At 29.0% G+C, this 57671-nt stretch carries 54 protein-coding genes (1 of these 54 running past the window's edge); 34 read left to right on the top strand and 20 right to left on the bottom strand.

Annotation, left to right across the window (positions count from 1 at the left end; genetic code table 11):
* A protein-coding gene (locus ACI389_RS06210; RefSeq protein ID WP_439780669.1) for a type I restriction endonuclease subunit R crosses the window boundary here: on the top strand, nt 1–2433 show its 3' portion. It extends 705 nt beyond the left edge of the window; the window shows 2433 of its 3138 coding nt (coding positions 706–3138); its start codon lies off the left edge, out of view; its stop codon occupies nt 2431–2433.
* A gap of 1081 nt (nt 2434–3514) precedes the next feature.
* Here ACI389_RS06210 and ACI389_RS06205 read toward each other — a convergent pair.
* Entirely contained in the window at nt 3515–4708 is a 1194-nt protein-coding gene (locus ACI389_RS06205) for a hypothetical protein (protein ID WP_439780668.1), read from the bottom strand.
* A 360-nt stretch (nt 4709–5068) separates the two neighbouring features.
* Here ACI389_RS06205 and ACI389_RS06200 point away from each other — a divergent pair, with 360 nt between their 5' ends.
* The 7 genes from ACI389_RS06200 (at nt 5069) to ACI389_RS06170 (ending at nt 10409) form a co-directional block, all read left to right on the top strand.
* The gene (locus tag ACI389_RS06200; protein ID WP_439780667.1) at nt 5069–5374 is read left to right on the top strand and encodes a hypothetical protein; all 306 of its coding nucleotides are present in this window, start codon (nt 5069–5071) and stop codon (nt 5372–5374) included.
* Nucleotides 5364–5768 carry a hypothetical protein gene (locus ACI389_RS06195; protein WP_439780666.1) on the top strand — a complete coding sequence of 135 codons (405 nt, stop codon included), beginning with the start codon at nt 5364–5366 and terminating at the stop codon, nt 5766–5768. Before ACI389_RS06200 ends, ACI389_RS06195 begins: the two co-directional genes overlap by 11 nt.
* Nucleotides 5769–5784: 16 nt before the next feature.
* Entirely contained in the window at nt 5785–5928 is a 144-nt protein-coding gene (locus ACI389_RS06190) for a hypothetical protein (RefSeq protein WP_439780665.1), read from the top strand.
* A gap of 128 nt (nt 5929–6056) precedes the next feature.
* On the top strand, nt 6057–8441 hold the full coding sequence (locus tag ACI389_RS06185) for a hypothetical protein (protein ID WP_439780664.1): 2385 nt from the start codon (nt 6057–6059) through the stop codon (nt 8439–8441).
* Between the two features lies 1 nt (nt 8442).
* Nucleotides 8443–9018 carry a hypothetical protein gene (locus tag ACI389_RS06180; protein WP_439780663.1) on the top strand — a complete coding sequence of 192 codons (576 nt, stop codon included), beginning with the start codon at nt 8443–8445 and terminating at the stop codon, nt 9016–9018.
* Complete coding sequence (locus ACI389_RS06175) at nt 8994–9605, top strand: CHC2 zinc finger domain-containing protein (protein ID WP_439780742.1); 612 nt, start codon at nt 8994–8996, stop codon at nt 9603–9605. The genes ACI389_RS06180 and ACI389_RS06175 overlap by 25 nt, the downstream gene beginning before the upstream one ends.
* A gap of 12 nt (nt 9606–9617) precedes the next feature.
* Nucleotides 9618–10409, top strand: a complete 792-nt coding sequence (locus ACI389_RS06170) for a hypothetical protein (RefSeq protein ID WP_439780662.1) — start codon at nt 9618–9620, stop codon at nt 10407–10409.
* A 135-nt stretch (nt 10410–10544) separates the two neighbouring features.
* Here the strand turns inward: ACI389_RS06170 and ACI389_RS06165 are convergent, their stop codons facing one another.
* The 5 genes from ACI389_RS06165 to ACI389_RS06145 form a co-directional block, all read right to left on the bottom strand.
* Nucleotides 10545–10712, bottom strand: coding sequence for a hypothetical protein (locus ACI389_RS06165; RefSeq protein WP_439780661.1), 168 nt, complete (start codon nt 10710–10712; stop codon nt 10545–10547).
* 363 nt (nt 10713–11075) lie between these two features.
* Entirely contained in the window at nt 11076–12020 is a 945-nt protein-coding gene (locus ACI389_RS06160) for a zinc ribbon domain-containing protein (protein WP_439780660.1), read from the bottom strand.
* Nucleotides 12021–12388: 368 nt separating this feature from the next.
* Entirely contained in the window at nt 12389–14062 is a 1674-nt protein-coding gene (locus tag ACI389_RS06155; protein WP_439780659.1) for a hypothetical protein, read from the bottom strand.
* Nucleotides 14063–14108: 46 nt separating this feature from the next.
* Entirely contained in the window at nt 14109–14468 is a 360-nt protein-coding gene (locus ACI389_RS06150) for a hypothetical protein (protein ID WP_439780658.1), read from the bottom strand.
* 205 nt (nt 14469–14673) lie between these two features.
* Nucleotides 14674–15690 (bottom strand): M24 family metallopeptidase, encoded by a 1017-nt coding sequence (locus ACI389_RS06145; RefSeq protein ID WP_439780657.1) that lies wholly within the window; start codon nt 15688–15690, stop codon nt 14674–14676.
* A gap of 94 nt (nt 15691–15784) precedes the next feature.
* On the opposite strand from ACI389_RS06145, the gene ACI389_RS06140 reads away from it, so the two are divergent.
* Genes ACI389_RS06140 through ACI389_RS06125 form a run of 4 tightly spaced genes read left to right on the top strand, consistent with a single transcriptional unit; the run spans nt 15785 to nt 19295 of the window.
* Nucleotides 15785–16426: a site-2 protease family protein gene (locus ACI389_RS06140; RefSeq protein ID WP_439780656.1), complete on the top strand. Its 642-nt coding sequence runs from the start codon at nt 15785–15787 to the stop codon at nt 16424–16426.
* Nucleotide 16427: 1 nt separating this feature from the next.
* Entirely contained in the window at nt 16428–17630 is a 1203-nt protein-coding gene (locus tag ACI389_RS06135; protein ID WP_439780655.1) for a YcaO-related McrA-glycine thioamidation protein, read from the top strand.
* A gap of 4 nt (nt 17631–17634) precedes the next feature.
* On the top strand, nt 17635–18288 hold the full coding sequence (locus tag ACI389_RS06130) for a TfuA-related McrA-glycine thioamidation protein (RefSeq protein ID WP_439780654.1): 654 nt from the start codon (nt 17635–17637) through the stop codon (nt 18286–18288).
* On the top strand, nt 18285–19295 hold the full coding sequence (locus ACI389_RS06125) for an ATP-dependent sacrificial sulfur transferase LarE (RefSeq protein WP_439780653.1): 1011 nt from the start codon (nt 18285–18287) through the stop codon (nt 19293–19295). Before ACI389_RS06130 ends, ACI389_RS06125 begins: the two co-directional genes overlap by 4 nt.
* Here ACI389_RS06125 and ACI389_RS06120 read toward each other — a convergent pair.
* From ACI389_RS06120 to ACI389_RS06105, 4 genes are read right to left on the bottom strand one after another with little or no spacing between them, the layout of a single operon-like run.
* The gene (locus ACI389_RS06120) at nt 19292–19753 is read right to left on the bottom strand and encodes a hypothetical protein (protein ID WP_439780652.1); all 462 of its coding nucleotides are present in this window, start codon (nt 19751–19753) and stop codon (nt 19292–19294) included. The genes ACI389_RS06125 and ACI389_RS06120 overlap by 4 nt on opposite strands.
* A gap of 7 nt (nt 19754–19760) precedes the next feature.
* Nucleotides 19761–20606 (bottom strand): CBS domain-containing protein, encoded by an 846-nt coding sequence (locus tag ACI389_RS06115; RefSeq protein ID WP_439780651.1) that lies wholly within the window; start codon nt 20604–20606, stop codon nt 19761–19763.
* A 40-nt stretch (nt 20607–20646) separates the two neighbouring features.
* Nucleotides 20647–21069, bottom strand: a complete 423-nt coding sequence (locus ACI389_RS06110) for a universal stress protein (RefSeq protein WP_439780650.1) — start codon at nt 21067–21069, stop codon at nt 20647–20649.
* Nucleotides 21070–21107: 38 nt separating this feature from the next.
* Nucleotides 21108–22262: an amidohydrolase family protein gene (locus ACI389_RS06105; RefSeq protein ID WP_439780649.1), complete on the bottom strand. Its 1155-nt coding sequence runs from the start codon at nt 22260–22262 to the stop codon at nt 21108–21110.
* Nucleotides 22263–22593: 331 nt separating this feature from the next.
* Between ACI389_RS06105 and ACI389_RS06100 the strand changes: the two genes are divergently transcribed.
* Nucleotides 22594–22980 carry a hypothetical protein gene (locus ACI389_RS06100; RefSeq protein WP_439780648.1) on the top strand — a complete coding sequence of 129 codons (387 nt, stop codon included), beginning with the start codon at nt 22594–22596 and terminating at the stop codon, nt 22978–22980.
* A gap of 18 nt (nt 22981–22998) precedes the next feature.
* On the opposite strand, the gene carB is transcribed toward ACI389_RS06100, so the two are convergent.
* Nucleotides 22999–26175 carry a carbamoyl-phosphate synthase large subunit gene (carB, locus tag ACI389_RS06095; RefSeq protein WP_439780647.1) on the bottom strand — a complete coding sequence of 1059 codons (3177 nt, stop codon included), beginning with the start codon at nt 26173–26175 and terminating at the stop codon, nt 22999–23001.
* 24 nt (nt 26176–26199) lie between these two features.
* Nucleotides 26200–27282 (bottom strand): glutamine-hydrolyzing carbamoyl-phosphate synthase small subunit, encoded by a 1083-nt coding sequence (gene carA / locus ACI389_RS06090; protein WP_439780646.1) that lies wholly within the window; start codon nt 27280–27282, stop codon nt 26200–26202.
* A gap of 209 nt (nt 27283–27491) precedes the next feature.
* On the opposite strand from carA, the gene ACI389_RS06085 reads away from it, so the two are divergent.
* Nucleotides 27492–29012: a DEAD/DEAH box helicase gene (locus ACI389_RS06085; RefSeq protein ID WP_439780645.1), complete on the top strand. Its 1521-nt coding sequence runs from the start codon at nt 27492–27494 to the stop codon at nt 29010–29012.
* Here the strand turns inward: ACI389_RS06085 and nadC are convergent.
* Nucleotides 29007–29837, bottom strand: a complete 831-nt coding sequence (gene nadC, locus ACI389_RS06080) for a carboxylating nicotinate-nucleotide diphosphorylase (RefSeq protein WP_439780644.1) — start codon at nt 29835–29837, stop codon at nt 29007–29009. The genes ACI389_RS06085 and nadC overlap by 6 nt on opposite strands.
* A gap of 68 nt (nt 29838–29905) precedes the next feature.
* Here nadC and rnz point away from each other — a divergent pair, with 68 nt between their 5' ends.
* From rnz to nadA, 3 genes are read left to right on the top strand one after another with little or no spacing between them, the layout of a single operon-like run.
* Nucleotides 29906–30799, top strand: coding sequence for a ribonuclease Z (gene rnz, locus ACI389_RS06075; RefSeq protein ID WP_439780643.1), 894 nt, complete (start codon nt 29906–29908; stop codon nt 30797–30799).
* Nucleotides 30800–30807: 8 nt separating this feature from the next.
* The gene (locus ACI389_RS06070; protein ID WP_439780642.1) at nt 30808–31563 is read left to right on the top strand and encodes a mechanosensitive ion channel family protein; all 756 of its coding nucleotides are present in this window, start codon (nt 30808–30810) and stop codon (nt 31561–31563) included.
* Entirely contained in the window at nt 31556–32473 is a 918-nt protein-coding gene (nadA, locus tag ACI389_RS06065) for a quinolinate synthase NadA (RefSeq protein ID WP_439780641.1), read from the top strand. The genes ACI389_RS06070 and nadA overlap by 8 nt, the downstream gene beginning before the upstream one ends.
* A gap of 100 nt (nt 32474–32573) precedes the next feature.
* On the opposite strand, the gene ACI389_RS06060 is transcribed toward nadA, so the two are convergent.
* Together ACI389_RS06060 and ACI389_RS06055 are read right to left on the bottom strand one after the other, a co-directional pair.
* A complete protein-coding gene (locus ACI389_RS06060) occupies nt 32574–32849 on the bottom strand; it encodes a DUF5750 family protein (RefSeq protein WP_439780640.1) in 276 nt (91 codons plus the stop codon).
* Nucleotides 32839–33789 carry an alpha/beta fold hydrolase gene (locus tag ACI389_RS06055; RefSeq protein WP_439780639.1) on the bottom strand — a complete coding sequence of 317 codons (951 nt, stop codon included), beginning with the start codon at nt 33787–33789 and terminating at the stop codon, nt 32839–32841. Before ACI389_RS06055 ends, ACI389_RS06060 begins: the two co-directional genes overlap by 11 nt.
* 125 nt (nt 33790–33914) lie before the next feature.
* Here ACI389_RS06055 and nucS point away from each other — a divergent pair, with 125 nt between their 5' ends.
* A complete protein-coding gene (gene nucS, locus ACI389_RS06050; protein WP_439780741.1) occupies nt 33915–34697 on the top strand; it encodes an endonuclease NucS in 783 nt (260 codons plus the stop codon).
* Here nucS and ACI389_RS06045 read toward each other — a convergent pair.
* Complete coding sequence (locus tag ACI389_RS06045) at nt 34694–35173, bottom strand: hypothetical protein (protein WP_439780638.1); 480 nt, start codon at nt 35171–35173, stop codon at nt 34694–34696. The genes nucS and ACI389_RS06045 overlap by 4 nt on opposite strands.
* Nucleotides 35174–35267: 94 nt before the next feature.
* Between ACI389_RS06045 and ACI389_RS06040 the strand changes: the two genes are divergently transcribed.
* Both ACI389_RS06040 and ACI389_RS06035 read left to right on the top strand, forming a co-directional pair.
* The gene (locus ACI389_RS06040) at nt 35268–35969 is read left to right on the top strand and encodes a zinc ribbon domain-containing protein (protein WP_439780637.1); all 702 of its coding nucleotides are present in this window, start codon (nt 35268–35270) and stop codon (nt 35967–35969) included.
* 46 nt (nt 35970–36015) lie between these two features.
* Nucleotides 36016–36843, top strand: coding sequence for a carbon-nitrogen hydrolase family protein (locus tag ACI389_RS06035; protein WP_439780636.1), 828 nt, complete (start codon nt 36016–36018; stop codon nt 36841–36843).
* On the opposite strand, the gene ACI389_RS06030 is transcribed toward ACI389_RS06035, so the two are convergent.
* Entirely contained in the window at nt 36844–37692 is an 849-nt protein-coding gene (locus tag ACI389_RS06030; protein WP_439780635.1) for a HEAT repeat domain-containing protein, read from the bottom strand. It abuts the gene before it with no gap.
* Nucleotides 37693–37864: 172 nt separating this feature from the next.
* Here ACI389_RS06030 and ACI389_RS06025 point away from each other — a divergent pair, with 172 nt between their 5' ends.
* From ACI389_RS06025 to ACI389_RS06010, 4 genes are all read left to right on the top strand, one after another.
* On the top strand, nt 37865–40462 hold the full coding sequence (locus ACI389_RS06025) for an ATP-dependent helicase (RefSeq protein WP_439780740.1): 2598 nt from the start codon (nt 37865–37867) through the stop codon (nt 40460–40462).
* A gap of 9 nt (nt 40463–40471) precedes the next feature.
* Complete coding sequence (locus ACI389_RS06020; RefSeq protein ID WP_439780634.1) at nt 40472–40933, top strand: flavodoxin family protein; 462 nt, start codon at nt 40472–40474, stop codon at nt 40931–40933.
* A gap of 269 nt (nt 40934–41202) precedes the next feature.
* Nucleotides 41203–41571, top strand: coding sequence for a DUF5518 domain-containing protein (locus tag ACI389_RS06015; protein WP_439780633.1), 369 nt, complete (start codon nt 41203–41205; stop codon nt 41569–41571).
* Between the two features lie 17 nt (nt 41572–41588).
* Nucleotides 41589–41996: a hypothetical protein gene (locus ACI389_RS06010; protein ID WP_439780632.1), complete on the top strand. Its 408-nt coding sequence runs from the start codon at nt 41589–41591 to the stop codon at nt 41994–41996.
* A gap of 64 nt (nt 41997–42060) precedes the next feature.
* On the opposite strand, the gene ACI389_RS06005 is transcribed toward ACI389_RS06010, so the two are convergent.
* Nucleotides 42061–43152, bottom strand: coding sequence for a formate--phosphoribosylaminoimidazolecarboxamide ligase (locus tag ACI389_RS06005; RefSeq protein WP_439780631.1), 1092 nt, complete (start codon nt 43150–43152; stop codon nt 42061–42063).
* Nucleotides 43153–43400: 248 nt separating this feature from the next.
* On the opposite strand from ACI389_RS06005, the gene ACI389_RS06000 reads away from it, so the two are divergent.
* Together ACI389_RS06000 and ACI389_RS05995 are read left to right on the top strand one after the other, a co-directional pair.
* Nucleotides 43401–43931, top strand: coding sequence for a metallophosphoesterase (locus ACI389_RS06000; RefSeq protein ID WP_439780630.1), 531 nt, complete (start codon nt 43401–43403; stop codon nt 43929–43931).
* A 1-nt stretch (nt 43932) separates the two neighbouring features.
* Nucleotides 43933–44568, top strand: coding sequence for an RlmE family RNA methyltransferase (locus tag ACI389_RS05995; RefSeq protein WP_439780629.1), 636 nt, complete (start codon nt 43933–43935; stop codon nt 44566–44568).
* On the opposite strand, the gene ACI389_RS05990 is transcribed toward ACI389_RS05995, so the two are convergent.
* Nucleotides 44565–44984, bottom strand: coding sequence for a hypothetical protein (locus ACI389_RS05990; RefSeq protein WP_439780628.1), 420 nt, complete (start codon nt 44982–44984; stop codon nt 44565–44567). The two genes, ACI389_RS05995 and ACI389_RS05990, sit on opposite strands and share 4 nt — an antisense overlap.
* A gap of 125 nt (nt 44985–45109) precedes the next feature.
* Here ACI389_RS05990 and mcm point away from each other — a divergent pair, with 125 nt between their 5' ends.
* From mcm to ACI389_RS05965, 5 genes are all read left to right on the top strand, one after another.
* Nucleotides 45110–47113, top strand: a complete 2004-nt coding sequence (mcm, locus tag ACI389_RS05985; protein ID WP_439780627.1) for a minichromosome maintenance protein MCM — start codon at nt 45110–45112, stop codon at nt 47111–47113.
* Nucleotides 47114–47227: 114 nt separating this feature from the next.
* On the top strand, nt 47228–47635 hold the full coding sequence (locus ACI389_RS05980) for a translation initiation factor IF-2 subunit beta (protein ID WP_067040760.1): 408 nt from the start codon (nt 47228–47230) through the stop codon (nt 47633–47635).
* A 31-nt stretch (nt 47636–47666) separates the two neighbouring features.
* Complete coding sequence (locus ACI389_RS05975) at nt 47667–48710, top strand: 60S ribosomal export protein NMD3 (RefSeq protein WP_439780626.1); 1044 nt, start codon at nt 47667–47669, stop codon at nt 48708–48710.
* 8 nt (nt 48711–48718) lie between these two features.
* Nucleotides 48719–49681 carry a tyrosine--tRNA ligase gene (locus ACI389_RS05970; RefSeq protein ID WP_439780625.1) on the top strand — a complete coding sequence of 321 codons (963 nt, stop codon included), beginning with the start codon at nt 48719–48721 and terminating at the stop codon, nt 49679–49681.
* Nucleotides 49682–49891: a hypothetical protein gene (locus ACI389_RS05965; protein WP_439780624.1), complete on the top strand. Its 210-nt coding sequence runs from the start codon at nt 49682–49684 to the stop codon at nt 49889–49891.
* Nucleotides 49892–49909: 18 nt separating this feature from the next.
* Here the strand turns inward: ACI389_RS05965 and tmk are convergent, their stop codons facing one another.
* Nucleotides 49910–50488, bottom strand: a complete 579-nt coding sequence (gene tmk, locus ACI389_RS05960) for a dTMP kinase (RefSeq protein WP_439780623.1) — start codon at nt 50486–50488, stop codon at nt 49910–49912.
* An 80-nt stretch (nt 50489–50568) separates the two neighbouring features.
* On the opposite strand from tmk, the gene ACI389_RS05955 reads away from it, so the two are divergent.
* From ACI389_RS05955 to ACI389_RS05945, 3 genes are all read left to right on the top strand, one after another.
* Nucleotides 50569–53073: a U32 family peptidase gene (locus ACI389_RS05955; protein WP_439780622.1), complete on the top strand. Its 2505-nt coding sequence runs from the start codon at nt 50569–50571 to the stop codon at nt 53071–53073.
* Nucleotides 53070–55484 carry a DUF3656 domain-containing U32 family peptidase gene (locus ACI389_RS05950; RefSeq protein ID WP_439780621.1) on the top strand — a complete coding sequence of 805 codons (2415 nt, stop codon included), beginning with the start codon at nt 53070–53072 and terminating at the stop codon, nt 55482–55484. Before ACI389_RS05955 ends, ACI389_RS05950 begins: the two co-directional genes overlap by 4 nt.
* A 78-nt stretch (nt 55485–55562) precedes the next feature.
* The gene (locus tag ACI389_RS05945) at nt 55563–57488 is read left to right on the top strand and encodes a MutS-related protein (protein ID WP_439780620.1); all 1926 of its coding nucleotides are present in this window, start codon (nt 55563–55565) and stop codon (nt 57486–57488) included.
* Nucleotides 57489–57671 lie beyond the last annotated feature (183 nt).

Genomic DNA, 57671 nt, shown 5'->3' with positions numbered 1-57671 from the left:
GATATAATTAAAGATTTTATTTATTTCCCAGATGTAAGTAATCATGAAGTTAAAATCATTTGTAGATATCCTCAATATTTCTCAGCTACCAAAGTCCATGAAAATGTTATAAAACATATTAAACCAGAAGGTGATGGAAAAGGGGGGACTGTCTTTGGTGCGACAGGTTCAGGTAAAAGTTATGCAATGCTTTATTTAACAAGAATGCTTATGAGAGATAAACGATTGAAAAATCCGACTATTTTGTTAATTACTGATCGTTATGATTTGGATATTCAGTTAGCTGAAGAATTTCTTAATGCTAAGAATTTCATTGGGGATAATGATGTAATTCGTTTTGATTCAAGGAAAACTCTAAAAGAGTATTTAAAAGATAGAAAAAGTGGAGGAGTATATCTAACTACTATTCAAAAGTTCAATGAATCTGTTGAACTTTTAACTGAACGTTCTAATGTTATTTGTATTTCTGATGAGGCCCATAGGTCTCAATTAAACTTAGATGAGAAACAAACTGTTGATGAAACAGGAGTATATAAGACTATTGGTTTTGCTAAATGTTTGCACGAATCTTTACCGAATGCAACTTATGTTGGTTTTACTGGAACACCTATAGATGCAACTATTGATGTATTTGGAGAAATTGTAAGTCAATACACTATGTATGAAGCTGTTGATGATGGTATTATTGTTAATTTAAAATATGATGGCCGTTATGCTAAAGTCACTGTTGATGAGGAATTAATTAAGCTCATTGAACAATATTATAAATTTTGTGAATCGAAAGGAACCAATCAACACCAAATTCAAGAAAGCATAAAACAAATGACTAGAATGTACGTTATCCTTGGAAATCCTAATAGATTAGAAAAAGTAGCCAATGATTTTATTGCTGATTATGAACAGCGTGTTGAAGATAGAACTACTGTGAAAGGCAAAGCAATTTTTGTTTGTTCAAAACGAGAAATTGGTTATGAATTTTATAAGATTGTTATTAATAAACGTCCAGAATGGGCTATTGAAGGATATGCTGACGATATAGATTTTGATAAGGTTAATCTCGATGAGCTGAAAAAGATGCCTAAAATTAAAATGGTTATGACTCGTGAAAAAGATGATGATCCTGAATTTTATGAAATTTTAGGTAGTGATAAAGACCGTGCTGAAGCAAGTAAAGAATTTAAGAATGAAAACTCCAATTTCAAAATTGCTATTGTTAGAGATATGTGGTTAACTGGATTTGATGTTCCTTGTTTAGATTTAATTTATATTGATAAAGCAATACAACAACACACTTTAATTCAAACAGTTTCAAGAGTAAATCGAGCTTATGAAGGAAAAGAATTTGGAATTATCATTGATTATATTGGAATTAAAGATGAACTTGATTTAGCATTACGAAAATATAATGACAATGCCGATGACCAATTTGAAGACATTGATAAAGCAATAAAAATAGTTAAAGACAAATTAAGTATTTTACATAACATGTTCTATGAATTTGATGATAGTGATTATTTCAATGGCACTCCTTCAGAAAAATTACAATGCTTAAAAGAAGCAGCAGAATTTGCTCAAGTAAGTGAAGATATAGAAAATAGGTTTATGGGCCATGTTAGAGATTTGTCATCTGCTTATAAACTTTGTACATCTAGTGAAGAGATTTCTAAAGAAGAACGTGATTATATTTATTTCTATCAAGGAGTTAGATCAATAATATATAAATATAATAAAGGTGATGCTCCTGATGTGAGTCAGATGAATCGTAAAGTGGGCAAAATGCTTGAAGCTGCAATACAATCTGAGGGAGTTGAAGAAGTATTTAAAATAGATCAAAGTCCAGATGCCCTTGAAATTTTTTCAAAACAATATCAAGATATTATCAATAAAATTCAGTTACCAAATACAAGAATCAAACTTCTTGAAAGATTATTAAAACGTGTGATTACTGATTATAAAAAAGTAAATAGGATTAAATCTGTAGAATTTACTGAACGTTTAAACAAAATTGTGGATGACTATAATGAAATGCGTAGAAAGCATCCACGTGCTTTAGAAGCTTACGAAGAGATTACTAAAAAAATATCTGAACTATTTGAAGATATTGAAAAAGATAGAAAATCGTTTGAAGAAATGAATATTACAATTGAACAAAAAGCATTTTATGATATATTAAAATACTGTGCTGAAAAATATGATTTCGAATATCCGCATGAAAAATTATTGCCACTTTCGGCAAAAGTAAAAGAATTAGTAGAAGAAAAAACCAAATTTGGAGATTGGAAAAATACTGCAAGGAAAGCCGAACTTGAAGCAGAATTAATCATACTTCTAGATGACAATGGATATCCTCCAGTTCCAGAAGATGAAGTGATTAATGATGTTTTTGAACAAGCAGAAAATTATGGGAAATATAATACTCCTATAACTGGATGAACAAACATAATGAAAATAAAACGTATAAACGAATGAAATGGAAAAATTGAAGCTTTAGGACAAGGAAAACAAACAATATTAATCAGAAAGTATGAAACAACATTAAAAGAGTTCTTACTCTACCAACACTTAGCTATGCATACAAAATAAAATGTTTCTAAATTAATTTTTGTAAGTGTTTATACACTTGCAAAAACACAATTTTTTGGTCCAAAAAATAAGCTCGATTTTGGGGTTTTTATCAATATGAATCAGAGCCGAATTTGAGCTTTATTTTCCAATCGGAGCAACCAACCAAAATTCATAGTTGATTTTACCCCCACCATATTCAATATACATTCAAGTATTCATGATACTTAGTTGCTTAACCATGCAAATGATTACCTCTTTCTTTCTTTATTTTATAGAGTATTGTAAAAATTAAGTATCTCTCCCACAACATATAGATGACCCACCAAAAATTTAGAATTAAGCCCTCAAACTCAACGGAGAAGTGTTATTTCAAGTGTAAAAATTAAACAAATATACTTACCCTGATTAACTTAATTCGTTCATAAATTTACTAATTACCTAATCAAGCTATTTTACGAAGAGTTATTATTTACACTTGAAGTACATTTAAAATTAGAGTATTTAGAAAAAAAGTAGCTATCTAAATAGAATAGATGAATCAAAGAATTTTAAACAGTTAAATTTTTTTTCGAGGTATCATTTCAAGTGTAAAAGTAAGAGCATTTTTAATATGTTACATGATATAACTGCCCATAATAACAGAACCTACATCAGCAACCACTACAAAAACTGCTGAACCTACACCAACAACACCATTAAGAAATTGTATAAGTAAGTACTAAAGTACGAAATCGACAGCCATTAGAACAGAGCAACTGGAAAATCAGCTGACACAACAGCAGAAAAGCGGAGCAAAATCACAAAAATAAGCACTCGGAAAATTCGATTCAAGAGCCTTATGATCAGCTATATTCAATGAAATCAAGTCTAATTACTGTCTTACATACATACCATAGTAAATCCATTCCGTGTCTTACATAGCTATTTTAAACATGTAATAGAGCATAAATCAATTCATGAAAAAACCATCAATACAAAGATTTATGATATCATTTATGGCTGATGAAGTGATTACAAATTCCCCATAATCATGTATTGGGAAAGTCAAGTATTCTTTTATTACCTTTATCAAATGATTATGATCTTGAATTAGATAAAGAACACCTATCTTATCCATTAAATGAATAATCTCATTAATTTTAACATCGATATTGCCTTCGTTAACTAGAACATGTATTTCTTCTGTATAGTCTTCAATTAGAACTTGGACTTTAGCTTTTTTAAAATAATTATCCAATGATTCATCATTAAGTATAAACGTGTGGTGTTTAGAATCTCTATCATATATAGCTAAATCATATACAATACCACATAACCTATCATATTCATTATAATCAAGTTTATGCACTGTTTTAATATTGTTCATGTAATATGAACCAATTTTTTGCTTAATATCCCAATCAGAATAAACATTGTTCTCTTCATCATCTTCAACACTGCCACCATCGTCACCATCTGGATAATGATAAGATTCATATATAGGGTCTATTGTTAGATATTGTACTAATTCCGTGTAATACTCTTTGATATTCGGGTCATCATAAAATTTATTTTCTTTTGTTGTGTTAGCTTGAAATAAAGCAATTAGTTCTTTTTTATCTGAATCATCCAATTTTAAATGATCATTACATATTTTAATAAATGTGTAGGTAATATTTCCTGGATTGAACTGTATTTCATCACCATTATGTAATTTGTTTAAATCTTTTTTCTTACGGCTTAATTCTTTTGTAATAAAATCTTTTTCTAATTGCTCTTCATCATTAAGAGCAGGATTACCCTTATTATAATTTTTGAATAAATAACTTTCTTCATTAAAATTAGCATATCTTTGTCTGTCTTTTAAATAATCAAATAAATATTGGGTGGTTTCAGGAGTGTTAAAACAAATTCCTACATTAGAACTATCAGATATTCTCCAACAGGGAATAATCTCTAATGAATTTTTCTTTAATAAATCATCAATAGATTCTCCATTATCCATAAAAGCACTACATGCACGTAATAAATCTTTAATTTTAAAAGTTCTAAGTTTATCATGTTTCAATCCAGTAGTAAACATAAAACTAATCATGGACTTATGTAACACGTTTGATGACTTAATCACTTCATAGATAATTTCATTAGATAATATCTGTCTCATAATACTATATTTTGATAATTCCTGTAAATATACTATTCCAGATTAATTATTAAAGTATCAAAAAAATTCGCAAAAATGCGAAAAAAATGACTTATTTAAATATACTGCATTCGCACTTACGCCGAATAATTCGCAATTTTATGAAAAACTAAGCCATATAAATAAGCTAAACGATAAACTAATAATCATCACACAAGTATAGAAGATTATTAGTAAAAATAATCATGTGTTGACTATATAAGTAGTGGAAAGAAGGTTTTTTAAATCAATGCCTTCTGTAAAAAAATTATTTAAATTTACACTATATAAGAGGACGATATAATATACAGCGAAAATATCAAAAACGAAGAACTGGAAAGTATGAGAAATTTAGTTGAAAAAACAGATGAACTACAAGGTGAGATGAATCATTTATATATCTTGTTAATATCATTTAACGAGTATTTAGATTCATTGCCTCAATTTGATTCAAGAACAATAGATATGGAAAGGGATGATGGTTTAAAAGCTATCAACTGCCTGCTAGGATTTCATGTCGTCTTAAATTGTTTAATTATTGAATTAAGTGAAATAGAAGAAAAAAACTGTAAAATTTGTAATAAAAGTGAATGGTTAACTGAAAAAATCGAACCAATATTTGATAATGGTGATGATAATGAAGAATGATTTTGAAAACGATTACATGAAAAAAGAAACTGTACAAGAAATGATAACTGAATTAGTATACCTTAGAAAAGTCATTGACAATGCTGTTTATTATGGAACTAGCATTAGTATAAGAGCAACACATTTAATTGATACTATCCTATACTACCACGATACTGGAATAAAAGATGAATTTACAGCAAAGGAACTGGAAGAAATAATTGACAATATGAAATCTGGCGAAGCTGAACAAGGTCTCTTAAATTTGAATATAAATCATCTTAACAACAGCATGGCAAATCTTGATTCAATATTAATCAGATTATTAGAAGATAATCATATGCGTTTTTTTGACGCAAGTTATGATGAAATAGAAGAAAATTTCTTTATTAGAGGTGATTTTTATGATGAATAAAAAAGGTGACCCCTGTATGTTGTATCCGTATGAAAAATGCGATTACTGCGGATATTGTGAAAAGTATGGTTTTATAGATTTTGATCTAGATGAACCATCTGAAGACGAATTAATAGAACAAGCTCTTTACGAGTCTGAAAGAGAATCAGATTTGATGTAAAAAGAAACGTAATGTATTCAAGTAGAAAAGTACATGAACACATCACATAACGGCAAAACTATGTATGTGTCTAATATTTAAAATACTTTTTCTCCTTGGATGCTTATTATTTTTTTTAGGAGGAAAAAATGCGTGAAGAATTTGATGATCTTAAAGTTGCTATTAAAAAAGAAATAGCAGATGATCAATCTATTTATAAAGTAACAGACGAGTTAATCAATTATAAATTTGATGAAAGTGGAGTGTATATCCCTTTTAATCAAGACAATTATTTAAAACTCAGTAGAAACGAAAGTAAAAAGTTAGAACTTATCTATATATGGACCAAATATAATGGCAATAGTTTTCAGACTTTAACAATTTATAGAAGTGATAAATTAATTAACGAAGAAGATAAGAAACTAATTACTAATCTACTCAAAGCAAGCGAGAGCGCTGGCCTTGAATTTAATGAAGATGAACTGATTTCATTTGTTAGTAATTTTAAGAGATCTATTATCCAGGCCAATTGTTTAAGTGTTTTAAAGGAAGTCGACTTTGAATTTCCAAAAAAAGTAGAAGCCGAAGAAGTGGAAGAGCAAAGCCCAGATACCATAAGCTTTACAGATTATGACAAAGTAATTCAAGAAGAAGCTATTAAGATGTTAGAAGAGGATAAACTATTTGATAATACAATAGACAACATCTCTTGGACTCACGAAGGCAATAAGGACGCTACAAATCAACTCGCATTAATACTTTCATCTGTCTTTATTGATCAGCCGGTTCATACTGAAGTTAATGCGGACACAGGTGTGGGAAAAACTGATATAGTTATCGAAACATCAGAAAATTACCCTCCATGCTACATAAATATTGTACGGAACATCTCTCCTAGAAACGTGTATTATGACCGCGATTCATATGGGAAATACAACATTTTGATTTTTGACGATGTTGTCCTTAGTGAATCAATGATTGAAGTTATAAAAGAATTAGCAGATAATAAAAAACCAGTGAAAGAGTTAAGGACAGTAATTGATGGTAAAGCCCGAACTTTTACTTTAGAAGGCAAATTTCTAATTATACTAACTTATGCCAAGAACAATATTGATGAAGAACTTCTAAACCGATTGTATAAGTTAAACATCATTGTCACAGGAAAAGATAGTAAGAAAAATATCAAAGGAAAAGTCAAAACTAACACCATCATAGACTCTGAGAATAATGAAATTATCAAAAGAAGCAGGTTAATAATCCAATCAGCTATCCAATACCTAGTTGAAATGGACATTAATGTTTTTAACCCATTTACACTATTGTTTGACCCTAGTGAACTAAACAACAGAAATATAAAAGGATTTATTACATTAGTGAAATCTAAAACTTTTTTTCATGCATTAAATAGAAAAAGTGTTAAAATCGGTGAAAAAGACATTTATATTGGTTCTTATGAAGATTATAGCTTTGTAAATGAATTATGGAAAAAAACTGCAAAAATACAAGAGTTTAAACTAAACGATAAACATATTAGAATACTCGAATATTTACCCGAAAAGACCCATGAAGAAGCTCATGACCAGCATAAAAAAGCATTAACTAAGTATAATGATGCGGAATCAAAAGAAGAGAAAAATGAAATCCTTGAAAAAGAATACACTAGAAGCAACATTTCTAAAGCTACAGGCATTGCATCAAGTACTCTACGAAATTATTTAGATTATCCTCAGGGTACAGCTAAGTCATTAGAAGACATGGGTTTGATAGGGAAGATACTATTTGATAAAGATAGCTCATCATCATCACCTTGGATATACTACAAAATAAAAGAGGGTGATAAAAAAAGGAGTTGTGTAGGTTGCGAAATTAAAAATAGCAACCAAATTAATAGCTTAAATTTTAAACAAACCGTTTTATACTCTTTATTTATGTTGTGTAATATTACTTTAAATGAAGAGGGGTGGGCATACCTTAATTTTTATTGTGAAAATTATTCAAATGAACTCGACATTAATGACTACAATTCTTATTATAATTTTATAAATGTTGCAGTTAGCAATTTCAATTATGACAAATATTCCGTTAACCTGGATAAAGCAAAATATAATGATTTATCTTATGTAAAAGATATTGGTTCAGAATTGAAAAATTCAAAAATATTGAATATTAACCCAACTTCGAGTGAATTTCACACCCCCACAAAAGCTTCTAAAAATACTGTTTTTGAAAAACAAAGCTCAAAGAAGGGTGCTAACTTAGATATAACAACCAATACAGGCACGATGAAAAATCCTGAACTTGCGCGCAACATTGGTTTATGCTTGATTAAAGGAAATTTAACCGCAAAGCAACTGACAGATGAAATACATGAAAATTACAACACTGATGATACATCTATTGATTTTCTATCTATTGCTGTAGGCAAATGTATAAATGATTTATTAAATTCACAATTAGTGTTAGAAAACAAAGTAGATGATGAAACTTACTACAGAGCTAGTGATGATTTTAAAAAGCTATTAGGAGATGGTTAAAATGTATACCTTAAGAGATTACCATCGAGATTATTACAATGGTAATTATTATAGGGATGTTAGATACCTTCATGAGATATCACAACCTCTTTTTTTAAATTGCAAACATTATAAAGATAATGTTGACCCATCAGAGACATTTTTCAACTTTTTAAATTTGAAATATCGTTCTGGAGTACATGGTCTTCTTGCAGCAGAGATTAGCTATTATAAAACTTTACCAGAATACGAAAAGAACGATAACAGTAAAAGGTACTCCGATAGATTATTCTTTGACTTTGATGTAACAGATAAAAGAGCTTCAGCAATTAAAAAAGAAATTATTGAGGTACAATCAAATTTAGTTGGTAAAACTAGAAGCGAAAAAATCAAGACACTGCAAAGTGAATATAGATCTTTAATTTTTGATGAAGATCTGCTTGAAAAACCTTTTAGAGAAGCTATCGAACTATGCAATTACTTACGAAATAAAGAGATTAATGCATATCTTATTGCTAGCGGAAGCAAAGGTTTTCATGTTAATGTTTTCTTTAGGGAGTTGCAGCTAAATCAATTGGTAAAATTAGCCAACATTTAGCTAGTGTTTTTCAAAAAACATTAGGTTTAGATACTCTTGACATTGCTGTAAATCGTGATGCACATAGGCGACTTCAACGAGTCCCTTACAGCATTAACTCAAAAACAAAACTATATTGTCAACCAATACCAAATGACCTAAGTTATGAGGATACTCTCGATAAAATAATCAAAAATGAAAACAAACCTATTGAATTCAATATTGATGATTATTATGCCCCTAACTCTTTCAATGATTTATTAGTATCATTAAATGATGATTTAAATAAGGAGACAAAGCTAGAAAATAAAAAACGCATAGCAATACGTAAAACTAACCATAGTGATGATTTATTTGAAAATGTTGACTTAAGAGATTTAGCTATTTTAACCTTAGGCGAACCAGTAGCTAAATATGAAAATAGAAATACTTACTGCTGCCCATTTCATGATGATAACCATCCTAGCGCAGTTGTATTTAAAAATCGTTTTTATTGCAGCGCTTGCGGCGTAAATCTTAACAAATACGATTTTATCATGCAAGTAACTGGCTCAAAGACTAAAAACGAAATGTTAATGAATTTAAAGGAGATATTCCATCTCCAATGAAAAGGTGATATTATGAAAGAAGAAAAATTTGATAAAAATATAAACAAGACTGATGAATATGACAGATATAAATCAATTCAAGAACTTTCAAGCTATAAAGTAGATGATACATTAAAAGCAAAAGGATACAAATACGATGAAGCAAGAGTATTTATACCATACACCTATAAAAACCTTGAAAATCCCGATTGTAGAGATATATACTTAGCTATTTCTAGACATGCAACTGAAGAATGTAGAATATCATATTATTGGTGCAAACGTGTCGATGGTGTTTTTTATGCAATTGAAAAATTTATAAGAGATAAATTGCCATGTGAAGAAGCCAATGATTTTAATAGTACATTATCAAGATATGGAATTGAAGCTAACCTAGACTCTACAAAAGGTTCATATAAAGAATTTGCTGAACAATTTATAAAAGACATATCACAAGCTAATTGCTTAGATATATTAAAAGACAAAGATTTCGATTTCATGGAAACTTATTACTTTGGTGATGACGATTGCAGTCATTGCCCAGATTTAGTAGAGCTTAATCGCTGCGATATGAGAAACCTTGTAAGAAAAGTTTTTGATTGTGAACCTGTTAAAGTCTATGAAAGAAAATATCTGCCAGATTATGAATTAATACATTGCATACTTCATGATGATGAAAATCCAAGTGCTAGTGTTTATAAACATGTTTACATCTGCAAAGGATGCAATCCTCCTGTAAAATTAGACCAATTTAATCTTATTAAAAAAGCATTTGGTGTTGAAAATATGTCAGAAGTTATTAATATCTTTACAAGTGTTTTCTGAAAAAACTTTTTGAAATAAAATTACAGCGAATGAAATAAAAAAAGAATTGAGAGTTGTAGACTTTTTTCATATAAAGTTTAGACAACTCTCATTCTTTTAGCTAAAAACACCACCAAAATGCTCATTTTACAACACCTAGAGAACGAACACATATACAAAATTTATACCTGCACCCATCAACATCAAAACGGATCGGGCTTTCATCTCAGCAAAAAGTTCTGCAACAAACATGAATGTATTGAAAACAGAATCATCAGCTATTGCCATACCTTTACTTTCAAAGGCAAAAAAGCAATTAAGCAATTAATTGAGCAAACAATCAATTGACTAATCACTTACGAAATGAATTACGAGATAAATTTAGAGTTTTAACATAGATTACCATTTTCCGAGCCCATACCCCAACAATGAGAAAAATAAAATACCCCTAATAAAGTATTATATGTCCAAATGAACAGAGTTACAAGAACATAGATAATCTACAAAGCTTATTTCATAGATTAGTGAAGAAGGGATATATTGACAGCATTAAAAGAGTGGAAGCAAAACATTTATTATTTAACCGAACAATGCAATAATATTACTATTCCTTTTGAATTAACAGATGACGATAGAGATTCAACTAAATTTTAAAAAAAAATTGGAGTTATTAAATAAAATAACTCCTTAACATACCACAATATCATAAATTTCACTACTTCCAATTGCATGAGGAGTAATGGCTACTAACAATCCATTGTTATCAATATATACAAATTTTTGTGTATTAGCTGGTTCATAATACAATTGTTTTCCATCAAAGCCATTTATTGTCCTATCAAATTTTGATTTAATATATTTACTATCAAGTGGGAAACTAGTGTCAGATGAGACATGAATCTCAAAACTATCTCCATCATCATTCTCAAAAGTAACAGTTTCAAAAGAAGAAGTGCCATACCTATCCGATTCTACAAATCCTTGAGGAATAGTAAATGTTTTTCCAAAAACAGTTGTTTCACCCCCCGGAACAAAACTTGAACTACTATCATCAGTTGAATGAGAGTCAAAAGTACCAGATACCCACAAACTACCAATAAGTGCTAAAATTAATATTACTGCTATAACAATTAATTTTTGTTTGGAATTTGTGTGAATATTATAAAATCCTTCATTATCTGTTTCTAAAAGATAATTTAAAACAATGATTGCTACTATCTCAAACAGTATGATTCCACCGTTAAATAATTTAGTTATTGCTATGATTGAAAAAAGAATAATTAATAATGCATTTGCACTAGTTTTATTAATTTTACCAACAGACACATCTCCATAATTCTTATAAATTAAATAACCACCAACTATTAGTCCGAATATGGCTAATCCTGGTAGAGGTATGCCAAGAATAGTGGCTAAAATATAACCAACAATTACATGATATTTGTAAGATTTTTTTGTTACAGAATAACCGCAACTAGAACAAAAATTTCCATTCTCAATCTTTTTACCACACTGTGGGCAGAATGAAGTATCATTTGTAGATTTTTCAATTTTTGCACCACACTTATCACAAAAATTTAAAGATTCATCCTGCAGTTCATTACCACATTCAGTACAATAAAACTTCCCCATAAGTTATCACCTAATTAATTCTATATTTAACATACTATAAAATTGTTACAACAACTACAGAAAAATTAGTCATTACTACAGTCTTTTGACACAATATCACAAAAAGACCCAACAACACAACAGAACATCCAAACACAAACGAAACTGGCTATCGAGTAATTTCTTAATTACTTCAGCCCTTATTTGGAAAAATAAAAGTGTAGTGCTGAAGCTATTTTTTGCTGAAATATAACTGAAAATTGCAGTAATTTTTGATGTACTGATGCAATTACTAAAATATTAAAAAAATAGAAAAGAGATAAAAGGATAGTATGGAGCTCCAATTACTTTATTTTTTTAAAAAACACACCTTACGAGTAGTTTAATAATCATATTGCATAATCGCCTAATACCTCATCAATATCTAATACATCCCATACAATTTTATAAACAGCTTCTTGAGTAGGTTCTTCACCATCATCATATAACTTCTTCATATACCGTAATAAAGCTATATCAATATCCCTTGACTGAGATTCATGCAAATATTCCTTTTCCATAAATGGAAACGCAATAAATCTGAATTTATCAATCGTTCTCCAAACTTCATCAAATTTTTCTTGACCATATAACAGTAATAAATTATCCCTGAACATCCATTCGCCATTTTCATCCATAAAGTCATCATCGTAACTTCTAATAATTAATGCTCTTGGAATAAGCTTTTTAACATACATTGCATCAACATGTTTAATTTTATGACCCTCCACATCATCGGTGTATAGGTCAATTATAATATCCATTAACCCATACTTATTTACAGATTCATCTTCTAAAGCAATGCTTTGAATATAAGTAATATCATTGCTACGAGCCATATCTTTAACTTGAGTTTCAACAGAGCCCATTCTTTTTGATAATGCTTTATTTATTCCATCTAATTCCGTAATTTTGGTTTTTTGAGAATCTATAAGTTTACGAAGCTCTTCATTTTCTTTAAGCAACTCTTCATACTCTTCACTATAAATATCCTTATAATTTGATTCATAGATGGTTAATTCATTTAAATGCTTTAAATACTCTTCTTTAACTTTTTTTGGATTATTAAAATAGTAAGTTTCCTTGATTTTATTATCTGGCTTCCTACCTTGTAGATAATTGGCTAAATCATAATTACCAATAATTGAAGCATGACGTTTTCTAAGTCTATGACTACTGAAATAGTAATAATTTTTTATTTTACCCCAGTTATGTTTATGATTTGCTCTTTGAAATGCCTTAGCTATTCCATTATAACTTAAGTAAAACAATGGGTCATCATTTTTGATTATAGGTTGTGCTTGTAATAGATTAATAATTGCCTGTGTTGCTTCAGGTGAACAGCAAGTGTGATAATAATAATCAGTTTTTTCACGATGCATTTCAAACAATGGAATTACATCCTTCTTACCATCCAATATCTTTAGTACATTATGGATATTGTCTATTTCATTATGATATTCTCCCCTTGTTGCATCAATAAAATCTTGAACAGTAAGTAATGAAGTTTCCATCTTTGCTGTTCCACTACTTGCAACAAATAAATATAAAGCTTTGTTAGATAAAGCATTTGCACCATCAACAGCTTTTTGTATATCTATTGTAGTAGGTAAATCACTATACTTCAATTGCTGTTCTCGAGGATAATCAAATTCATTTAACTCTGGAACTTCAATATACATTCGCCTATAACACCATTTTGCATCATTAAAACGAGTTTGACAAGTCATTTTTTGCAATCCTTGTTCAACCAACCAATCTCGATAGTTATCTAATCTTTTTAATATTTTTCTATCTTTTACACGAATATTTGCTCGTTCTTCATCATCAGCTTCTTTCATAAGCTCATCTACAGACATATTATTGTACATACAATATGTAGCTAAGCTTAAAACATACCTATTTTTAGTTGTGTCAGTTACTTTCCTTTTTTTAATAACATCTTCATAGAACTTTGATGATAGAACTGACTGTTTCCATTTATAATATTCTTCTTGATTTAATTTCATTAACGGAGCTACCATAATATATCATATGTACCCACCAATATATAAAGTGTACAGCTTATACTCAAGTTTTTTCAAAACTTAATCCAACCTGCAACATGTTAGAAAGTTGTCTTAAAAAATCAGGAGATGAATTCTCAATTTTTTGTGTTCTCTTCTCTTGACAAACAATAACATACGAAAAAAGAATAGGAATAATGAAAAAAGGTGAAATTAATATCGAAACGGGCAAACTAAAAAATGTTAATACCATCATCAGTAAAATTTCAGAGATTATAATAAACATTATCAAAACTGCCAATATTGTTGAAGCATCTGTAAAAATAGATCCACTTAATAAAAATTCCTGGAATACTGATAAATACTTTTCAGGAACATTATTGTCTAGAAATATTGTTAAATCATTGATTATTTTAAATTTCATGAACATTACTTGACTTTAAGATAATATAAAATATTGGTTATTTTTAAAATCAATTTTACAGTTTTTAAAAAAAAAGAATAAATGATAAATACATTATAACTAATAAGTAAAATATGAATATTATCCCAATGTAATCATGGTAATAAATAATTATGTCCCAACAAATTAACTATAAAAAAAAGTAATTAATGAATTTACTCAGAATTTAATCAATTCTCAATGGCAAATTACCAATTACATTAGTTCTTTTTGAAATTGACACAGTATCCTCTAGACGAACTCCAAATTCCCCTTCCAAATAGATTCCTGGTTCAACTGTTATAACCATTCCCTCTTCAATTATTGTATCATCACGAGTAGAAAATCCAGGAGTTTCATGGATATCCAAACCGAGACTATGGCCAGTAGAATGAATAAAATTATTTCCATAACCATATTCAGTAATAATATCTCGAGCTACTTTATCTACTTCACAACATTTAAGACCAGGTTTAATTGCTTTTATTGCTTTATCATGAGCTTCAGCTACAATATCCCAAATCTCTTGTTGAGCTTCTGAGTAAACCATTGTACGAGTATTGTCTGAGCAATATCCCTCATAAATAGCTCCCCAATCAATTAAAATTGGTTGTTCAAGTGATTTATCCTCAGGAATTGCATGTGGGAGACTTGAATTGGAACCAGTTGTCACAATCGTATCGAAAGACTCTTTTGAAGCTCCATTTTCAATCATATATCTTGCAAGATCAAAAGCTACTTCTTTTTCAGTACTTTTATTGTTTAGAATATCTAGTTGTAAAAAAGATTTTTGAGCTATTTCTGTTGCCTTTTTGATTTTTTCGATTTCTAAATCAGTTTTAATCATACGTTGCTTTTCAATGTATTTTTGTGAAGATATTTCAAAATCATCCTTAAATCTAACATAAGTACTGTAAGGTAATGTTGGCTCAATCGCAAGGTTTTTAATACCTTCTTCTTTCAGTTCCTGTATCATGATATCATAAGATTCATACTTTTTAACTTCAATTCTTGAATCATGATTTGCTAATTCCATATCCATACCTGAAGCATAAATAACAGGATTCTCTTTAATAATACAAAACGCAAAACTAGTCGGCTTATACCCAGAAATATACTCAACATTTGTAAATTGTGTAAGTAAATAACCTTGAATATCATCTTTTTCTAAGTCTTTTAAAATATTCTTTATATGTAACTCCATGTTTAATCATTTAGCAAATGTATTATAAAAAAAGCACGGAAATTAATTTAAAAATGGATACTTTTATTAAACTTAAATTAGATATTTTAAGACTATGTTTAAATTTACAACTAGTGAGATAAGAGATTTGTTTATTGCATTCATCTTTATTTCCCTCAGTTTTGCAATAGCAAATAGTGCTAGGAACCCTAGTGCAATACTTAACCTACTACCAATTGTTATGTTTGGTGTTGGAGCAGGGTTTATCCTACACGAACTTGGACATAAGCTTGTTTCAATGAAGTATGGATATTGGGCAGAATTTAAGTTATGGCCACAAGGATTATTATTTGCACTCATCACATCCTTTTTTGGATTCGTATTTGCAGCTCCTGGTGCCGTTTACACTTATGCAAATTACATGACTGAAGAAATTAACGGAAAAATCTCAATTGCAGGACCTATTGTTAATATCATCTTAGCCGTAATCTTTTTAGCAATATCTGTAGCAATATATCCTTCTGCATTTTATTCCGAAACTTCATTATTAATATTTATTATATGTTCCGTTGGTTATTCAATCAACAGTTTCTTAGCAGTATTTAATTTATTGCCAATTGGAAACTTAGACGGATCAAAAGTATTAACTTGGAATGCTGGAATTTGGATAATTGCAATTGCAATTGCAGGCATAATGACATTAATGTCCATGACAATAGGCGTTGAAAATATTGTAAGAATTATTTTAGGATATTAATATGACCAATAAACTCACATACTTTGAAGGAACACACAGAGTTATCGCTCCAAAAAAAACAATTGAAATTAACGAAAACAAGTTAAAAATTGCAGGAATTACACGTATTGCAGATATTACTGACCTAGATAGAATTGGACTTCCTGTTTTTACAGCTATTAGGCCTACTGCAGAAGATGGTGCAATTAGTATTTACGGAGGAAAAGGAATTTCAAAAGATCATGCTAAAGCTTCAGCTATGATGGAAGGTTTTGAAAGATATTCTGCAGAAAAACAAGAAACCGATAAAACAACCATAGCAACAATTAATGAAATAAGTCAAAAAGGAGAATATATTGACCCTAAATCTTTGAATTTACCTTCAAAATATGAAAAAAAAGATATTAGTTCAATACCCCTAGAATGGAGTTTAGCTAATGATTTAATAACAGGCCATAAATATTATATTCCTTCAAATGCAGTTTTTCATCCATATAATCAAGAAAATAATCTCAACAGTTTATTTAAATCAAACACTAATGGTCTTGCTTCTGGAAATGTTATAGATGAAGCAATTTTACATGGAATATTTGAAGTTATTGAACGTGATGCATGGAGTATTTTTGAATTAACACATAAAAACTATTCACAAATTAATTTAGACAGTATTAAAAGTAAACTTATTAACAAAACACTTGAAAAATTTGAATCCAATGGAATTAAAATTAAATTAATTGATTTTACAGCAGATATTAAAATTCCAACAATAGCTGCCTCAGCAGATGATACTATTACCAAAGATGCAGGATTATTAACATTAGGTATGGGAACACACTTAGATCCAGAAATTGCAATCCTAAGAGCTTTAACAGAAGTTGCTCAAAGTAGAGCAACTCAAATTAATGGTGCTCGTGAAGATACTGTAAGAGCAGATTTTGCACGTGAAGCAGGCTATGAAAGGATGAAAAGAATCAATAAGTACTATTTTAGAGAAGAAAAAAAACAAATTAGCCTTCAAGATATAGAAAATAAATCCACAACATCCATTAATGAAGATTTAGATATTGTAAAAGAGGAATTAATAGCTAATGAAATTAAACAAATTTTATACACTAACTTAACAAGGCCAGAACTCGATGTTAGTGTTGTAAGAGTAATAATTCCAGAAATGGAAGTATATTCCCTTGATTCCTCCCGTGCAGGATATAGATTTTTAAGAGTATGATACTATGGTAAAAATCATAATTTATACAGGACTCTCCCTTCCCTTTGATGAAGCAAGAGAAATTTTAGATTCACATGATGATATTGAAATAATCTATAAAAGACCTATAAAAAGAGGGGATTTGAACCACGATATGAAAGAAAATCCCGATATCATAGCTATAATTGATGGAGTATTCCACCAAAATTCTGCGGTAGGACATAAAGAAATTCTTAATGTAATGAAAAAAGGAGTTAAAGTTTATGGTTCTTCCAGTATGGGAGCTCTTAGAGCATCAGAACTCGATGTGCTCGGAATGAAAGGTATTGGATATTGTTATAATGAATACGCTAGTGGGAACATTACATCAGATGATGATGTTGCAGTAATGCTTGATTCAGACACATTAGAAGCTCTTTCAATTCCATTGATTAGTATGAATTATGTTTTTACTAATGCTGTAAAAGAAAATATTATAACACAAGAAGAAAAAGAAGAATTAGTTAAAATTACCAAAGAAACTTATTATCCTCAAAGAAATTATGCTCAAACTTTATCCCAGTCTAGCTTAAATGAAGATAAAAAAGGAGAGTTAATTAATTTTATTCGTAATTCAAAAGATATTAAAAAAGAAGATGCAAAAACATTATTAAACCACATTAAATCTGTGATTAAATGAAATTAAAAGATAAAATTAACACTGTCATTAATATTCTAAAAGATAAAAAAGTAGCTATTGGTTTTTCAGGAGGAAGCGATTCTACACTAATTATTTATTTAGCATCTTTGTTTGCAAAAGACACATTAGCTGTGACAATTAATAATCATTTGATGCCAACTGGTTTTATCGAACACACAAAAAATATTACTTCCCTTTTTGGTATTAAACATGAAATTATTGACCTTAACTTTTATAACAACCCTGATTTTTTAAAAAACACTACTAAAAGATGTTATACTTGTCGTAATTTAATGTATGCTGAAATTAAAAAAATTGCAAATGCAAATGACTTTGATTATATTTGTGATGGTAATAACATAAGTGATTTAGTTGATGATCGCCCAGGAATTTTAATTACATATACTAATGGATTTGAAACACCACTAATCGAAGCAAGATTAACTTCAAAAGAGATTCATGAATATTTAAATAACAATAATATTCCTTATTCAAAATCCACTACTTGTCTTGCAACTAGGATTAAAACCAACACTCTTATAACAAAAGAAAAAATTGATAGGATTAGCTATTGTGAAAATTATATTTTATCAAATACAAAATGTGAAATTGTCAAAGTTAGAGATTTTGAAAATCTTAGTATATGTGAAGTTGATAAGATTAATGAAATTATTAATAAAAATAAATTTAAACAAATTGATGCTGAATTAAAAAGACAAGGTTATGAAAAAGTATCATTAAATTTATCTGAAATTAAAAATAATAATGAGATTATTCTTAATTATTCAAATGGTTCATTTTCATATAATCTCCCATTTACAATTGACATTGAAAATACAAAAAGACAATTAGAAAATGAAATCATTTCTAAAACAAAAGAAAAAATAGAAATTGAGAATATTAATATTTTTAATACAGGATTAATAAAAGGAAGTAATTTTAAAAATTATGAAGATGCATTAAATAAATTTATGCAAATTCTAACTAAAATAAGAAGAAATATTTAATCTCCTCTCATTTCCCTATATTTTTTTAAAACAATATCCGGAGTTTCAATACATTGATCAAAAGTTGTTGAAAATTCATTAGGTTCAAAATCATCTTCTACTTTTCTCAAGTCTTTTAGAAAAATAGAACCTCCATCAATTTTAAACCCTATTTCATCAGCGGATATAGAAATCAAATTTATTTCTATTTGAGAAGCATTCTCTAAATTATCATCCGCTTTAACCTCATATTTCAAATTCAATGTCTTATGAGGCATAATCTCATTGATAGTCCTTTTGATAACAGAATCAAACAACTCTAAAAATTTAACAGCAGGAGGCATGTTATTAGCCCACCAATACGTAAGGACAGAATTTAAAAGAATGTCATGTTCGGAAAAATCATCATATAATCTTGCACGAACACCGACACTAGTATTATCAACTACTTTAACTACCAATACTGGATTAACAGCCATTATACCACTATTCTTGAGGAACTAATGCACTGATTAAATCACTAGCTCTTACAAGGCCTACTAAATTACCTTCAACACCAATAACTGGAATTTGCTCAATATTTAATGTTTTCATTTTTTTAGCACAATCTGAAACTTTAGTTTTAGAATTAGCTACTTCAACATTACCTACAGCAACATCACAAACCGCCTTATCAGTGAATTTTAAATGGTTTTTCTCAACATATAATACAGAAGTACTATCCCAAGACCATTTATCTCCTTCAGTACCAACGGTAGAACTGTGTTCACTTCTTTCAGAGATAATTTCGATTTCAGAGATGAAATCTGTTTCAGTTAAAATTCCAGACAATTTAGCATCATCATCAAGTGCTAAAACAGATTTTAAACCAAATTGATTCATGGTTTCAAATGCAATATTTAATGGGGTTTTCTCCCAGGTTGTTGGAACTGTTGTAATCATATATTTTTCAACGGCATCATTAATTTCCGTTTTAGTTAAAGCATTAGCTACTAAATCAAAAGATGTGATAATTCCAACTAATTTCTCTTCATCATCAACTACAGGAACTCTTCTAATATTATTCTCAATCATTTTACGAGCAGCAACAATTACATCATCATTAGGATTTACAGTAATTAAATCTCTACTCATTAACATTGCAATTTGTTCTTCATCAGGATTATTGATTAAATCGGAACGAGTAACTATTCCTACTAAAATGTCAGTGTCTCCTTTTACCACTGGCAATACAGCTTTCTTTTCTTTCCTCATCAAGTCTAAAACTTTATCCCTATTACCTGGAACAGAAACACTAACTACATTTTTAGACATTGTTCTCTTAACTAACATAAAAACACCTATTAAGAATATAATAAAATAGTAAATCAAATTAATGAACTACAAGTACTGCACATTTAGCTGAATTAACAACCTTATCCGCTACACTACCCATAATAAACCTATCAAATCCAGATTTACCTGAACTACCCATTACTATTAAATCAATATCTTCTTCTTTTGCCACCTCAAGAATAACTTTAGCAGGTGACCCTTCTCTAATTACATGGGTAATTTTCAAATTATTCTCATTTAATTTATCAAATTCTTTAAGATTTTCTTCAGAACCTTCTTTTAAAATTTGATTTAACTGGTATACTTCATCATCTAATGGAAGCCCGTTAACAAAATTATTCTCAGTAACACTTATAGCAATAATTTCAGCTCCAGACATCTCTGCTAAAAACATAGCATGTTTTTGAGCTTTTTTTGCAAATTCTGACCCATCAGTTGGGACTAATATTTTTTTATACATTATTAACACCTCAATAACATATAGATTATATTCATATATTATATGACTATTTTTCTATTAATTCTACATAATATATTTTTCGTTTCACATCGATTTATTATATTTATATAATGATTTTTAGAAAAAGAATTGAACACATTAAATTCCGCGAAATTATCTTCCATAATTACAGACTTTTGAATTAAATTATTAATATTAAATCCACAAATATTTGTTGTTGCCATTTTTAAAAGTTCACATGGATTAATATACTCATTATAATAAACAGACATGATTTTTAAAATGAATTCTAATTCACGAAGCATGTTTGGTGAATTAAGCATTACATTATCAGTTCCAATTATTGGTTTCATACCCAAATCAATCATTTTAGGCAAAGGAACCACACCAACATTCAATGTTGCATTAGCTCTTGGACAAACAACAACATTTTGATTTGAATTAGAAACTGAATTTAAATCATTATTTTTGGGATTAGTAAGATGAACTAATTGGGAAAATTCATTAATAACACCTTTTTCAATTTCACTCAATCCATAATTATTTAAAGACTCTATTTGATTAGATTCTGATTCAGCAACATGAATTGATGAAATCTTTCCCGCCTTAGCACATTCTTTTGAAATAATTTCTGCAACATCCATTGTAATCTCTCCAAATCCACTTGGAGCAATACCATCACTGAATTTAAGAAGTTTACGAATAGCTATTTTAACCTTACTTAAATCCGGATCATCACCATAAAAACTATCATCACGACCTAAAATAATCGGCTTTATAGGAATATCCTCTGATGCCTTTCTTAAAAGTTTGACCCCTTTCAATCCACCTTCACGATAATCAATAAAATGAGTTGTTCCACTATAAACCATGTCCCACATTGAAGATTTCATTGCTTCTAATAATTCATCATCATTAGCATTAGCTAATGCAACATGCTTAACTCCATTAGGTGGCTTCACCATTTCACTTAAAGATAAACCATAACCTTCATCTTTAATAATAGAATCACCAATATGCATATGACCATTTATAAAAGAAGGACAAACTATTGCTCCTTCAACATCAATAATTTTACCTTCCAAAGATTCTTTTCCAATTTCAATAATTTTACCATCATCAACAACAATATTTTCACGAGTTGGAACTAAATCACTACCTTTTAATATGATTCCATTTGCTATAGTAAACATTAAAAGAGAATATACCTTTTTTTATTAATATAATTATCTTTATTAAACCGAAAAAACAAAATAGGCTATAATCAAATAACACTTTGAAGTTGTATTTATTAATTATATATTTTTCTAAAGTACAGGTGATATCATTAACTCAGAGGAAATAAGATACTTTTATAGAAATATCATAAAGACAGGTAATGTATATAGAATTAAATACAACAATAAAGACTATGGGGAGTTTAAAAAATTATCTGATGCATTATATGAAAGAGATGCACTATTCTTTTGTAATTTTGACTATGATTTACTTGTTGAGTGTGACCTTGAAAACAAATACAAAAATATGATTTTACCACCATTTCCAAAAAAAAGACCAAAAGGAAGAATTAAGGGAACCAAAGTCAATAAAAAAGAAAGAGAAGGAGAAATTCTCTTCGACCATAAACTTAAAAAATTTTATATTAAAAAAGGTGCTGAAACAATTGGCCAATATGATACAATGACAGAGGCTTTTTACTACAAAAAACAATTAATGGCCAATGATTGGAATAAAAATATTTTAAAAACAAATATCACCATAAAAATTGAAGTTAATATAGTTATTGATCCAACAGTTGAATATGAAGTGCAATTAAACTTCTGTCCTAAATGTAAAAGTAGATTGAAACTAGAAGAAATAGAATGTCCTTCATGTGGTATAAATATCAGAGAATATTTATCTAATAATTAAAAAAAGATAGAGAAAAAATTATTCTCCATCAACATAGCTATTTAAAGATTTTACATTGATTTCATTATTTTGAACAGCTTTAATTGCATTTAAAACTGCTCTTGCTCCTGCTAATGTAGTAACATATGGAATACCTAGCTCAATAGCAAGACGTCTAATAATATAACCATCTTTTGCAGATTGTTTACCCTCAGAAGTGTTAATAATCAAGTCAATTTCTTTGTTTAAGATAGCATCCCTAATATTAGGAGAACCTTGAGATACTTTAAGGATTTTTTCAATAGAATCAATACCAGTAGCATCAGCAGTTCCATCAGTTGCTATTAAATCAAAACCTAAATTAGCTGCAGTCTCAGCAATAGGTCTGATTTTTTTCTTATCTGCTTCTTTAACACTGATAAATATTTTACCTTCTTTAGGTAATTCCATACCTGCTGAAAGTTGTGATTTATAGAATGCCATTCCATAAGTTTCATCAATACCAATACTTTCACCAGTGGATTTCATTTCAGGTCCAAGAACAGTATCAGATTCTGGAAGTTTCAAGAACGGGAATACAGATTCTTTTACTGCAACATGATCTAATTTAATTTCTTTAGTTAAATCAAAGTCTTTTAATTTTGCTCCTTGCATAATCCAAGTTGCTACTTTTGCTAATGGTACACCAATTGCTTTACTTACAAATGGAACAGTCCTACTTGCACGAGGATTAGCTTCAATAATATAAACCATTTCTTCATCCAGTTTTACTGCATATTGAATATTCATTAAACCTTTAACATTTAATTCAAGAGCTAATTTAGTTGAGTTTTCACGTATAGTATCTAAGATATATTCTGGAATAGTTTGAGGAGGAATTACACATGCTGAATCTCCAGAGTGAACACCTGCTTCTTCAATATGTTCCATGATTCCTGCAATGAATACATCTTCACCATCACATAAAATATCTACATCAAGTTCAATAGCATCTTCCAAGAATTTATCAACTAAAATTGGGTGTTCTGGAGATACTTTTACAGCTTCTTTCATATATTCTTCAAGCTGATTATTATCATAGACAATTTCCATAGCTCTTCCACCAATTACATATGATGGACGAACAAGAACTGGGAAAGTAATTTTTTCTGCAATTTCTTTTGCCTCTTCAAATGAATTAGCTGTTCCATATGGTGCTTGATGAATATGTAATTTTTCTAAAAGCTCAGCAAATAATTCTCTGTCTTCAACCCTATCAATACTCTCATAAGGAGTACCTAATATTTTAACACCAGCATTTGCAAGTGGAACTGACAAATTAATAGATGTTTGACCACCAAATTGAACAATTACACCATCAGGTTTTTCTTGTTCAATAACTCCCATCACATCTTCAAATGTAAGTGGTTCAAAAAATAATTTATCAGAAATATCATAATCAGTACTTACAGTTTCTGGGTTATTGTTGATTAAAATTGTTTCAATTCCTTTTTCTTTTAAAGCTAAGGAAGAATGTACACAACAGTAATCAAATTCAATACCTTGACCTATTCTAATTGGTCCTGCTCCAAGAATCACAACTTTCTTCTTGTTAGTAGAAACAAGTTCATTTCCTTTATCATAACTACTGTAGTAATATGGAGTTTTTGCTTCAAATTCAGCTGCACAAGTATCTACCATTTTATATGATGGTTTAATATTGTATCTTGAAAGTAAATTTTTAATATATTCTTCAGTTTGACCAGATAAATCTGCTAATCTTTTATTAGAACAACCTATTTGTTTAGCTTTTCTTAAGAACTCTTCATCATTTAATTTATCAGCAGTTACACTGTTTTCAAAGTTAACAATGTTTCTAATCTTGTATAAGAAGAAATTATCGATATTGGTGAGTTCTCTAATTTTATCAATATCCATTCCATCTTTAATAGCAGAATAAATTTGGAAATATATTTTATCAGTAGGATGGGATAAATCTTCTTCTGTGTAATCAATATATTCAAACCCATCGAATCCCATATCAAGTGATCTAAGTGCTTTTTGGAATGCTTCTTCGAAAGTCCTTCCAATAGCCATTACTTCACCAGTTGCTTTCATTTGAACTCCAACTTCGCTACTTACACCTTTAAATTTATCAAATGGCCATCTTGGAATTTTAATAACAACATAATCAATAGTAGGTTCAAAAGAAGCTGGTGTTTCTTTAGTAATATCATTTTTAATTTCATCTAATGTTAATCCTAAAGCGATTTTAGAGGAAATTTTAGCGATTGGATAACCTGTCGCTTTAGACGCAAGAGCACTACTTCTAGATACACGAGGATTAACCTCAATGACTTTATATTCGTCAGTTTCAGGATTAAGTGCAAATTGAATATTACATCCACCTCTAATTCCTAAGGCTCTGATGATTTTAATAGATGCATCTCTCATTTTTTGTATAGTTTCATCACATAAGTTTTGAATAGGAGCAACAACAACACTGTCTCCTGTGTGGATACCCATAGGATCTATATTTTCCATGGTACATACAATGATACAAGTGTCTTCTTTATCTCTCATTACTTCAAATTCTATTTCTTTCCATCCAAGAACAGATTCATCGATTAGAACTTGATTAATAAAACTCATATCCAATCCATGAGTTGCAATTTCAATCAATTCTTCTTCATTGTGAGCAATTCCACCACCAGTACCTCCTAAGGTAAATGCTGGTCTTACAATAACTGGATAACCAATATCTTCTACCGCTTCGAGTGCTGCTTCTACACTTTCAACCGCATGGCATTTAGGAATCTCTTCACCAATTTCATCCATAAGATTTGCGAATAAATCACGGTCTTCTACATCCTTAATTGTTTGAACATCAGACCCTAAGACTTTAATTCCATCAAGCAATCCTAAATCGCCTAGACCTGTTGCAATATTTAATCCAGTTTGTCCACCCATAGTAGGTAATATGGAATCTACTTTTTCATCTTTGATGATTTTAGCAACAACTTCTGGAGTTAATGGTTCTGTATAAACAGTATCTGCCATATCAATATCTGTTTGAATAGTAGCTGGATTACTGTTAACAAGAACTGTTTCTATTCCCTCTTCTCTTAATGATTTACATGCTTGTGATCCTGAATAATCAAATTCAGCTGCTTGTCCAATTTGAATAGGTCCAGAACCAATAATTAATACTTTTTTAATATCCTTATCAACTGGCATATTATAATCCTCATTAAATTTTTTTTAGTAATCTTCCATCATTTGATTAAATTTGTCAAAAATATTTCTTGTATCATTTGGACCCGGTCCTGCTTCTGGATGGTACTGTATACAATGTAATGGTAATTCTTTATGTGAAATACCCTCTGGAGTTCCATCATTTAAGTTAATTTGGGTTAAAACTAAATCAGTTTCTTTTAATGATTCTTTATCAATGGTAAATCCATGGTTTTGTGAAGTGATAAATACTTTTCCAGTATTCAAATCTTTAACCGGCTGATTTTCTCCCCTATGTCCAAATTTCATTTTATATGATTTTGCTCCAAAAGATTTAGCAATCAATTGTTGGCCCATACAAATACCAAAAATTGGTAATCTGTTTGATAATTTCTTCATGGTTTCAATAGTTTCAGATACTCTATCAGGATTTCCTGGTCCAGAAGTAATCATTAAACCACTAGGAGAATAATCTAAAACAGTTTTATAATCAGTATCATAAGGGAATAAGATAACACCAATATCTCTTTCTAAGAATGAATTAATAATATTCTTTTTAACACCACAATCAATTAATGCAACTTTTCTATCAGCATTTTCATTGAAGATTTTAATTTCTTTTGTAGATACTAATGGAACAACATCCTTATCTTCAATACTTGGTTGTGAACGAGCCATTTCAAGCAATTTATCATCAGAAATATTTTCAGTTGTTATTGCTGCTTTAAGAGAACCTCTCTCACGTATTTTAAGTGTTAAATCACGAGTATCAATTCCACTAATTCCTGGAGTTTTGAATTCTTTTAAGAAATCATCCAATGTTTTTTGTGGTCCGAAATTTGAAACTTCACGACAAACTTCACGACAAACAAAACCTTCCACTTGGATTTTATCAGATTGATACCACTTCTCACTTACACCATGATTTCCTTCCAATGGGTAAGTAGACATTAAAATTTCTCCTTTAAAAGACGGATCAGTTAAAGATTCAGTATAACCACCCATACCAGTAGAAAAAACAAGTTCTCCTAATTTAGTGGTTTCATAACCGAATGATTCACCTTTTAAAATAGTACCATCTTCTAAAGCTAATTTAGCTATTTTTACCATCAAATCACCATCATAAAAAAAATAAAATTATTTTCTATCTTTAATATATATTATTTTACTATATTATTAAAGTTTGTTTTTTAGATAAAAATAAGATTTTTTAAAAATAAATTTTAATAAAAAAGAGTATTTATATTACCACATAACTACCAAAATATTAAACCAATTATTAAAGAAATATTCATTTATTAAAATTAAAGAGAAAAAATATGGATAAGAAATCTGAAGAGCTATTTAAAAAACATTTAAAAAATAGTGGAAGCTATGCTAAATTCAAAAAATTAGTTAGTGATACAAAAGTTTATGACATTCCAAAAGAGTTAACTGGCAAGCTAAGACCATATCAAAAAATAGGTTACTCTTGGTTAGTTCAAAACATGAAACATAACTTTGGTTGTATATTAGCCGATGATATGGGGCTTGGAAAAACAATACAAGTTTTAACTACAATCCTTCATTTTAAAGAACAAAATCCTTATGATAATGACCCATCATTAATCATAGTGCCACCTACCTTATTATCCAATTGGGAAAATGAGATTAATAAATTTACACCAACACTTTCCTATTACATTTATCATGGATCAAATAGAACATTTCCTCTAGAAGAATATGACATCATATTAACATCATATGGAGTAATTAGACTTGATTTAGATATGTTTCAAGATAAAAAATGGTTTATATGCGTTATTGATGAAGCTCAAAATATTAAAAATCCAAATACCCAACAAACAAAAGCTATAAAAAATGTTCCAGCAGTTAATAAAATCGCTTTAACCGGAACACCAATTGAAAACAAACTAACCGACTATTGGTCAATATTTGATTTTGTAAATAAAGGATATTTATCAACATTAGATAATTTTAAAGCGAAATATGTTTTTAGAATTGAAAGATTAGAAGAATCATCCACATTAGAAAACTTTAAAACAATAACAAAACCATTTGTATTAAGACGCCTTAAAACTGATGACAATATCAAAGATGAACTTCCAGACAAAATTGTTAATGATATTTACTGTAGTTTAACCAAAAAACAAATATTACTATATAATGCAATAATGGAAGGAATTTTTGAAGATTTAGAAGGGAAAACAGGTATTGAAAGAAGAGGAATTATTTTAAATATCATAACTGGATTAAAACAAGCTTGTAACCATCCAGCACAATACTTACGTTCAGATAATCCTAAAATTAATGAATCTGGAAAAATGGAATTATTAATCACAATTTTAGAAAATATTTTAGATGTTGATGAAAAAGTAATAATATTTACTCAATATGCTAAAATGGGAGAAATTATACAAAAACTAGTTTCTAAAAAGTTAAAAACAGATGTTTTGTTCCTACATGGATCACTCACACAAGAAAAACGATCACAAGTGATTTCAACATTCCAAAAAGATGAAAATCATAAAATTCTTGTTGCAACCCTTAAAACAGGAGGAGTTGGATTAAACTTAACTGCAGCACAAAATGTTATCCATTATGACCTATGGTGGAATCCAGCAATAGAAAATCAAGCAACAGATCGTGTGCACCGTATTGGTCAAGAAAAAGATGTAATGGTATATAGATTTATAACAAAAGGAACATTAGAAGAAGTAATTGATGAAATAAGCAAAAATAAGTTAAATTTAGCTGAAAAAGCCATTAGTAATGATGAAACATTCATCACTGAAATGAGTAATGAAGAACTTAAGGAAAAATTATCCTTAAGATTATAATTGTTCCATTTTTAAACTGAAATTCAAACTTCTAGATGAATGTGTTAAAGCACCTATTGAAATAATATCTACTCCATATTCAACATAATCCAATATATTATCCTCCGTAATTCCTCCGGAAACCTCAATTAAAGAATTTTGACGAATATCCAATTTTTCAAGCTCATCAATAACCTCTTTAACTTCAAGACCAGTCATATTATCAAGCATTACAATATCTGCTTTATTTTCTACACATTCAATAGCATCAGATAATGTTTCAACTTCAATTTCGATTTTTTTAGAAAAACTAGTATTAGCTTTAGCTTTTAAAAGAGCATCTAAAGGAGATTCACATACTGCAATGTGATTATCCTTAATCAATACCATATCATCCAGACTAAAACGATGAGTATCAACTCCACCTACTTTTAGTGCATATTTATCAAATTTAGCTAATGCTGGTGAAGTTTTACGAGTCCCTGCGATTTTTACATCATAATCTTTAACTAAAGAAGAATAATGATTAGCAGCACTAGCCACTCCACTCATTCTCATTGATAAATTAAGTACAGTCCTTTCAAGAAGTAAAATTGTCCTTGCATCTCCTTTAACAGACAATAACAAATCCTTTTTTGAAATTTGACTTCCCTCTTCTAAGCAATATGTAACTTTAACACCAAATTCCTCAAATAATTCTTTAACAATATTCATTCCTGCTAAAATACCTTCATCTTTTGAAATAATATATGCATTAACTTCTAAATCTCTATCCACAACCGCTTCAGAAGTAATATCTCCAAATCCTTTATCTTCTTCAAGCATATATTCAATTATTCTATCCAAAAAATCACCAAAATTTACTTATTATAATTAATATATACTATTCTTTATAATATAAAATAAGTGATTATATGGAAATTATATTTTTAGGAACATCTTCAGCCGTGCATTCATATACTAGAAATCATCCTGCAATCATTTTAAAGGCATTTGGCGAGATTATGTTATTTGATTGTGGTGAAGGAACACAGAAACAATTAATTTATGCTAAAGTGAGTCCTATGAAAATATCTAAGATTTTCATTAGTCATTATCATGGAGATCATATTTTAGGCCTTCCAGGACTATTACAATCAATGAATTTTAGAGGAAGAGAAACTAAATTAACAATATATGGACCAAAAGGTTTGGATGCGTTGAAAAATGCAATATTTAATTTAGGATACTGTAAAATTGATTTTCCGATTGAATTTATTGAAATTGGAACAGAAACTATTGAAAACTGTGAAGAATACATTATCAAATCACAAAATGTTAATCACCAAGTTCCATGCTTAGCATATTCTATTGAAGAGCTTAAAAAACCAAGATTCCTTCGTGAAAAAGCAATTGAACTAGGTGTTCCTGTTGGACCTGCTTTTAAACAATTACACAATGGTGAAGAAGTAAAAGTTAATGGTAAAATTATTAAACCAGAACAAGTATTAGGTCCTGCAAGAAAAGGAAATAAAATAACATATTCTGGCGATACTACTCCTTGTGAAGAAATGATTGAATTTGCAAAAGATTCAACCATTTTAATCCATGAATCAACATATAAAAATGAAGATGCTGATAAAGCAAAAGATAACTTCCATTCAACATCTTCAGATGCAGCAAGAATAGCTAAGCAAAGTAACTCTGAAGAATTGATTTTAACACATTTTAGTACACGATACACAGCATTTGATGATTTACTTGAAGAAGCAGAAGAAATATTTGAAAATACTAAACTAGCAAAAGATTTCATGAAAATAGAAATTTAGATGATATTATGGATATTCCAACATTTATTGATAGTCCAACAAAAACTTTAATTTACATCTTAATCGTTATTATTGCTACATCAATCATTACTAGAGCAATAGCATATTTAATGAATAGAATGCATCGTTTTAATGAAAATAAAGCAGCAATTTACCTTACAAGAGATATAATAAATTATGTAATTTATTTTATTGCATTAATGACTATTTTACAATTCTTTGGAGTAAATCTAGCAGGAACATTATTAAGTCTAGGAATTGCAGGTATTGCTGTGAGTTTTGCAGCTAAAGACCTTATATCAAATCTATTCTCCGGAATACTGCTAATTATTGGAAGAAGTATTCAAGTTGGAGATACAATTGAAATAAACAATAAAAAAGGGATTGTTGAAAGAATTACACTTAGATCAACAATCATTTCTGATGACAGTGGTGTTAAAGATATCATACCCAATTCTACATTAACTAATTCCCCATACTTGCATTTTAAAACCCCTGAAAAATATAGAGTAGATATACTTGTAGGATTAGCATTAAATTTAGATATTAAAGAATTTAAAGAATATATTCTTGAAAAGATATCTGAATATGATGAAATATCACAATATCCTAAACCAAATGTTTATTCAAAAGGAATAACTCATGAAGAAAGTCAATTAAAAGTATCATTTTGGGTAAAAGAATTTAATAATAAAGATAAATATAAATTAATAATCACAAATGAAATAAGAAAATTTACAACAATGGGTGAAAAAAATGAATAACTCACTTCAAGAAGAAATTTTAAAACTAAAAAAAGAAAAGAATGCAATAATACTTGCACATAATTATCAACCAAAAGAAGTTCAAGAAATTGCAGATTTCCTCGGAGATTCATTAGAATTATGCATTAAAGCTTCTGAAATTGAGGATAAAGATTTAGTAATATTTTGCGGTGTAGATTTCATGGCTGAAACCGCATATATATTAAATCCTGATAAAAAAATTGTCATTCCAACTTTAGAAGCTGAATGTCCAATGGCCCATATGTTACCTGAAGACATTCTCTTAAAAGCAAAAGAAGAACATCCTGATGCAGGAGTTATTCTCTATGTAAACAGTATTGCTGAAGCTAAACAACATGCAGACACATTATGTACTTCAGCTAATGCAGTAAAAATTGCAGAAAGTTTACCTCATGATAAAATATTATTTGGACCTGATAAAAACTTAGGATCCCATGTAGCAGATAAACTTGATAAAGAAATAATTCCAGTGCCTCAAGATGGACACTGTTATGTTCACAGATTAATCCATGTTGAAGATGTTGAACTTAAAAGAAAACAATATCCTAATGCAGAAATAATTTGTCACCCAGAATGTGATATTAAAGTCCAAAAAGCATGTGATGAAGTAATGTCTACTGGTGGAATGCTAAAACACATTGCAGCAAGTGATAAAGAAGAATTTGTAATTGGAACTGAAATTGACATGATTAATAGAATTAATGCAGAAGTTCCTGGAAAAAAATTATACCCATTACTTGAAGGAGCAATTTGTAAAACAATGAAATTCCATACACTTGAAAAAATTAGAGATTCACTTATAAACGAAGCTCCGCAAATCACATTACCTGAAGATGTTGCAGATAAATCTAGAAAAGCAGTTCAACACATGCTTGATGCATCAAAATAAAAAAAAGCTATTTAATTAGCTTTTTTTATTCCACACCATTTTTAAAACAAAACCCATATGATTCACTATTATTACTTTTTCAAAAGATAAATTAAGCGTCTTACATATCTTCTAAAAAACTTGACAGAAACATAGCCATTTCTAATTCTTCACGAGCAATATAATCATCCAATCTAACTTTTGCAACATCACTTTGAAATGGATAAAGCTTACTTTCAAAATACATTTTAATCACAAGTAAATCATCATTAATTGAAGTTTCTTCATCTAAATTTACAATAAGATAATTTTTTTGATCAGATGATAATTCTGATATGCCATACTCAATGAATTTACGATTATCTTCATCTCCATAATTTAAAATTTTAACAATCATTAAATTCCTCCATAAATTCTTTTAATTCATTTGAAATTGTGTTTAATCCATTGAAACATAAATGTCCTAAATCTGAATCCACAATTAATAATTCTGAATTATTAATCATTTTAGACATTGGAATAGCATCTAATTCCGGTGGAAAATGAGGGTCTTGATTACATGCAATTATTAATGTTTTTGATTCGATTTTATCTAATTCTTTCTCAACATCGAAATACATACATGCTTCATTACAATATTTCAAATCATAAATATCTGTTTCAATACTTTCATTACCAAAATTTTCAAATTCATAACTTAATTCAATATTAGACATATCTCTTAATGCTTTTTTTGATAATCCAAAATTAAATTCAGCTAAACAAGCTATTCTTAATGTTCTATTTAAAGAATAAGTTAAATCACCCCTATTGTAATCTGGATCAGATTCAATAATCTCATTTACAAATTTTGATAGAATAAAATCATGTCCTGCGACTTTATAACTACTGACACCACATATAATAAAATCTGAATAATCTGGGAAATTTATTGCAGAAGTTAAGCAAACAAAACCACCCATTGAATTCCCAATCATTCCTAAAACATGAGAAATACTGAATTTTTCAGCTAAAAACTTTTTTTGAAAGTTTACAACATCATTGATAGAGTATTTAGGGAATTTATTTTTTAAATCAGTATTTGATGGAGAACAAGAACCTGGAGACCCTAATGCAGAGATACAAATGAAAAAATATTTGCTTTCATCAAAAGCATTATTTTCATCAAGTAAAGGTGCTAGTTTTTTTATTGAAGAATAGCTACCTAAAGACCCATGACAATAAACAATAGCATTTTTTATAATCCCCTCATCATCATAAACAGGTGTTCCAAATGACATATACTCTACAATCACATCATTTAAGATATCACCATTCTCAAATTCAAATGAATCCAATGTAAAATATTCATTTTTTGATATAAAATAATCTTCATCGTAAATTATAATCCCCCACTTCAAATTAAATTAAATAATTCTTTAAAAAACAAATTATTTAAATTAAACTAAACAATGTTATCATGATGAAATATAAAATTTTAGAAAAACCTTGTTGTGAAGATGCATATGACTTAGTCCAAGAGGCATTACGTAAGAAATCAACAATATTAATTTTTGCTTGCTGTAAAGTTAGCTATGAAGGAAGGGCATTAAGTGAACTCAACTGGGGAGAACGTATAATTATGATTAAACCAGATGGGGCTTTTTTAATCCATCAAGATAAAAAAGTAGAACCTGTAAATTGGCAACCACCAAAATCAAGAACCAGAAGCTACATCAAAAATGACAATTTGTTCTTAGAAAGTCACAGAAGAACACCAAAAGAATTACTAACCGTAGAAATTAGAAAAATCCAATTTATCAATTATTCTAATATTGAGGACTTTGAAGAACTTGAACAAGCAGGATACGAAAAAGATATGGGCGATATGATAATGGAAAAGCCTCATATGATTGAGGAAGGTTTTACACCAACTGCTCGTGAATATAGTGTGGAACATGGATTTATTGATATATTGGGAAAAGACAATGATAATAATTTGATGGTTCTTGAATTAAAAGCACGTAAAGCTGGAATTAGTGCAGTAAAACAACTTAGAAGATATCTTCAAGATTTAAAAAATACGGATAATGATTATCTAAAAGATTGTAAAACAGAAAAGAAAAAAATTAGAGGATTACTTGTTGCACCTTCAATTATGGATGATGCTTTAGAATTACTCGAAGAAGAAGGTATTGAATTTGTATCTGTCGAACCTCCACGTGAGCTAAAAAGAGATAAAAAAGTAACATTAGATGCATTCTAATTTAATGCATCTTCAATTTTTTTTAATTCATCATTATAATAATTTATAGTATATAAATTAGCTGGAACAGATTTAGTTACATGACAATCCTTCTCCAATTTATAAATGAGATAATCTTCACCATCTAAAGGAATAGATTCATCATCATCTAATAACTCTAAATTATCAAGTTCTTTTAATATGTTTTGATATTCTTTTTCTTCAAGTTCAATTAGTTCATCCAATTCCATATCTTGGGCTTTAGGATTTAAATGAGTTGCAATAGCTACAAAACCATTAACCATTTTATCTGATAATTCAAACCTAGCAGTCCTAATTTCAACCATAGAAAGTTTCACATGATGTAAAGTATTTTTAGTGACTGGAATTTCACTAGATAATCCAATTTGATTAATTTCATAATCATTTTCCCATTGCCCAATTTTATAAATTGCATAGTTTATATCATTAACATTAATCATTTCTTCACTGGTCATTCTATCACGAATTATAAATATCTTTTTATAATAATAAAAACATTATTATTAAATATTGTTAATGATAAATGTAAACTTTAATGGAGGTTAAACTGTGAAAAAATGTCCTGAATGTGGAAATCCTAGTTATGATGGAGCCCCAATTTGTGGAAATTGTGGATATACATTTCCTAAACCAAAAAATTCAGTGCCTAAAAGAGAAGACATCTTTAAAAAAGAAGAACCTAAAAAGGTAAAACCTTCCAGTGATGAAAGTACACTTGATATTTTAAAAGAAAAAAAACTTATTATTGGAATAATCTTACTTATAACTTTAATTTTAATTTGTGGAATCTTTTTAACTGGTGGATCATATAATACTTCTTCACCAATGCAAAATGTTGACTCAGCAGAATATAATGAAGGATCATTTTCATTTAAATATCCTAGCGATTGGCAGGAAACAAACTTAACTGATGAAGACCATCCTGGAGCTATATTTTTCAAGACAACAAACAATACAATTGTTGAATATTATAATGTCAGCAGTAGTGCATCATCTTTAAAAGAGATTAATCAAAATAGAATATCTCATGCTCAAAGTGTAGGTGCATCCGTTACACTTCTTGAAACAATAACATTAGATGGTAGAAATGCATCAAATATTATTCTAGAGAATGCTGATGGAAACTACACACGATATGTTTCAATGTTTAGTGATGGTGAATTATATGTATTTAGACTTTCTGGAGAATCTGTCAATTCCATTACATCTGATGAGATTAATGGCATGTTAAATTCTGCAGATATAGCTTAAGTATGGTTTAAATCATACTCTTTTTTTATTTTTTTAAGTGTTTAAAATGACAAAAATCAAATTTGCTTTATGTCAAATGAATGTTGTTGACAACAAAAAAGAAAATCTCAAAACAGCTCATTTGATGATTGAAGAAAGTGTATCTGAAAATACTGATTTTATAATATTGCCTGAGATGTTTAATTGCCCATACTCAAATGATAAATTTATTGAATATGGTGAAGAAGAACACAATAGCCCCACACTTAGCGAAATTTCAACATTAGCTAGAATAAACAAAGTATATATTCTTGCAGGGTCTATTCCTGAGATAGATGATGATAAACTATATAATACTAGTTATCTCTTTGACAAACAAGGAAATATAATTGCAAAACACAGGAAAATGCATCTTTTTGATATTGATGTTACAGGAAAAATATCATTCAAAGAATCAGATGTTTTAACTGCAGGTAATGAATTTACAATAGCTAATACTGAATTTGGAAAAATTGGTATTGGAATATGTTATGATATTCGATTCCCAGAGCTTGCACGAATTATGGTTGAAAATGGAGCATTAATATTAATTTACCCCGGTGCATTTAACATGACAACTGGCCCTGCACATTGGGAATTACTATTTCGCACAAGAGCTATGGATAATCAAGCATTTTGCATTGGTGTCGCACCTGCATTAAATAAGAATGCTAGCTATCATAGCTACGGCCATTCAATTATTACAAATCCATGGGGAGAAACAATAACTCAAGCTAGTGAAAAAGAAAGTTTAATAATATCCGAAATCGATTTAAATGAAATAAAAAAAATAAGAGAAGAGTTACCTTTATTAAAAAATAAAAGAGATGACCTCTACGAAATTATTCAAAAATAACTATTTTAATTTAGCTAATCTTTTTTCGAAATAAGATAATTTTTTATCGTTGTCTTTAAATACATCAATTGCAGTTTCAATTACCCTAACTTCATTATCATAATCATTAGCCTTTCTGTATAAAACACACAAGCGTTTGTATGGAGCATCTTTAACTTGTTTTGCTTCAACATATCTTTCATATTCTTTAATAGCTTTTTGAACATTAGTCTTTTCCATTTCCTTAATTGTACTCATTGGAATGACTTTAACAATTGCTTCACCAGATTTTTTTGCTTTTTGTCTTTTTTCTGCTTTTTTAATAGCTTTATTACATGATTTTTTGAAATCTTTGTCTTTTTCAGCTTTTCTTGCATCTTTAATTAATTTAATTGCTTCATCTGTTGCAAGATCACCTAATGCCTGAATAGCTGCTAATCTAACACCCCAATCTTCATCTTCAAGGCATTTTCCAATAGTGCTAAGTTCACTAACTGCCTGAAGTTCACCTAAAGCACGTACAGCAACTTTTCTAACTCCAAAATCTTCATCATCTGTTGATTCTACAAAATAAGGAACAATTTTCTCATTTTCAGTTTCTTTAAGTGCAAAAGCCAAAAATCTTTTATTTTTACCTTCAGCATTATTAAATTCATCAGTTAATTTATCAACAGCTAATTCACCCATATTACCTAAAATTTCAGCTGCTTTAAATCTAACTTGAGCATTATCATCAGTAGTAGCTTTAATTAAAGGTTCAATAGCTGATTCGTCAGTAATTCCAACTAAAGATTCTATAGCTTCTTTTCTAACTTTAACATCATCACTAGATAAATTAGAAATAGCGTCATTAAAACTTAAATTAGTCATGATAATAAGTTAGTTTTTAGGAATATATAATCTTTTAAAAAAATAAAAAATTAAATATCCAATATAATAAAAAAAACTTCCAAGAATATTATAAACTAAACACTAAATATTTAAAAATTAAATACATAAAAATTAAAAAGTTAATAATATTAAAAAATGAGGTATAATGATAATGATTGAAGAGCAAACTAAAATTTATTCTAAAAAAGAAATTTTTAAAATCCTACATCCTTGGGTTCAAAAATGGTTTGACTCACAATTCAAGGATTTTACTCCTGCACAGAAAAAATCAATCATTGATATTCACAAAAAGAATAACATTTTAATTTCATCACCAACAGGATCTGGGAAAACATTAACTGCATTTTTATCCATAATCAGCGAATTAACAACACTTGCAGAAAAAGATCAGTTAGAAGATAAAGTATATTGCATTTATATCTCACCATTAAAGGCATTAGATAATGATGTTGAAAAGAATTTAGAAGATCCGTTAAGAGGAATTGAAAAGATAGCTGGAAAAGATTTGGGAATTAGAAAAGCAGTACGAACCGGAGATACTTCCCAATACGAAAGGCAAAAAATGCTTAAAAAACCTCCTCACATCTTAATTACAACACCTGAAACATTATCCATTCTACTTGTTGCTCCTAAGTTTAGGGAAAAATTAAGTGGAGTTAAATATGTTATTATTGATGAAATACATTCACTTGCTGAAAACAAGCGTGGAGTTCATTTAAGTTTATCTTTAGAGAGATTACAACATTTAGTTGGTCAATATACCAGAATTGGTCTTTCAGCAACAGTAAGTCCTATTGAAGAAGTTGCAAAATTCCTTGTAGGATATGAATATGGTGTTGAGAGAAATTGTAAAATAGTCAATATAGATTATTTAAAAGAACTGGACATGGAAGTGATGTGTCCTGTAAGTGATATTGTGCTAGCAGACGAAGAAGATACTCGTCTTGGAATGTATGATTTATTAGATGATTTAATTCAAGAAAATAAAACAACATTAATCTTTACAAATACTCGTAGTGGAGCAGAACGCTATGTTTACAATTTAAAGAAAATGTATCCAATGAATTATAATGATTCAAATATAATGGCACACCACTCATCACTCTCAAAAGATGTTCGCTTAGATACTGAAAATAAATTAAAAGAAGGGAAACTCAAAGCTGTAATTTCCTCAACATCCCTTGAACTTGGAATAGACATCGGATACATCGACCTTGTTGTTTTAATAAATTCTCCAAAATCTGTTGCAAGAGCTCTTCAGAGAATTGGAAGAAGTGGACACAAGTTACATGAAAAATCTAAAGGTAGAATCATTGTAACAAATCGTGACGATTTAGTTGAATGTTCTGTTTTACTTAAAAACGCAAAAGAAGGCAAGATAGATAAAATTAATATCCCAACTAACTGTTTAGATGTTTTAGCCCAACATATCTATGGAATGGGAATTGAAAATCCTTGGGATATTGATTATGCCTATGAAGTAATAAAAAAGAGTTATTGTTATAACAATTTATCAAGAGATGACTATGAAGATGTATTAAGCTACATGGCTGGAGAGTATCCTGAACTTGAAGAGAGATATGTCTATGCAAAAATTTGGATTGACTATGAGAAAAATACCTTTGGAAAACGCGGAAAAATGGCTAGAATGATCTATTCAACAAATATCGGAACAATTCCCGATAGTTCTAGTGTTTTAGTTAAATATGATGGGAATACTGTTGGAAAAATCGAAGAAAGTTTCATGGAAAAATTAAAAAAAGGAGATACATTTGTTTTAGGAGGTAGAACTTATAGATTCAACTATGGAAAAGGAATGACAATCAATGTAACTCCAGCAAGTGGACCACCAACCATACCTTCATGGTTTTCACAACAGCTACCACTATCTTTTGACCTTGCAATGGACATTCAACACTTTAGATCACATATGGAAAGCAAATTTGAATATAGAAGGAGTAAAGAAGAAATAATGGAATTCATATTCGATTATTTATATGTCGATGACTTTGCAGCCAATTCCATATATGAATATTTTGTTGAACAATACAAATATGCTAAAATCCCTAGTAATCGCGTTTTACTCATTGAATACTATAAAGGATTTGGTGGAAGAAATTTTGTAATATTCCACTCCTTGTTTGGAAGAAAAGTAAATGATGCATTATCTCGTGCTGTTGCATATGTTGTTGCACATAACTACAACACCAATGTAACAATCTCAGTTACTGATAATGGTTTTTACTTGAGTTCCGAAGGTAAAATTGGCGGATTAGAATCATTTAAACAATTAACTCCTGAAAATTTTGAGACAATACTTACAAATTCTCTAAACAAAACAGAAACACTTGCATCAAGATTCAGACATTGTGCTGGAAGATCACTTATGACCCTGAGAAGATACAAAGGAGAGTCAAAATCTGTTGGTCGTCAGCAAGTCCGTGGAAAAATATTACTCAAATTTGTTCAAGATATGGATGAAAATTTTTCAATTTTAAAAGAAGCTAGAAGAGAGACACTTGAAGATTATATGGATATTAAAAATGCTTTGAAAGTAATAAATATGATTGCAAATGAATCCATGGAAATAAAAACAATAAATACTGTAATTCCAAGCCCATTTGCATTTAATTTAGTTTCACAAGGATATTTAGATATCCTTAACCAAAATGACAAAGCAGAATTTACAAAAAGAATGCATAAAGCAATACTCGACCAAATTAAAGATAAATTAAAAGATATTTATTAAGGTGAAAATATGAAAACATTACTAGTTTACTACTCAAGAACAGGTATGACTAAAAAAATAGCTAAAATGATTCAAAGTAAAATAAACTGTGATATTGAAGAAATTACTGATAATAACAAGTATTCTGGAAAACTTGGATTTTTAAAAGGTGGAATGAACGCTTCCATGGGAAGAACCAGTAAAATCAACTCCATTACAAAAAATCCTTCAGATTATGATTTAATCATCATTGGAACTCCTGTTTGGGCTTCAAATATAGCAACACCAATTTACACTTATCTAATGAAATACAATAAAGAGTTTAAAAAAATAGCTTCATTCTGCACATGCATGAGCAATGGATATGAAAAAACTTTAGAAAACATATCAAAATTAACTGGAAAGAAACAAATTTCCACAATGTTCTTAACCTCAGAGGATATTGGAAATCCCGAAGAAAAAATAGATATTTTCATTAATAAAATCAAATAATTTTTCTACTTTTTCTAAAATATGATTTCATAAAGAGGACTTTAGCCTCTTTTTAATATTATCTTAATAATATTGTATTTTCTTATATAACTGTCCAATAATACTTTAATAGTAATTAAAATTCTTAATTATCAAAATTTAAAAAAATCAACAAATCTTAAAATTTATTAACTAAAAAATATATATAAAAAACTGCATTTCATAAATGAAATCTATAAAGAGTATAACTTTTATTAAGGATATCAAATAATTATTATAATGGTGATATTATGACTAAATGGAAAGCAGTAACCATAGGTTTCATATTAGCTGTAATAGTTAAATCATTTTTCGCCCAATATGAATTTATTGGATTATTATTTGTTGGATTTATCACAGGTTATATTGCACATGACGGAGCACTTAGTGGATTATGGAATGCTGCCGTCGCTGGAGCATTAGGAACAATTGTTTGCGCAATATTATTTGTTTTAATCGCAACTTTAGGCGGAAGTTTATTCGGTATTTTCGGAGGATTAACTGGATTTACCCTCTCAGGAATTGCAAGTGTAACCATAGTAATAAGCTATTTAATTTATTATGCAATTGTAATGGGAATAACTGGAGCATTAGGTGGAATAATAGCTTCTAAAAAATAAGTTTTTGGAGATAAAATATGAATATATTTTCAGGGATAAATGTAAAAGCATTAATTTTTGGAGCAGCAATGGCAGCTGCATGTATAATAATTGGATACAATTGGAATGATTGGTTATATGCATTTTCAGCAATTGGACTCATTTATGTAGGATATGGTCAACCAAATATTAAGACTGGAACTATAATGGGAGCCCTTGCCGCTACACCAATTGTAGTCTTAACTTTTCAAGGATATTTAGGAACTTTTGATGGGTTCTTCCTAACTGAAACTGGAATAATGTCTGTAGCACTTTTAATTATAGGTGTTGGAGCTTTCATCGGTTTTGTTGGTGCATGGACTAAAAGAGACCGTATAAAAGCAGTAGAACAATATAATAAACAAAAAAATATTGGTAAAAATAAAAACAAGAAAAAATCAGATTGAAAACTCAACCTAAAAAAAAAGCGTTTTAAATAAAATTTTAAAAAAAATAAAAAATAATAACTATTTATGTTATTATTTTTTCTAATTCTTCTCTTTCTATTGCACGTTTAATTTCAACAGCAATCCTTCTACCCATACTCATTGGTTTTCCATAAGTTAAATATGAGTAAGGAGAACCATCCATAAATGTATTTGTACCACCATCAGTTCTTGCACTGATTTCGAAACAAATTACTTCTAAATTATCATTTACTAAAGTTTGCATACAGAAAGGACCATTTAGTCCTGGAGCAACTAATTTTTTAGCACTTTCAGTTAATTTATCAGCCATGTCAAATACTTGAGGAAGTAAAGATTCACGAATTACAGCGGGATGGTTACCAGTAACAACATAAGAAGGACTTAAATCAATATCTAATTGATCTTTTGCAGGCATTCTTACAAAACCATCAATACTGGATTCATATCTTGTATCCATACCCATTAATTCAACAGTATCATCTAATGCAGAGTAGAAGTAATGTATACAGTAGTTACAACCAGAAACATATTCTTCAATATGTGCTGCTTCTACATCTTTATCTTCTAACCATCCACGTGCTTTCATAGCTTCAATTTTTGCATCAAATTCTTCAGTAGATGAAGCAACAAAGTAACCTCTTCCACCTCTTGCACCTGGGAACTTAACCATTACTGGCCTATCAATTTCTGAAGGACCCTCATATTTAAATGGTATTCTTACGCCACCTTCAACAAGTAATTGTCTTTCTTTGTCTCTTTCAGCTTCCCATCTAAGAACATCCCTATTACCAAACATAGGAACATTGAACTTATCTTCAACATTATCTAAACCAGCGTATGCAACAAAAGATCCATGAGGAACTACAATAGCATTCATATCTCTGAGTTTTTGTTGTACATCTTCATTTACAATATCTTTAAATTCATCGACAATTATGTATTCATCTGCAACACCAAATCTTTGATATGGAACTTCTCTTCCTTTTTCACAAACAATAGCTGTCCTAAATCCTTCTTCTTTTGCACCTTGCAAAATATGTAAGGAAGTATGGCTTCCAAGGGTAGCTATTGTTATTTCACTTTTGTCATATTTAGCCAAGATATCCAAAATATCTTCCTTTTTAACTTTTCCCATTTTATCTCTCCTAAAAAGAATGATATTTTTATATATATAATTATGAATTAATAATAGTTTTTATTTGATTAAATGAATTCAATTATTTTTTAATAATTTTTTGATTTTTTGAAAAATATTTTATACATCAACCATTAACTAGAACATTTTATTATTTGGACTAAATACTCTTGAGCAAACAATTTTCCCATAAATTAAAAAGGATGATAAACAAATATTTTAAATGAATAAATAAGGATTGAAAAATTATGTTAATCGGTTTAATTTCAGATACACATATTCCCGACAGAGCAAAAGAAATACCTAAAAAAGTAATTGAAGCTTTTAAGGATGTTGATTTAATATTACATGCTGGAGACTTAACTTCCATGGAAGTCCTAGAAAAATTAGAAGAAATAGCCCCAGTTATGGCAATACAAGGGAATATGGATAGAATCAATGGAATTGACCTTCCAAAAGCAAGAGTAATAGAAGCAGAAGATTTGAGAATTGGATTGATTCATGGAGAAGTTTATCCAAGAGCAGATACACAACAATTATTATATCTAGCAAGACAATTAAATGTAGATATTTTAGTATCTGGGCATTCACACCAACCAAAAATTGAACAAACCGAAGGAATTTTACTTTTAAATCCCGGAAGTCCAATTGTGCCAAGACTTGCAGACAGAACTGTAATGCTACTTGAAATTAACAAAAAAGAAGTGGATGTAGAAATAATAAAGATTGGTGCACCTGTTTGTAGTGCACTTGACTTTGATAAATACAAGAGGGATTAAAATGGGAAGCAGATGGCAAATGGAAAAACACAATGACCCCTATTATAAAAAGGCTAAACAAGAAGAATATCGTTCAAGAGCATCATATAAACTCAAACAACTTGATAAAAAATATAAACTCATTAAAGAGGGAAATACCGTAGTAGACCTTGGAGCAGCACCAGGAGGATGGTCCCAAGTTGCTCTTGAAAAAGTTGGTGAAGAAGGAATTGTTGTTGGAGTGGACCTAAATAGATTTAAAAAATTCCATGAAGAAAATTATTATGGAATTAGAGGAGATTTCACAACACCTGAAGTCCAAGAAAAAATTATGGGACTTATCGGAGGAAAAGCAAAAGTAGTTATGTCTGATGCTTCACCTTCATTGTGTGGAATCAAAAATATTGACCAACTTAGATCAATTGATTTAGTAAATGTTGTAATTGAAATCGCTGAAAACATATTAGAAGAAAAAGGAAACCTTATAATGAAAGTATTTCAAGGTCCAGAATACAAAAACATGTTAGATTCTCTTAAAGGTAAATTTAGACATGTAAGAACAACAAAACCTGCATCATCACGTAAAAAAAGTTCTGAAATGTATGTTGTTGGCTTGGAATATTTACCAAATAAAAGAAATAGAAAAAGAAAAAATTAAAGACTATTATAAGCATCTTCGGCAGCTTTAAGTTTTTCCTTAGCAAAAACTAATCTACTGTCGACATCATTTGATGGTTTGTCTGCATCTAAAGCACTTTGAACATTTTCAATAGCCGAATTGGCCCGAGATAGCTCTAGTTTAGCATCATTATAAACTTTAACATCATCAGCACCACCTGCATAATATGTTGATTTAATATTGTCAAATTTTACAGACAAATTACCATATTCTGCTTTAAGTTCTGCGAGCTCATCATATTGTGTTCCAGAGGATATATCATTAGTAATGTTGGATGAAACAATACTATATCCTACATATGCCACAACAATAATTGTTGAAATAATCATTATTATTCCAACAACAGAAATCATCATAGAAGTAGATTTAAATAAACTTAATCTAGATTTTCTCATATTATCCTCACATAATTTATATAAAAAATATTAGATAATACTATATTAATTTTAGTATATAATTTTTATTACCAACCTCATTTTATCAAAATTTTTTTTAACTATGAACTAATAATAATAAGATAATGAATTCAACTACTAAATCACAAACATCAATTGCAAAATTTGAAGAATTTTTTGCTACATCATATAAAGATGATGTATTTGACATCCTTGAAAAATATCCGGATGAACGATCTCTTACAGTAGACTATCGTGCACTAGAAATATTTGATCCAGACTTAGCAGATTTATTAATAGATAAACCAGAAGAAGTTATTCATGCTGCTAGTATAGCTATAAAAAATATTGACCCTCTTGTTAAAGATGCTGATATCAATATTCGTTTCGAGCAGTTAAGTAATATTATTCCATTAAAAACTCTTTTGAGTAAATATATTGGAACTTTTGTTTCAGCAGATGGAATTGTTAGAAAAACTGATGAAATAAGACCTCGTATTGAAACTGGTGTCTTTGAATGTAGAGGATGCATGAGATTACATGAAGTCGAACAAACTTCAGCAAACACTATAATAGAACCTACATTATGTAGTGAATGTGGTGGAAGATCATTTAGATTGCTCCAGGAAGAATCCAAATATATTGATACACAAACTGCAAGGATGCAAGAACCTTTAGAAAACTTATCTGGAGGAACTGAACCTAAACAAATGTTGATGATTTTAGAAGATGATTTAGTAGATAAATTAAATCCTGGAGATAAGGTGAGAATCACTGGAACTTTAAAAACTTTCAGAGAAGAAAGAAGTGGTAAATTTAAAAATTACATTTATGTAAACCACATTGAACCCCTTGAACAGGAATTTGAAGAATTACAACTCTCTGAAGAAGACGAAGCTGAAATCATCGAATTATCAAAAGATCCTAATATTTATGACAAAATTATTAAATCAACAGCACCATCCATTAGAGGATATAGAGATGTAAAAGAGGCTATTGCACTTCAATTATTTGGAGGAGCAGCTAAAGAACTTGAAGATGAAACTAAATTAAGAGGAGATATACATATCCTTATTGTTGGGGATCCAGGTATTGGTAAATCCCAAATATTAAAATATGTTTCCAGACTTGCTCCAAGAAGTATTTATACAAGTGGTAAAGGTACAACAGGTGCAGGTTTAACAGCTGCAGCAGTAAGAGATGAACTTGGAGGATGGTCTCTTGAAGCAGGCGCATTAGTACTTGGGGACCAAGGTAATGTTTGTGTTGACGAGCTCGATAAAATGAGATCCGAAGACAGGTCTGCACTTCACGAAGCATTAGAACAACAAACTGTAAGTATTGCAAAAGCAGGCATTATGGCAACATTAAATTCCAGATGTTCTGTACTTGCAGCTGCAAACCCTAAATTCGGAAGATTTGATAGATATAAAGTACTCGCAGAACAAATTGATTTGCCAGCTCCAATTATTTCTCGTTTTGATTTAATTTTTGTAATTGAAGATAAACCAAGTAAAGAAAAAGATTCAGAATTAGCAGAACATATTTTAAAAACTCACCAGTATAATACTGTTGACTATGAAATCGAACCCGAACTACTTAGGAAATATATTGCTTATGCTCGTAAAAATGTTAATCCTAGATTAACCGAAGAAGCAAATGAAGTTTTAAAAGAATTTTATGTAAGTACAAGGAATAGTAATCCTGAAGAACAAGGAGCCGTTCCTATTACTGCAAGACAACTTGAAGCTATTATTCGTTTGTCTGAAGCTAGTGCTAAAATTAAACTTAAAGAAACTGTAGATAAGGAAGATGCAGAAAAAGCTGTTAGATTACAATTATCTTGTCTTAAAGAAGTTGGTGTTGATCCTGAAACTGGAGAACTAGATGCAGATATTGTAAGCGGTGGAACACCAAAATCAGATAGGGATAAAATACAAAGAGTAACTGAAGAAATCAAACAACTCGAAGAAGAATATGCTGGACAAGCTCCTTTAAATATATTATTATCCAATATGAATGACAAATATGGGGTAAGTGAAGATAAAACCGAACAAATTATCAAAAACTTAGTCCAAAAAGGAGTTATTTATCAACCAGTAAATGGATATTTCAAACGTGTAGTTTAAATATTCACTTTTTTATTTTTTTACACAAAATTCCTTTAATTAACAATACATTAATAAAGGAGTAAAATAAAATTTAATATATTATACTTATACTAATTTTCACGGAGAGATAACATGGATAAATACGAAGATTTATTAGAAAGAGCAATTGACCAATTACCTCCTGAAGTATTTGAACACAAAAGATTCAAAATTCCTAAAGCTTATTCAGATATCCAAGGTAATAGAACATTTATTAAAAACTTTAAAGACGTTGCAGAAGGTTTAAACAGAGACCCACAACACTTATTAAAATTTTTAATGAGAGAATTAGGTACTGCGGGAAATATCGAAGGTCAAAGAGCAATTTTACAAGGTAAATTCACTCATTACTTAATTAATGAAAGAATTGAAGATTATGTAGACAAATATGTAATTTGTCATGAATGTAACAGACCAGATACTAGAATTATCAGAGAAGGTAGAATATTCTTACTTAAATGTGCTGCATGCGGTGCAACAGCACCTTTAAAATCTTTATAATTTTACCTTTTTTCTTATTTTTATTGATACTATGTTTTGTCCAGAGTGCGGAAGTACTGATAAAAAGATGGTTGGCAACATCTGTATTGACTGTTTTTTAAAAGATTTTCAAATGATTGAACTACCTAAAAGAATTGAAGTTCAAATTTGTAGCCATTGTAATAGTAAACTTGAAGAAGGCAAATGGAGTGAAGAATTCCTTCCCGAAGATGAAATAATTTATAGAGCACTTGAGAGAAACATAAAAATCGCTAATGAAGTCTCAAATGAAGTTATTAATTTAGAAATTGACCAAATGAAAGGTACAATCGCTGAGTGCTATGTAGAAATTATTGGGGAAGTTGAAGGAACTGAAATTGAAGAAACACAAGAGACTGAAGTTAAAATCTTAAAAACTGTTTGTCCAACATGCAGCAAAATACAATCTGGATATTATGAATCAGTTATTCAATTCAGAGCAGACAATAGAGAAATAAAAAGTGAAGAATTTAAAAAAGCTGATGGGATAGTTGAAAAGGTTTTAACAAAACAACTAAAAAATGATAAGTTAGCATATTGTCCTCAAATAGCAAAACCTAAAGAAGGTCGTGATTATTACATCGGTTCACTGAAAAGTGGTAGAAAAGTTGCTGAAGGCTTAAAAGAAGAGTTTGGAGGAGTGATTAAAGAATCTCCAAGACTTATCAGTGAAGACAAATCTACTGGAAAAGGACTTTACAGAATTTGGATTTCAGTTAGAATACCTGAATTTGAAATTAATGACTTTGTCAAATTTGAAGATAAAATAATTCAAGTAACTGGTATTGATAAAAATAGGATTGTTGGTAGTGATATTGAAACAAATAAAAAACAGAATATTCCTTTAAAGAATATTGAAAAAATAGAACTTGTTAAAAAAGCATCAGATATCGAAACAACAACAATAATTTCAATGTCTCCAAGTACAATTCAAATTTTAGACCCTGTTGATTATTCAGCAGTTGATTTAGAAATGAAAGACGAATTTAGTAATTACAACATTGGAGACGAAATAAATCTTATAAAAATTGATAATTACACATATTTACTAAACTAAGTGATAAAATGAATATTGAAGAAAAAATTCAATTAATCGAAGAAGGAACCTTAGAAGTTATAGACACTGAAGAATTAAAAGAAGTACTCTCTAAAGATGAACCTATAGCATATACAGGTTATGAACCTTCTGGTAAAATCCATTTAGGACATGCAGTAACTGTCCAAAAACTCAAACAATTACAAAAATTAGGATTTAAAATAAAAATCCTTTTAGCAGATTATCATGCATTTTTAAATGGAAAAGGAACTCCTGAAGAAATTGCTGAAACTGCTGAATACAATAAAAAATGTTTCCAAGCTCTTGGTCTTGATGAAAGCACTGAGTACGTTTATGGTTCATCATTCCAATTAGAACATGATTATACTGATAAAGTTTATCAATTAGCTACAATGACTACTTTAAAAAGAGCAAGAAGAAGTATGGATCAAGTAAGTCGTGCAGATGATAATCCTAAAGTAGCTAGTGTGATTTATCCAATTATGCAAACTGTAGATATGGCTGCTCTTAAAGTAGATATTGCACTTGGTGGAATGGAACAGAGAAAAATCCAAATGTTAGCACGTGAAAACTTAGAAAAAATTGGAGAAAATGTTCCTGTTTGTATTCACACTCCATTATTACACGGTCTTGATGGAGATGCAAAAATGTCTTCAAGTAAAGGAAATTACATTGCAGTTGATGACTCTGTTGAAGAAATTACTAAAAAAATCAACAAAAGTTACTGTCCACAAGGTGAAGTTGAAGGCAATCCAATGATTGAAATTGCAGAAACATTCTTTTATCCAAATCAAGAAAAATTACTTATTAAAAGACCTGAAAAATTTGGTGGAAACATTGAACTTACTCATGATGAATTAATCAAAGAATTCAGCGAAGGAAATTTACACCCAATGGATTTAAAAAATGGAATTAAAGATTTCTTAATCGAATTCTTTGCACCTGTAAGAAAATACATGGAGGAACACTAAATGGCTGAAGAAAAAGAAGAGTTTGAAATGGGTTTACCGAATGGTGTTGGTGAACAAATGCTTGCTCATGCATTCGAAAAATTTAATATTAAATTAGAACAAACTGAATTTGGACCTAAAATTATCGGAGAATATGATGAGCTTGTAAAAGCAAAAGACTTTTTAGAAACAGCAATTCGTGACAGATTAAAAGAATTAGAAGGAGAATAATCTCCTTTATTTTTTCATTTATTGTATGCAATCTGGACAAATCCCAAGATATGGTGCAACTGCTTTTTTAATATCAGAAGATACTTTATTTATACCATTACTTGCATCAATAATTTCTGTTGTATAATTTTCAGCTAATTTTAAATAATTATCTTTAACTTTAATTAAAAATTCTTCATTTTCAAAAGTATCCTCACCAGATGTTCTTGCAACTGATTTTTTAACATCCGAATCAAGTAAAATTAATAAATCTGGCTTTTTAACATATTTATTTAAAATTTCAATCCATTCTTTTGGTTCTTGGTAAGCTAAACTTGAAATAAAAGATCTATCTGAAATAAATATTTTTGATTTATCTTCTATTTCATCCATTATTAACATTCTATCTGCTGCAAACAAAAGCCCTAATGTTTTTTGAACACTATCAGTTGTTGCATCTGGACGTTGTAATATTTTTCTAATAAGTTTTCCTACTTCAGAATCTGTTGGTTCAACTAATGTTTCAACTCTAAACCCATTATTTTCCAACCATTCTTTTAACAATTGAACTTGAGTTGATTTTCCAGCACCATCAATTCCTTCAAATACAATATACATAAAATAGAATATGTTCTAAATTTAATATATAATTAATTATAAAAATATAAATGAATAATCAATCAAGGTGTAAAAATAAAATGGTTTTAGAAGAATTATTAGCCCCAGCAGGCTCATATGAAGTATTAGTAACAGCAGTTAATGCTGGTGCAGATGCAGTTTATATTGCAGGACCAAATTATGGTGCAAGAGCATATGCTAAAAATTTTACAATTGATGAACTTGAAAAAGCAGTGAAATATGCTCATTTAAATGGTGCTCAAATCCATGTAACTGTTAATACATTAATCAATAACTTCGAAATAGTAGATGTATTAAACTATTTATTCAAATTATACCAAATTGGAGTTGATGCAGTTATTGTACAAGATTTAGGATTAATTTGGCTTTTAAAAACATTTATTCCCAACTTAGAAGTCCATGCATCAACACAAATGGGATTGAATAATTACAGTTCAATTAAATGGGCATCAAAAAATAACATTAAAAGAATTGTTCTACCAAGAGAAGTCAACATTAATCAAATAAAAGAGACTTATAATCAGCTTAAAAACGATAATATCGATATGGATATTGAAGTATTTGGTCATGGTGCACTATGCTATTGTGTTAGTGGAAAATGTTACATGTCATCATACAATAGTGGTAGAAGTGGTAATAGAGGAGCTTGTGCTCAACCATGTAGAAGACAATACCGTCTAAAATACAGAGGATACAATATAGGAAATGGATTTTTACTTTCAACTCATGATCTTGCAACTTACGATAACATAAAAGAAATATCAAATGCTGGAGTTAAATCCCTTAAATTAGAAGGTAGGATGAAATCCAAAGATTATATTGGAACTATTGTGAACAGTTACAGAAACATTATTGATGGTAACCCTGGAGATTATAAAAAAGATTTACACCTTGTTTTTAATAGAAAATTTACCGATGGATACATAATGGGAGATAAACCTGGAGAAGTAATGGGAAGAGGAAGTTCAGGTCACGAAGGATTATACATTGGAGATATAACCAAAATTGAAGGAACAAAAGTCACTATTGAAATAAAAAATAAAGAAATTCCCGTTATTTTAGAACCGGGAGATGGAATTGCATTCAAATACAATGGTAAAATTAAAGGGATTTATTTAGAAAATATTATAAAACAAGACGAAAATGAAATTATAATTGATACTACACGTCTTGTTAAAGAAGGAACTGAAGTATTTATCAGTTATTCTGCATCAACTCATGAATATTTAAAACAATTCGAAAAAGAAAGCATTAAAAACCATATTGGCCTCAATTTATCTTTAACATGGGACAAAGAATTGAACTTATATACTAAAGTCGAATATCATATTGATGGTGAATTAATTAATTTTAGACATAAATCATTAGATATGTTTGAAAAAGCTAACAATAAACCAGTAGATGAAAAAACAATTGAAAACCAACTCAATAAAACTGGTGGAACACCTTTCTTTATTGAAAATATTCGTTTTAATAATATGCCTAAAGATATGTTTATACAAATTCGTAAAATTAACCAAATTAGGCGCGAAATATTAGACACTGCAACTGAATTACTAATGAACCATTACACTCCAACTAAAAAGGCAGTGAAAGAGGTACGTAAGAATTTAAGTAAATTTATCAAAGATTATGAAAACAATGAAGGCAAAGTTAAACAAAAAACACCTAAATTATCATTGTTTATTGATGATTTATCCCAAATTAGAGCAGCATCAGGATTTGACTTAAAAAGAATTTATTTTGATGGAACCTGTCACTATAATAATTCAGAGGACTATTTTAAAAATATTAAAGATACTTTAATGAAAGGTAGTTTAATGGCTTCCCCAACAGAGTTTGTTTGGGTTTTATCTTCATTTATAACACAAGAAGATGCAATAAAATGTAGTGAAATTGTAAAAGAACTTGAAAATGAAGGAATAATCATTTCTGTAATGGGAGATTTCCCAGGCATGAAAAATATATTTGACTGTCCAATATACGGAAATCATAATTTAAATGTTTGGAATAGTTTCTGTGTACGTAATTTAAACGAAGCAGGATTCAAATCATTAATATTGTCCTCTGAACTTTCAGGCAGTGAAATTAAAGAGTTAGTTCTTAAAAACCATGATAGAAATATTGATTTAGAAATGATTGTTAATGGAAATCTTGAAGTAATTGTAAGTAAAGATGATTTCACTAATTTAAATGATGGTAAAGACTTTATTATTCCAAATGATGCAGATTATGCAATACTTGAAGATAAAAAAAGGAAAAAATTCAAATATAAAGTATTCTTCGACTACAACAGGCAAAGCCATATCATTAATAAAGATTGTTTATGTTTAATTGAAGAGATAAATGAAATTAAAGAATTGGGTCTTGATTCATTAATACTTGATTGCAGATATTCTAACGAAAAATACACAGCACAAATATTATCAATTTATAATGAAAGCCTTCATAATAAAGACCAAGAGGAATTATCCAAATATAAATATCAAATTATGGATTTTTCACAATCTTACATTAACAAAGGAAACTACATTGAAGGTAGGTTACACGAGGATAAACAATGAGAATCCCGGAATTACTTGCACCTGTTGGGTCAATGAATCATTTAAAAGTAGCGATAAATGCCGGAGCTAGTTCAATTTATCTATCTGGAAAAAATTATGGTGCTCGTAAATTTGCAACTAACTTCACATTAGATGAAATTAATGATGCAGTAAATACTGCACATATGCATAATGTTAAGGTTTATGTAACTGTAAATACATTAATTAAAGAAGATGAGTTAGAAGATGTAATAAACTATGTTTCCAAGCTATATTCAATTGGAGTAGATGCTGTTTTAGTGCAAGATTTAGGATTAGTAGAATTAATTAACAAGTACGTACCAGAATTAAAAATTCATGCATCAACACAAATGACCTGTGAAAATCAATTAAAATTAGATTACCTTAAAAGCAAAGGAATAAAACGTGTTGTACTTCCTCGTGAAATGAAAAAAGAAGAAATTAAAGCCTTAAATACAGATATGGAATTTGAGATATTTGCACATGGGGCTTTATGTTATTCTTATTCTGGTCAGTGTTTAATGAGCAGTTTTAAAGGAGGGCGTAGTGGAAATAGAGGAACCTGTGCTCAACCTTGCCGTCAAAAATACAAAATAAAAGGAATTAAAAAAGAAGATTATTATTTGTCCCCCTGTGATTTAAGCTTATTTGATCAATTAAAAAAAATATCCGAATTGAATATTGCTTGCATTAAAATCGAAGGTAGAATGAGAAACAAAGAATATTTAGCTATTGTAGTCAGTGCCTACCGTAAAGCATTAAATAAGTTAAAAAGTGAAAAAGAAACTAAAAATGAAGATATAAATCTTGTATTCAATAGAGGATTATGTGAAGGATTATTTAATGATTCTCCAAAAAGAAGTTTAAAAGCAGGCCATATTGGATTGAAAATAGGTCATGTTATAGAATCTAAGAAAAATCAAATTGCAATTAGATTAAATGATTCTATTAAAACCATACCCGAAAAGGGAGATGGATTATTGCTAATTAAAAATGGTGAAGATTATGGATTTGAAGTATCTCAAAATCCGCTTATTACATCATTAAATCATTTTAAAACAGGTAAAAATAAACCAATGAAAGATTTGACCCGTAAAAATAGAATATTAATTATTAAAAAAGTATGGCAAAATAAAAAGAGTGCTTTTAATTTAACTGAATCTGATGTATATCTAACAAAAAGAAATAAATTGAATAAAAAAGTTAAAGAAATTGAAACTAAAGGATCTAGTTTTATTAAATCTAAATTAACACTTACATTTTCTATTAAAAATAATTTTCCAGTACTAAAAGGAAGATTAACCCTTGCAAATAGAAAAAAATTTGAATGCGAAGTTACAGGAAATACTCCTTTTGAAAAACCACTTAAAAAAAGTGTTAGCAAAGAAACTATCCAAAAACAACTTCAAAAGATTGATAATTATCCATATCAAATTACTCAAATAAATATTAATTATGATGGGACATTATTTATCCCAATAAGTAAAATTAATGAACTTAGAAGAAATTTATTTAAAAAATTAGAAAAAAAAGTTATTAATTCATTTAAACATCCAAATAAAAAAATCCAATTAAAACGCTTCAATAATACGAATAATAAATCAGAATGTAATTTCTCTTTTTATACAAACAACTTAAAACATTTAGAGCATATCAAAAATGTTAAAAGAGTGTATTTAGAAATTCCAAATAATAATGATTCATTAATTCTCTCAAAAGAAACTCCTAACATTAATTACATGATTAATTTTATTAAAAAGGCTTATGAGATATCATATGATAAAAATTATAAATTGATTTGGAAATGGCCAGATATAACTCATGATAACTTAATTAAATCATTGAATAAAGTAATAGGCATATTAAATAAAATGAATTATAATCTAGAGATAATGAGCAATAGTTTTAATGGTAAATATGGATTTTATTCCATGAATATTGTAAACAATGAAACTATCAACAGTCTCAATAACTATAAAATTTTAACATTATCTCCTGAATTAACTAAGAAAGATTATGAGAGCATAATTAAAAATTGTAAGTATCCTCATAAACTCGAAATATTGGTTCAAGGATCAGTTGAACTTATGAAAACTAGATACCCATTATTATATGATACCGAAATTAAGGACTATGAAAATTATTTAATTGATAAGAAAAACAATAATTACCTAATTCATAAAAGTATTTCCTCACAGGAATTAACTATTTTCGATGATAGTGAACTTTCTTTAATTAATGAAATAAATTATTTAAAGAATATTAATTACTCTAATTTTGCAATAGATGGAAGATATAAAGATGATGAATATTATAAAGTGATTGATATTTACAATGAAGCAATAAATGGAAACATAAATGAAAAAAAATTAAAAAAATATAGTTTTAAAAATACAATAGCAAATTATTAAATATTACTTTTCAAATGCTCTTGGAAATATTGAATATATATTAAAAAGCAATACTGTAACACATAAGGGTTTGATAAAATGCAAAGGGAAAGGATTACATTGCAAAATATTAAAGGAATTGGAGATAAAATCTCTGAAAAAATTATAAAAAGTGTTGGAGGTGAAGAAGAACTCCAAAAAATAATTGACAATGTTGACGTTGAAAAAATAACTAACATTGATGGAATAAGTCAAAGAAAAGCAATTGACATTATGAATCAATTATTAAACAATGAAAAAAGTGAATTTATAAAAAGCGACAGAGCTATGGAGCTTTATGAAGACATCATCAATAAAATATTAGCATATTCAAACACATCATATTCAAAAAATAGAATTTTATTACTTTCCCCTTCAAAAGATATTGACAAAATCAATTCACAACTTGATTTTGTAATGAATGCAAAAAATCATGTTTCACAACTTCCAATAATTAAGTTAAGAGGATTAATGAAAAATCTAAAAGAAGTTGAAGATGTAAAAGCAGAATACGATCCAAGTAAAGTAATTCTAGTTGAAAGTGAAGAGGATAATTCATATCTCACTGATTTAGGACTTAATCAATATTATCCTATAATAACTGCAAGTGATTCACCATTACTCCAAGAAGAAATGATGAATTATGATTTAGTATTCTATGTATACTCCCAGGGAATACTTGACTTTGAAGGAATGCCCAATCTTGTAATGATTAACATTGAAGATAATGATTATGAAATTGTTCCTGAAAAAATAATTAATTTCTTTATTCAAAATAAAGAATTATTCACAAGAGTCCATGAAATACAAAAAATCAGAAATAACGAAAGCGTGATTGGAGAAATTCTCCCAATTATTGAAGAAGTCAACATTATAGATAAAAGAGAAGTAGATATTGAAAAACTTGTTTATTCTCTTAAGGAAGATATGGATAATGAATTAGAAAAATCAATAAAACAAGTTGATCTTGAAGGAGATGAAATTCTCAACTTACTAAACAATAATTTCCCTCCAAAAATTAGTAAAATTTTTGACGAAATTATAAATAAAAGAAAAGATATTATTCATGAAAAAACTGGATTAAGATTTGATCCATTTTTAAGAACATACCCAATAGAAATAGATGATGCAGAAATACAAAGAATAACCCTCGAACAATCATCAAAAAAAGAAAACGATATTTTTGATATTAAAAGAAATGCTGCAATTGAATTAAATTCAATTAAAGAAAAAGCTATTGAAGAAGTTAATGATACTATAAAATTTGACTATGAATTCAGCTTAGGTAGTTTTGCATACGAATACAATTTATGTAGACCCGAATTCAGTGAAGAAATTCAATTAGATGGAGCATTACATTTAGAATTAGCGCTTAAAAAAGATAAAAAACAAATCCAAAAAGTAAATTACCAATTGACTCAAGAAGAAAATATTGCACTTTTAACCGGAGCAAATAGTGGTGGTAAAACAACATTACTTGAAACATTAAGCCAAATATCAATAATGGCACAAATGGGTCTTCCTGTAAGTGCAGATAAAGCTAAAATTAAACTGTTCGATGAAGTTTATCATTTCTCCAAAAAAAGATCACTTGATGCAGGAGCATTTGAATCTTTCTTAAATGTATTTATTCCAATCGTAACCACAGATAATGAAAAATTAGTACTTTTAGATGAACTCGAAGGAATAACAGAACTTGATGCAGCAGTTAAAATCATATCAACATTCATAGATATGATAAAAGAATCAAATTCTTATGGAGTAATCGTTACCCATATGGCAAGAGAACTCATGAATTATACAGATATTAGAGTTGACGGTATCGAAGCAAAAGGATTAGATGAAAATTATAATTTAGTTGTTGATAGAACACCTAAAATGAACTTCCTCGCTAAAAGTACTCCAGAATTAATTCTGAAAAGAATATACGAAAAATCAGATGATAATTTAAAAGTAGTATATGCAAAAATTTTAGAAAAATTCTAAAAGGAAAATATATAAATTTCAATAAAATACATCCTATTATATTCAACCACTCCAAAATCATCATTAATTACTAAATCATCACTAATTCCCCAATATTTAATGAGAATTAATTTAACTAGTTAATAGTAATAATGAGCTTGCAGCGAAATGAAATTCCCATAGAAAAAACCATAGTACACAAAC

Origin of the sequence: Methanobrevibacter sp. (assembly GCF_051877095.1) — an archaeon.
GTDB lineage: Archaea > Methanobacteriota > Methanobacteria > Methanobacteriales > Methanobacteriaceae > Methanocatella.
The sequence above is the reverse complement of the archived record's forward strand: the minus strand, read 5'-3'. Positions and strand labels throughout refer to the sequence as shown.

What these genes read in the sequence shown, in the direction of transcription:
- ACI389_RS06205 (WP_439780668.1), bottom strand. Translation starts at nt 4,708, where the DNA reads ATGAGACAGATATTATCTAATGAAATTATCTATGAAGTGATTAAGTCA.
- ACI389_RS06200 (WP_439780667.1), top strand. Translation starts at nt 5,069, where the DNA reads ATGAGAAATTTAGTTGAAAAAACAGATGAACTACAAGGTGAGATGAAT.
- ACI389_RS06195 (WP_439780666.1), top strand. Translation starts at nt 5,364, where the DNA reads ATGAAGAATGATTTTGAAAACGATTACATGAAAAAAGAAACTGTACAA.
- ACI389_RS06190 (WP_439780665.1), top strand. Translation starts at nt 5,785, where the DNA reads ATGTTGTATCCGTATGAAAAATGCGATTACTGCGGATATTGTGAAAAG.
- ACI389_RS06185 (WP_439780664.1), top strand. Translation starts at nt 6,057, where the DNA reads ATGCGTGAAGAATTTGATGATCTTAAAGTTGCTATTAAAAAAGAAATA.
- ACI389_RS06180 (WP_439780663.1), top strand. Translation starts at nt 8,443, where the DNA reads ATGTATACCTTAAGAGATTACCATCGAGATTATTACAATGGTAATTAT.
- ACI389_RS06170 (WP_439780662.1), top strand. Translation starts at nt 9,618, where the DNA reads ATGAAAGAAGAAAAATTTGATAAAAATATAAACAAGACTGATGAATAT.
- ACI389_RS06160 (WP_439780660.1), bottom strand. Translation starts at nt 12,020, where the DNA reads ATGGGGAAGTTTTATTGTACTGAATGTGGTAATGAACTGCAGGATGAA.
- ACI389_RS06155 (WP_439780659.1), bottom strand. Translation starts at nt 14,062, where the DNA reads ATGGTAGCTCCGTTAATGAAATTAAATCAAGAAGAATATTATAAATGG.
- ACI389_RS06150 (WP_439780658.1), bottom strand. Translation starts at nt 14,468, where the DNA reads ATGAAATTTAAAATAATCAATGATTTAACAATATTTCTAGACAATAAT.
- ACI389_RS06145 (WP_439780657.1), bottom strand. Translation starts at nt 15,690, where the DNA reads ATGGAGTTACATATAAAGAATATTTTAAAAGACTTAGAAAAAGATGAT.
- ACI389_RS06140 (WP_439780656.1), top strand. Translation starts at nt 15,785, where the DNA reads ATGTTTAAATTTACAACTAGTGAGATAAGAGATTTGTTTATTGCATTC.
- ACI389_RS06135 (WP_439780655.1), top strand. Translation starts at nt 16,428, where the DNA reads ATGACCAATAAACTCACATACTTTGAAGGAACACACAGAGTTATCGCT.
- ACI389_RS06130 (WP_439780654.1), top strand. Translation starts at nt 17,635, where the DNA reads ATGGTAAAAATCATAATTTATACAGGACTCTCCCTTCCCTTTGATGAA.
- ACI389_RS06125 (WP_439780653.1), top strand. Translation starts at nt 18,285, where the DNA reads ATGAAATTAAAAGATAAAATTAACACTGTCATTAATATTCTAAAAGAT.
- ACI389_RS06120 (WP_439780652.1), bottom strand. Translation starts at nt 19,753, where the DNA reads ATGGCTGTTAATCCAGTATTGGTAGTTAAAGTAGTTGATAATACTAGT.
- ACI389_RS06115 (WP_439780651.1), bottom strand. Translation starts at nt 20,606, where the DNA reads ATGTTAGTTAAGAGAACAATGTCTAAAAATGTAGTTAGTGTTTCTGTT.
- ACI389_RS06110 (WP_439780650.1), bottom strand. Translation starts at nt 21,069, where the DNA reads ATGTATAAAAAAATATTAGTCCCAACTGATGGGTCAGAATTTGCAAAA.
- ACI389_RS06105 (WP_439780649.1), bottom strand. Translation starts at nt 22,262, where the DNA reads ATGTTTACTATAGCAAATGGAATCATATTAAAAGGTAGTGATTTAGTT.
- ACI389_RS06100 (WP_439780648.1), top strand. Translation starts at nt 22,594, where the DNA reads ATGATTTTACCACCATTTCCAAAAAAAAGACCAAAAGGAAGAATTAAG.
- carB (WP_439780647.1), bottom strand. Translation starts at nt 26,175, where the DNA reads ATGCCAGTTGATAAGGATATTAAAAAAGTATTAATTATTGGTTCTGGA.
- carA (WP_439780646.1), bottom strand. Translation starts at nt 27,282, where the DNA reads ATGGTAAAAATAGCTAAATTAGCTTTAGAAGATGGTACTATTTTAAAA.
- ACI389_RS06085 (WP_439780645.1), top strand. Translation starts at nt 27,492, where the DNA reads ATGGATAAGAAATCTGAAGAGCTATTTAAAAAACATTTAAAAAATAGT.
- rnz (WP_439780643.1), top strand. Translation starts at nt 29,906, where the DNA reads ATGGAAATTATATTTTTAGGAACATCTTCAGCCGTGCATTCATATACT.
- ACI389_RS06070 (WP_439780642.1), top strand. Translation starts at nt 30,808, where the DNA reads ATGGATATTCCAACATTTATTGATAGTCCAACAAAAACTTTAATTTAC.
- nadA (WP_439780641.1), top strand. Translation starts at nt 31,556, where the DNA reads ATGAATAACTCACTTCAAGAAGAAATTTTAAAACTAAAAAAAGAAAAG.
- ACI389_RS06060 (WP_439780640.1), bottom strand. Translation starts at nt 32,849, where the DNA reads ATGATTGTTAAAATTTTAAATTATGGAGATGAAGATAATCGTAAATTC.
- nucS (WP_439780741.1), top strand. Translation starts at nt 33,915, where the DNA reads ATGAAATATAAAATTTTAGAAAAACCTTGTTGTGAAGATGCATATGAC.
- ACI389_RS06045 (WP_439780638.1), bottom strand. Translation starts at nt 35,173, where the DNA reads ATGACCAGTGAAGAAATGATTAATGTTAATGATATAAACTATGCAATT.
- ACI389_RS06035 (WP_439780636.1), top strand. Translation starts at nt 36,016, where the DNA reads ATGACAAAAATCAAATTTGCTTTATGTCAAATGAATGTTGTTGACAAC.
- ACI389_RS06030 (WP_439780635.1), bottom strand. Translation starts at nt 37,692, where the DNA reads ATGACTAATTTAAGTTTTAATGACGCTATTTCTAATTTATCTAGTGAT.
- ACI389_RS06025 (WP_439780740.1), top strand. Translation starts at nt 37,865, where the DNA reads ATGATTGAAGAGCAAACTAAAATTTATTCTAAAAAAGAAATTTTTAAA.
- ACI389_RS06020 (WP_439780634.1), top strand. Translation starts at nt 40,472, where the DNA reads ATGAAAACATTACTAGTTTACTACTCAAGAACAGGTATGACTAAAAAA.
- ACI389_RS06015 (WP_439780633.1), top strand. Translation starts at nt 41,203, where the DNA reads ATGACTAAATGGAAAGCAGTAACCATAGGTTTCATATTAGCTGTAATA.
- ACI389_RS06010 (WP_439780632.1), top strand. Translation starts at nt 41,589, where the DNA reads ATGAATATATTTTCAGGGATAAATGTAAAAGCATTAATTTTTGGAGCA.
- ACI389_RS06005 (WP_439780631.1), bottom strand. Translation starts at nt 43,152, where the DNA reads ATGGGAAAAGTTAAAAAGGAAGATATTTTGGATATCTTGGCTAAATAT.
- ACI389_RS06000 (WP_439780630.1), top strand. Translation starts at nt 43,401, where the DNA reads ATGTTAATCGGTTTAATTTCAGATACACATATTCCCGACAGAGCAAAA.
- ACI389_RS05995 (WP_439780629.1), top strand. Translation starts at nt 43,933, where the DNA reads ATGGGAAGCAGATGGCAAATGGAAAAACACAATGACCCCTATTATAAA.
- ACI389_RS05990 (WP_439780628.1), bottom strand. Translation starts at nt 44,984, where the DNA reads ATGAGAAAATCTAGATTAAGTTTATTTAAATCTACTTCTATGATGATT.
- mcm (WP_439780627.1), top strand. Translation starts at nt 45,110, where the DNA reads ATGAATTCAACTACTAAATCACAAACATCAATTGCAAAATTTGAAGAA.
- ACI389_RS05980 (WP_067040760.1), top strand. Translation starts at nt 47,228, where the DNA reads ATGGATAAATACGAAGATTTATTAGAAAGAGCAATTGACCAATTACCT.
- ACI389_RS05975 (WP_439780626.1), top strand. Translation starts at nt 47,667, where the DNA reads ATGTTTTGTCCAGAGTGCGGAAGTACTGATAAAAAGATGGTTGGCAAC.
- ACI389_RS05970 (WP_439780625.1), top strand. Translation starts at nt 48,719, where the DNA reads ATGAATATTGAAGAAAAAATTCAATTAATCGAAGAAGGAACCTTAGAA.
- ACI389_RS05965 (WP_439780624.1), top strand. Translation starts at nt 49,682, where the DNA reads ATGGCTGAAGAAAAAGAAGAGTTTGAAATGGGTTTACCGAATGGTGTT.
- tmk (WP_439780623.1), bottom strand. Translation starts at nt 50,488, where the DNA reads ATGTATATTGTATTTGAAGGAATTGATGGTGCTGGAAAATCAACTCAA.
- ACI389_RS05955 (WP_439780622.1), top strand. Translation starts at nt 50,569, where the DNA reads ATGGTTTTAGAAGAATTATTAGCCCCAGCAGGCTCATATGAAGTATTA.
- ACI389_RS05950 (WP_439780621.1), top strand. Translation starts at nt 53,070, where the DNA reads ATGAGAATCCCGGAATTACTTGCACCTGTTGGGTCAATGAATCATTTA.
- ACI389_RS05945 (WP_439780620.1), top strand. Translation starts at nt 55,563, where the DNA reads ATGCAAAGGGAAAGGATTACATTGCAAAATATTAAAGGAATTGGAGAT.